General features: G+C 70.4%; 49 protein-coding genes and 2 pseudogenes (2 of these 51 cut by a window edge). 20 read left to right on the forward strand and 31 right to left on the reverse strand.

All coding sequences use genetic code 11. The features are described from left to right. From ACZ67T_RS27530 to crcB (ACZ67T_RS27545), 4 genes are all read right to left on the reverse strand, one after another. On the reverse strand, window positions 1-719 hold the 5' portion of the coding sequence (locus tag ACZ67T_RS27530) for a DUF4142 domain-containing protein (protein ID WP_469987659.1). 58 nt of this gene lie to the left of the window's left edge; the window shows 719 of its 777 coding nt (coding positions 1-719); its start codon is at window positions 717-719; the stop codon falls past the left edge of the window. A gap of 109 nt (window positions 720-828) precedes the next feature. Further along, a complete protein-coding gene (crcB, locus tag ACZ67T_RS27535; protein WP_469987660.1) occupies window positions 829-1,209 on the reverse strand; it encodes a fluoride efflux transporter CrcB in 381 nt (126 codons plus the stop codon). Beyond that, the gene (locus ACZ67T_RS27540) at window positions 1,206-1,562 is read right to left on the reverse strand and encodes a DUF190 domain-containing protein (RefSeq protein ID WP_469987661.1); all 357 of its coding nucleotides are present in this window, start codon (window positions 1,560-1,562) and stop codon (window positions 1,206-1,208) included. The genes crcB (ACZ67T_RS27535) and ACZ67T_RS27540 overlap by 4 nt, the downstream gene beginning before the upstream one ends. Next, window positions 1,559-2,044 (reverse strand): fluoride efflux transporter CrcB, encoded by a 486-nt coding sequence (gene crcB / locus ACZ67T_RS27545; RefSeq protein ID WP_469987662.1) that lies wholly within the window; start codon window positions 2,042-2,044, stop codon window positions 1,559-1,561. The genes ACZ67T_RS27540 and crcB (ACZ67T_RS27545) overlap by 4 nt, the downstream gene beginning before the upstream one ends. Before the next feature lie 170 nt (window positions 2,045-2,214). Between crcB (ACZ67T_RS27545) and ACZ67T_RS27550 the strand changes: the two genes are divergently transcribed. Further along, window positions 2,215-2,796 carry an inositol oxygenase family protein gene (locus ACZ67T_RS27550; protein WP_469987663.1) on the forward strand — a complete coding sequence of 194 codons (582 nt, stop codon included), beginning with the start codon at window positions 2,215-2,217 and terminating at the stop codon, window positions 2,794-2,796. A gap of 39 nt (window positions 2,797-2,835) precedes the next feature. Further along, a complete protein-coding gene (locus ACZ67T_RS27555) occupies window positions 2,836-3,657 on the forward strand; it encodes an SDR family oxidoreductase (RefSeq protein ID WP_469987664.1) in 822 nt (273 codons plus the stop codon). Between the two features lie 4 nt (window positions 3,658-3,661). Here the strand turns inward: ACZ67T_RS27555 and ACZ67T_RS27560 are convergent, their stop codons facing one another. From ACZ67T_RS27560 to glgA, 5 genes are all read right to left on the reverse strand, one after another. Beyond that, a complete protein-coding gene (locus ACZ67T_RS27560) occupies window positions 3,662-5,173 on the reverse strand; it encodes an SDR family NAD(P)-dependent oxidoreductase (protein WP_469987665.1) in 1,512 nt (503 codons plus the stop codon). A 218-nt stretch (window positions 5,174-5,391) separates the two neighbouring features. Beyond that, entirely contained in the window at window positions 5,392-6,798 is a 1,407-nt protein-coding gene (locus ACZ67T_RS27565) for a wax ester/triacylglycerol synthase family O-acyltransferase (protein WP_469987666.1), read from the reverse strand. A gap of 155 nt (window positions 6,799-6,953) precedes the next feature. Beyond that, window positions 6,954-9,296, reverse strand: coding sequence for a GH92 family glycosyl hydrolase (locus tag ACZ67T_RS27570; protein WP_469987667.1), 2,343 nt, complete (start codon window positions 9,294-9,296; stop codon window positions 6,954-6,956). A 151-nt stretch (window positions 9,297-9,447) separates the two neighbouring features. Continuing rightward, window positions 9,448-10,668, reverse strand: coding sequence for a glucose-1-phosphate adenylyltransferase (gene glgC / locus ACZ67T_RS27575; protein ID WP_469987668.1), 1,221 nt, complete (start codon window positions 10,666-10,668; stop codon window positions 9,448-9,450). 66 nt (window positions 10,669-10,734) lie between these two features. Then, complete coding sequence (gene glgA, locus ACZ67T_RS27580) at window positions 10,735-11,916, reverse strand: glycogen synthase (protein WP_469987669.1); 1,182 nt, start codon at window positions 11,914-11,916, stop codon at window positions 10,735-10,737. Between the two features lie 159 nt (window positions 11,917-12,075). On the opposite strand from glgA, the gene ACZ67T_RS27585 reads away from it, so the two are divergent. Next, on the forward strand, window positions 12,076-13,269 hold the full coding sequence (locus ACZ67T_RS27585; protein ID WP_469987670.1) for an RNA-guided endonuclease InsQ/TnpB family protein: 1,194 nt from the start codon (window positions 12,076-12,078) through the stop codon (window positions 13,267-13,269). A gap of 32 nt (window positions 13,270-13,301) precedes the next feature. On the opposite strand, the gene ACZ67T_RS27590 is transcribed toward ACZ67T_RS27585, so the two are convergent. Beyond that, the gene (locus tag ACZ67T_RS27590; protein ID WP_469987671.1) at window positions 13,302-14,036 is read right to left on the reverse strand and encodes a (2Fe-2S)-binding protein; all 735 of its coding nucleotides are present in this window, start codon (window positions 14,034-14,036) and stop codon (window positions 13,302-13,304) included. A gap of 221 nt (window positions 14,037-14,257) precedes the next feature. On the opposite strand from ACZ67T_RS27590, the gene ACZ67T_RS27595 reads away from it, so the two are divergent. After that, the gene (locus ACZ67T_RS27595; protein WP_469987672.1) at window positions 14,258-15,292 is read left to right on the forward strand and encodes a DMT family transporter; all 1,035 of its coding nucleotides are present in this window, start codon (window positions 14,258-14,260) and stop codon (window positions 15,290-15,292) included. Here ACZ67T_RS27595 and ACZ67T_RS27600 read toward each other — a convergent pair. Beyond that, on the reverse strand, window positions 15,282-16,502 hold the full coding sequence (locus tag ACZ67T_RS27600) for a transglycosylase family protein (protein ID WP_469987673.1): 1,221 nt from the start codon (window positions 16,500-16,502) through the stop codon (window positions 15,282-15,284). The genes ACZ67T_RS27595 and ACZ67T_RS27600 overlap by 11 nt on opposite strands. 141 nt (window positions 16,503-16,643) lie before the next feature. Next, a complete protein-coding gene (locus ACZ67T_RS27605; RefSeq protein ID WP_469987674.1) occupies window positions 16,644-17,615 on the reverse strand; it encodes an acetylxylan esterase in 972 nt (323 codons plus the stop codon). A 146-nt stretch (window positions 17,616-17,761) separates the two neighbouring features. Between ACZ67T_RS27605 and gndA the strand changes: the two genes are divergently transcribed. After that, a complete protein-coding gene (gene gndA, locus ACZ67T_RS27610; RefSeq protein WP_469987675.1) occupies window positions 17,762-19,201 on the forward strand; it encodes an NADP-dependent phosphogluconate dehydrogenase in 1,440 nt (479 codons plus the stop codon). Between the two features lie 338 nt (window positions 19,202-19,539). Here gndA and ACZ67T_RS27615 read toward each other — a convergent pair whose 3' ends face one another. The 12 genes from ACZ67T_RS27615 to ACZ67T_RS27670 all read right to left on the reverse strand — a co-directional run bounded on the left by ACZ67T_RS27615 (window position 19,540) and on the right by ACZ67T_RS27670 (window position 30,455). Beyond that, on the reverse strand, window positions 19,540-19,998 hold the full coding sequence (locus ACZ67T_RS27615) for a nitroreductase family deazaflavin-dependent oxidoreductase (protein WP_469987676.1): 459 nt from the start codon (window positions 19,996-19,998) through the stop codon (window positions 19,540-19,542). Window positions 19,999-20,046: 48 nt separating this feature from the next. Then, window positions 20,047-20,697 (reverse strand): aspartate/glutamate racemase family protein, encoded by a 651-nt coding sequence (locus tag ACZ67T_RS27620; RefSeq protein WP_469987677.1) that lies wholly within the window; start codon window positions 20,695-20,697, stop codon window positions 20,047-20,049. A 4-nt stretch (window positions 20,698-20,701) separates the two neighbouring features. Further along, complete coding sequence (locus ACZ67T_RS27625) at window positions 20,702-21,058, reverse strand: GNAT family N-acetyltransferase (protein ID WP_469987678.1); 357 nt, start codon at window positions 21,056-21,058, stop codon at window positions 20,702-20,704. A 29-nt stretch (window positions 21,059-21,087) separates the two neighbouring features. Then, the gene (gene panD / locus ACZ67T_RS27630) at window positions 21,088-21,516 is read right to left on the reverse strand and encodes an aspartate 1-decarboxylase (RefSeq protein ID WP_453466766.1); all 429 of its coding nucleotides are present in this window, start codon (window positions 21,514-21,516) and stop codon (window positions 21,088-21,090) included. 199 nt (window positions 21,517-21,715) lie between these two features. After that, window positions 21,716-22,129 (reverse strand): hypothetical protein, encoded by a 414-nt coding sequence (locus ACZ67T_RS27635; protein WP_469987679.1) that lies wholly within the window; start codon window positions 22,127-22,129, stop codon window positions 21,716-21,718. Window positions 22,130-22,175: 46 nt separating this feature from the next. Continuing rightward, window positions 22,176-22,715: a protease inhibitor I42 family protein gene (locus ACZ67T_RS27640; protein ID WP_469987680.1), complete on the reverse strand. Its 540-nt coding sequence runs from the start codon at window positions 22,713-22,715 to the stop codon at window positions 22,176-22,178. Further along, window positions 22,687-24,270, reverse strand: coding sequence for a peptidoglycan-binding protein (locus tag ACZ67T_RS27645; RefSeq protein WP_469987681.1), 1,584 nt, complete (start codon window positions 24,268-24,270; stop codon window positions 22,687-22,689). The genes ACZ67T_RS27640 and ACZ67T_RS27645 overlap by 29 nt, the downstream gene beginning before the upstream one ends. An 11-nt stretch (window positions 24,271-24,281) precedes the next feature. Then, window positions 24,282-24,656 (reverse strand): hypothetical protein, encoded by a 375-nt coding sequence (locus ACZ67T_RS27650; protein ID WP_469987682.1) that lies wholly within the window; start codon window positions 24,654-24,656, stop codon window positions 24,282-24,284. A 220-nt stretch (window positions 24,657-24,876) separates the two neighbouring features. Next, the gene (locus tag ACZ67T_RS27655) at window positions 24,877-26,100 is read right to left on the reverse strand and encodes a cytochrome P450 (protein WP_469987683.1); all 1,224 of its coding nucleotides are present in this window, start codon (window positions 26,098-26,100) and stop codon (window positions 24,877-24,879) included. A gap of 36 nt (window positions 26,101-26,136) precedes the next feature. After that, entirely contained in the window at window positions 26,137-26,502 is a 366-nt protein-coding gene (locus tag ACZ67T_RS27660) for a hypothetical protein (RefSeq protein ID WP_469987684.1), read from the reverse strand. A gap of 327 nt (window positions 26,503-26,829) precedes the next feature. Beyond that, the gene (locus ACZ67T_RS27665; RefSeq protein ID WP_469987685.1) at window positions 26,830-29,220 is read right to left on the reverse strand and encodes a SpoIIE family protein phosphatase; all 2,391 of its coding nucleotides are present in this window, start codon (window positions 29,218-29,220) and stop codon (window positions 26,830-26,832) included. Between the two features lie 269 nt (window positions 29,221-29,489). Then, the gene (locus tag ACZ67T_RS27670) at window positions 29,490-30,455 is read right to left on the reverse strand and encodes an antibiotic biosynthesis monooxygenase (RefSeq protein ID WP_469987686.1); all 966 of its coding nucleotides are present in this window, start codon (window positions 30,453-30,455) and stop codon (window positions 29,490-29,492) included. 101 nt (window positions 30,456-30,556) lie between these two features. Here ACZ67T_RS27670 and ACZ67T_RS27675 point away from each other — a divergent pair, with 101 nt between their 5' ends. Continuing rightward, a complete protein-coding gene (locus ACZ67T_RS27675; protein ID WP_469987687.1) occupies window positions 30,557-31,384 on the forward strand; it encodes an FAD binding domain-containing protein in 828 nt (275 codons plus the stop codon). Next, window positions 31,381-34,098: a molybdopterin-dependent oxidoreductase gene (locus ACZ67T_RS27680; protein ID WP_469987688.1), complete on the forward strand. Its 2,718-nt coding sequence runs from the start codon at window positions 31,381-31,383 to the stop codon at window positions 34,096-34,098. Before ACZ67T_RS27675 ends, ACZ67T_RS27680 begins: the two co-directional genes overlap by 4 nt. Window positions 34,099-34,156: 58 nt before the next feature. Here the strand turns inward: ACZ67T_RS27680 and ACZ67T_RS27685 are convergent, their stop codons facing one another. Further along, a complete protein-coding gene (locus ACZ67T_RS27685; RefSeq protein ID WP_469987856.1) occupies window positions 34,157-35,476 on the reverse strand; it encodes an MFS transporter in 1,320 nt (439 codons plus the stop codon). Window positions 35,477-35,818: 342 nt separating this feature from the next. Here ACZ67T_RS27685 and ACZ67T_RS27690 point away from each other — a divergent pair, with 342 nt between their 5' ends. Together ACZ67T_RS27690 and argG are read left to right on the forward strand one after the other, a co-directional pair. Further along, window positions 35,819-36,511 carry a dihydrofolate reductase family protein gene (locus ACZ67T_RS27690; RefSeq protein ID WP_469987689.1) on the forward strand — a complete coding sequence of 231 codons (693 nt, stop codon included), beginning with the start codon at window positions 35,819-35,821 and terminating at the stop codon, window positions 36,509-36,511. 27 nt (window positions 36,512-36,538) lie between these two features. After that, the gene (gene argG / locus ACZ67T_RS27695) at window positions 36,539-37,987 is read left to right on the forward strand and encodes an argininosuccinate synthase (protein ID WP_469987690.1); all 1,449 of its coding nucleotides are present in this window, start codon (window positions 36,539-36,541) and stop codon (window positions 37,985-37,987) included. A gap of 78 nt (window positions 37,988-38,065) precedes the next feature. Here the strand turns inward: argG and ACZ67T_RS27700 are convergent, their stop codons facing one another. Beyond that, window positions 38,066-39,949 carry an ABC transporter ATP-binding protein gene (locus tag ACZ67T_RS27700; RefSeq protein ID WP_469987691.1) on the reverse strand — a complete coding sequence of 628 codons (1,884 nt, stop codon included), beginning with the start codon at window positions 39,947-39,949 and terminating at the stop codon, window positions 38,066-38,068. A 136-nt stretch (window positions 39,950-40,085) separates the two neighbouring features. Here ACZ67T_RS27700 and ACZ67T_RS27705 point away from each other — a divergent pair, with 136 nt between their 5' ends. Next, window positions 40,086-40,850 (forward strand): crotonase/enoyl-CoA hydratase family protein, encoded by a 765-nt coding sequence (locus ACZ67T_RS27705; RefSeq protein ID WP_469987692.1) that lies wholly within the window; start codon window positions 40,086-40,088, stop codon window positions 40,848-40,850. Window positions 40,851-40,880: 30 nt separating this feature from the next. On the opposite strand, the gene ACZ67T_RS27710 is transcribed toward ACZ67T_RS27705, so the two are convergent. Together ACZ67T_RS27710 and ACZ67T_RS27715 are read right to left on the reverse strand one after the other, a co-directional pair. Then, entirely contained in the window at window positions 40,881-41,936 is a 1,056-nt protein-coding gene (locus tag ACZ67T_RS27710; RefSeq protein WP_469987693.1) for a metallophosphoesterase family protein, read from the reverse strand. A 167-nt stretch (window positions 41,937-42,103) separates the two neighbouring features. Then, complete coding sequence (locus ACZ67T_RS27715) at window positions 42,104-43,024, reverse strand: GNAT family N-acetyltransferase (protein WP_469987694.1); 921 nt, start codon at window positions 43,022-43,024, stop codon at window positions 42,104-42,106. Window positions 43,025-43,178: 154 nt separating this feature from the next. Here ACZ67T_RS27715 and ACZ67T_RS27720 point away from each other — a divergent pair, with 154 nt between their 5' ends. The 3 genes from ACZ67T_RS27720 (at window position 43,179) to ACZ67T_RS27730 (ending at window position 46,015) form a co-directional block, all read left to right on the forward strand. After that, the gene (locus tag ACZ67T_RS27720) at window positions 43,179-43,991 is read left to right on the forward strand and encodes an SAM-dependent methyltransferase (RefSeq protein WP_469987695.1); all 813 of its coding nucleotides are present in this window, start codon (window positions 43,179-43,181) and stop codon (window positions 43,989-43,991) included. A gap of 117 nt (window positions 43,992-44,108) precedes the next feature. Then, a complete protein-coding gene (locus ACZ67T_RS27725; RefSeq protein WP_469987696.1) occupies window positions 44,109-45,119 on the forward strand; it encodes an SPFH domain-containing protein in 1,011 nt (336 codons plus the stop codon). After that, the gene (locus ACZ67T_RS27730; protein WP_469987697.1) at window positions 45,116-46,015 is read left to right on the forward strand and encodes an NAD(+)/NADH kinase; all 900 of its coding nucleotides are present in this window, start codon (window positions 45,116-45,118) and stop codon (window positions 46,013-46,015) included. The genes ACZ67T_RS27725 and ACZ67T_RS27730 overlap by 4 nt, the downstream gene beginning before the upstream one ends. A gap of 17 nt (window positions 46,016-46,032) precedes the next feature. On the opposite strand, the pseudogene ACZ67T_RS27735 reads toward ACZ67T_RS27730, so the two are convergent. Continuing rightward, window positions 46,033-46,176: pseudogene (locus tag ACZ67T_RS27735) on the reverse strand (YceI family protein); the annotation flags it as partial. A gap of 331 nt (window positions 46,177-46,507) precedes the next feature. Between ACZ67T_RS27735 and ACZ67T_RS27740 the strand changes: the two are divergent. Continuing rightward, window positions 46,508-48,133, forward strand: coding sequence for a restriction endonuclease fold toxin-2 domain-containing protein (locus tag ACZ67T_RS27740; RefSeq protein WP_469987698.1), 1,626 nt, complete (start codon window positions 46,508-46,510; stop codon window positions 48,131-48,133). A 30-nt stretch (window positions 48,134-48,163) separates the two neighbouring features. Next, complete coding sequence (locus tag ACZ67T_RS27745; RefSeq protein WP_382998584.1) at window positions 48,164-48,604, forward strand: hypothetical protein; 441 nt, start codon at window positions 48,164-48,166, stop codon at window positions 48,602-48,604. A gap of 298 nt (window positions 48,605-48,902) precedes the next feature. On the opposite strand, the gene ACZ67T_RS27750 is transcribed toward ACZ67T_RS27745, so the two are convergent. Beyond that, complete coding sequence (locus ACZ67T_RS27750) at window positions 48,903-49,814, reverse strand: YceI family protein (RefSeq protein ID WP_469987699.1); 912 nt, start codon at window positions 49,812-49,814, stop codon at window positions 48,903-48,905. A 378-nt stretch (window positions 49,815-50,192) separates the two neighbouring features. Between ACZ67T_RS27750 and ACZ67T_RS27755 the strand changes: the two genes are divergently transcribed. Then, window positions 50,193-51,383: a hypothetical protein gene (locus ACZ67T_RS27755; RefSeq protein WP_469987700.1), complete on the forward strand. Its 1,191-nt coding sequence runs from the start codon at window positions 50,193-50,195 to the stop codon at window positions 51,381-51,383. Beyond that, entirely contained in the window at window positions 51,380-52,645 is a 1,266-nt protein-coding gene (locus ACZ67T_RS27760; protein ID WP_469987701.1) for a cupin domain-containing protein, read from the forward strand. The genes ACZ67T_RS27755 and ACZ67T_RS27760 overlap by 4 nt, the downstream gene beginning before the upstream one ends. A gap of 24 nt (window positions 52,646-52,669) precedes the next feature. On the opposite strand, the pseudogene ACZ67T_RS27765 reads toward ACZ67T_RS27760, so the two are convergent. Next, window positions 52,670-52,845 (reverse strand): annotated as a pseudogene (locus ACZ67T_RS27765) (NAD-dependent succinate-semialdehyde dehydrogenase); the annotation flags it as partial. 136 nt (window positions 52,846-52,981) lie between these two features. Between ACZ67T_RS27765 and ACZ67T_RS27770 the strand changes: the two are divergent. The 3 genes in view from ACZ67T_RS27770 to ACZ67T_RS27780 are tightly spaced (at most 40 nt apart) and all read left to right on the forward strand, a layout consistent with a single transcriptional unit that may run on beyond the window. Next, complete coding sequence (locus tag ACZ67T_RS27770; RefSeq protein WP_469987702.1) at window positions 52,982-54,133, forward strand: ROK family transcriptional regulator; 1,152 nt, start codon at window positions 52,982-52,984, stop codon at window positions 54,131-54,133. Window positions 54,134-54,173: 40 nt separating this feature from the next. Continuing rightward, entirely contained in the window at window positions 54,174-55,445 is a 1,272-nt protein-coding gene (locus ACZ67T_RS27775) for an ABC transporter substrate-binding protein (RefSeq protein ID WP_469987703.1), read from the forward strand. Then, window positions 55,445-56,318: the 5' portion of a carbohydrate ABC transporter permease gene (locus ACZ67T_RS27780; RefSeq protein WP_469987704.1), read on the forward strand. 95 nt of this gene lie beyond the right edge of the window; the window shows 874 of its 969 coding nt (coding positions 1-874); it begins with the start codon at window positions 55,445-55,447; the stop codon falls past the right edge of the window. The genes ACZ67T_RS27775 and ACZ67T_RS27780 overlap by 1 nt, the downstream gene beginning before the upstream one ends.

A 56,318-nucleotide genomic window follows, 5' to 3' on the forward strand; every position in this document is an offset into this window, starting at 1 on the left:
GCCGACGGCTGGGACGTCACGTACGGCGAACCGGAGGGCTCGGCCGGGGGCGGAGCGGGCGGCAGCACGCCTCCCGGGGGCGGCGGCCCGGTGGGACTGGCGGTGGCGGTGCCCGCGGCCTCGTTCGCGATGGCGTCGAAGTCGACGTCACCTGTGTTCTCCAGCATGGTGATGTGGTCGAGGACGGTCTGGTTGGCGTCGGTGGCGAGCTCGCGCACGAGGGTGTTGCGGGTGGTGTGGCGGACCTGGGCGATCAGCGCGAAGACCTTGCCGTGGGAGTCGCGCAGCAGGTTGGCGAACTTGTTCTCGTAGTCCTTGCCGCTCGCCGCGGTCAGCTCGTTGAGCCAGCCCTGCTGCTGCGGGTTGGGCTGGTTCGGCAGCTCGACGCCGAGCCGGCCCGCGACCGAGCGGACACGCTTGTCGAGGTCGGTGTGCCCGACGACGAGGTGGTCGCCCGCCATCCTGATCGCCCGCGTCGGAGCCCGCTCCATGGCCTGCTGGCCGGCCGGTATCTCCCACAGCCCGGCGAGCCGCACCTTGACCAGGAAGTCCCGGTCGGTGGCCGACAGGGGACCCCATTGGGTGGCCACGCTGCCCGCGTTCAGATTGGCCGCCCCGGTGCCCGAGCGGTCGGCGTACGACCAGATCGGAAAGGCGAGCGCGCCCAGGGTGGCGACCAGGGCGGCGAAGATGAGCGCGGTCCCGTTGATGCGTCGCAAGCAATCCTCCCGATACCGGCGTCAACTCGCCGCGGGGGCGAGCTACTTGTTGGTACGGGAGGGTACGGACGTGGCAGGCGTGGCGTTCAGGTTTTCGCGCCCCCTTTTTTCAGACCTGTCCCCAGAGGGCGTCGGCGAGCGCGGCCCCCGCGAAGGCGGCGCCGAGGCCGACGGCGACACTCGCGACCACGTTGGCCACCGCGAAGAGCCGCGCCCCGTCCTCCCCGAGCCGGAGCGTCTCGTACGAGAACGTCGAGTACGTCGTCAGAGCCCCGCACAGGCCCGTGCCGATGAGCAGCTGCACCTGCGACGAGGCGGCACCCGCGGCGACGGCACCGGTCAGCAGGCCGAGCACGAGGCTGCCGCAGGCGTTCACCGTGAACGTGCCCCACGGGAACACGCTGTCGTGGCGGGTCTGCACGGCCCGGTCGGTGAGATAGCGCAGGGGTGCGCCGACCATCGCCCCGGCGATCACGAGGAGCCAGTTCACGCCCGCGTTCCGCCGTTCTCCCGGCCCACGTACCGGATGACCTCACAGTCGTCGAGGACGACCAGGCCCTGTGACACCAGCTCGTCCAGCTCCGGCAGGAACGCCCTGACCCGTTCCTCGGTGTCGACGATCACGACGGCCACGGGCAGGTCCTCACTGAGCGAGAGCAGCCGCGAGGTGTGGATCAAGGACGACGCCCCGTAGCCCTCGATGCCGCGGAAGACGCTCGCCCCCGCGAGGCCCGCCTTGTGCGCCCGGTGCACGATCTCGCTGTACAGGGGCTTGCGGTGCCAGGTGTGGTTCTCCCCGACGAAGACCGTCAGTCGCAGGGCACGGCCGGTCAGTCGCGTCATCGCTTCCTCCACACCAGTACGCGGCGCGTCAGCGCCACCCCGAGCCCGACCGCGGCGAGCGCCGCCAGGAGCGTCACCGCGAGATACGCCAGGCCCGTACGGACCCGTCCCGCGTCCACCAGCCGCTGGATGTCCACCGCGTACGTGGAGAACGTGGTGAAGCCGCCCAGGACGCCGGTGCCGAAGAACGGCCGCACCAGGCGGTGCGCCGCCCACACATCGGTGATGATCACCATGAACACGCCGATCACGAAACAGCCGAGCGCGTTCACCCACATCGTCGTCCACGGGAAGGCGCCGGGCGAGGTGGGCCACAGGAGCGCGGCGCCGTAGCGGGCGCAGGCGCCGAGGGCGCCGCCGAGGGAGACGACCGCCACGACCGGGCCCTGCGCCCGCAGGGCCGCACGCCGCCGGATCGGCACGCGCAGGTCGAGGTCCGGATCACTGGGTTCGTCCGCCGCCGGGGACTGCCCGCCTGTCATCCGTGCCCGTCTCCTCCTCGGCCCCGTGCCGCGCCACCAGTGAAGATCACCGTCTGCGGTCAGCTTATAGCCGGTCCGGACTCGCCGTTAATGTCCCGTTGTCCCCGGCGCAAGCTGGCCATGGTGTCCTGCCGGAACACCGGCTTACGGGTCCCAGGGAGGAGTCACCCATGACACAGGTCGAGCTGCGCAGCGTCGACGAGCTGATGGATCTTCTGCACGCCTGCCGCGGAGCGTGGGACACCCCCGACCGCAGCGGCGACCCCGTCGATCTGCACGACCACGCGCTGCAGACCGCCGCGCTGCTGCGCCGCGGCCACCCCAGCGACAAGGAGCTCCAGCTCGCGGGGCTCGTCCACGACATAGGCCACCTGCTGCGCCCGGGCGACGACGCGGGCCACGCGGACACGGCGGCGGCCGCCGTGCGGGGGCTGCTCGGGGAGCGGGTCGCCCGTCTTGTGCAGCTGCATGTCCCGGCCAAGCGCTACCTGGCGACATCGGATCCGGCGCGCGGCCTTTCGCCGCAGAGCGCGCTGACGCTGGAGACGCAGGGCGGGCCGATGACGCCCGAGGAGGCCGCGGCGTTCGCCCATGACCCGCTGGCCGACGACGCGGTGACGCTGCGTCAGGCGGACGACGCGGGCAAGGTCGTGGGCCTCGACGCGGGGGTCATGGAGGACTGGCGGCCCGTGGTGGAGCTGGTCGCGCAGGGGTTCCACTCCACCAACTTCACACCATCCCTACGTGGTTGACGTGTCGGACTGACGCCCCGTCATGAGACCGTACGCCCCATGACTTCGGAGCTCTCGCTGGAAGGCAGGGTGGCCGTCGTGACAGGGGGGTCACGGGGCATCGGCCGGGCCGTCGCCGTGGCGCTCGCGGCGGCCGGGGCGCGGGTGTGTGTGACGGCGCGCGATCCTGACGGGGTGCGTGAGACGGTCGCCGCGCTGACGAAGAGCGGCGCCGAGGCCATGGGACTGGCGGGGTCCGTCGCCGACCCCGCGCATCTGTGGGAGCTGACGGAGCGGGCCCTCGACGCGTTCGGCCGGCTCGACATCCTGGTGAACAACGCCGCGACCAATGAACCGTACGGACCGCTGATGGATGCGGATCCGGAGGTCTGGCGCGAGGCGTTCACCGTCAACGTGGAAGCGCCGCTGCGGCTGGTGCAGTGCGCCTGGCGGGCCTGGATGTCGGAGCACGGCGGGGCCGTGGTGAACATCTGCACCGAGGGCGCCGGACACGTCGGCCCGCGCGTCGGCGCCTACGGGACGAGCAAGGCGGCGCTGCTGCACCTGACGCAGCAACTCGCGGGCGAACTGGCTCCGTCGGTGCGGGTCAACTCCGTCTCGCCCGGGCTCGTGCGCACGGAGATGGCGCGCTTCGTGTGGGAGCACGCCGAGCAGTCCGTGTCGGCGGGGCTGCCGCTGGGCCGGATCGGGGAGCCGCAGGACGTGGCCCGGGCGGTGCGCTGGCTGGTGTCGGACGAGGCGGCCTGGGTGACGGGCGCCGACCTCCTGGTGGACGGCGGAACCCGGGTCCGGGCCGCGTCTCCGGACCTGACCGACTCCGTCCACCAGCAGCTCCGTCACCGGCTGCCGGGCACGCCCTAGGGCATTACCACTTGCCGGGCGCGTAGTCCTTCATGAAGACGCCGTACAGGTCCTCGCCGGCCTCGCCCCGGACGACCGGGTCGTAGACGCGGGCCGCGCCGTCGATCAGGTCGAGGGGGGCGTGGAAGCCCTCGTCGGCGAGGCGCAGCTTGTCGTAGTGCGGGCGCTCGTCGGTGATCCAGCCCGTGTCGACCGAGGTCATGAGGATGCCGTCGGTCTGGAACATCTCCTGGGCGCTGGTCCGCGTCACCATGTTCATGGCGGCCTTCGCGGCGTTCGTGTTCGGGTGCCCCGCGCCCTTGTAGCCGCGGCCGAAGACGCCCTCCATCGCCGAGACGTTCACGACGTACGCGCGTCCGCTGGACGCCTTCTTCGCGGCGTCGGCCATCGCCGGGCGCAGCGCGCTGATCAGGATGAACGGCGCCGTGTAGTTGCAGAGCTGGGTCTCGAGGAGCTCCACCGGGGAGATCTGCTCGATCGTCTGCACCCACGTGTTGCTGTCGACGACGTCGGGGACGAGGCCGCCCGCGTCGATGGCGCTGCCGTCGCGGTGCCGGGCGACGCTGGCGTTGCCGGCGACCAGGGCGAGATCGGCGACCTTCTGGGCGTCGAGGCCGGAGATACCGACGGGCAGCGCGGTCAGGCCGTCGACCGCGCCGGAGTTGAACGCGCCGATGACGTGGTGGGCGGGGAGCTCACCGGCCGGCAGCGGGGCGCTCTCGCCCTCGACGAGGGCGGCGTACGCGGAGGGCAGCCGGCGTACGGTCTGCGTCGCGTTGTTGATGAGGATGTCCAGCGGACCCTGCTCGCCGATCTGCTCGGCGAGCGCCACGGCCTGGGCCGGGTCCCGCAGGTCGATGCCGACGACCTCCAGACGGTCCATCCAGTCCGCCGAGTCGTCCATCGCCTTGAAGCGGCGGATGGCGTCCTTGGGGAAGCGCGTGGTGATCGTCGTGTGCGCGCCGTCACGCAGCAGGCGCAGCGCGATGTACATACCGATCTTGGCGCGGCCGCCGGTGAGCAGGGCGCGCTTGCCGGAGAGGTCGGCGCGGATGTCGCGCTTGGCGCGGTTCACGGCGGCGCACTCGGGACAGAGCTGGTGGTAGAAGTAGTCGACTTCCACGTACCGGGCCTTGCAGGTGTAGCAGGAGCGGGGACGCTGGAGTATCCCCGCGAGCTTGCCCTCCTCGACCTGCGAGGACGGCAGAAGGCCCTCGGTCTCGTCGTCGATGCGCTCGGCGGAGCCGGTCGCGGTCGCCTCGGTGACGGCCTTGTCGTGGGCGGTCTTCGCGGCGCGGCGCTCCTGGCGGCGGCGCTGCTTCACGGTCCGGTAGATGCCGGCCGTGGCGCGCCTGACCTGGATCGCGTCGGGGTGGTCCACGTCCAGCTCGTCGAGTTCGTCGAGCACGCTCAGGCAGACGGCCAGCCGCTCGGGGTCGATCCCGGGGCCGAACGACTCCTGCGGCACCACCATGGCGTCGGTGGCGCCCGTCGGGCTGTCCTCTGTCATCGTCATCGCCGCTGCGTTCCTCGCGTCACTCGGACCGCGGCGTGCTGTGAGTGACCGCGGATACTCCCAAAAGGCGGAACCTTACAACCTGCTGTCGACATTCCGCCAAGTGGGCAGTTTATCCCGCTCCCGGGCCTTCCCGGGAACGCCGGTCCTTGACCTTGGTCCGGTACGGCCGTAGGGCGCGGCCCGCCCCCTCCCCCGTCAGGACGGACCGCCCCCCGTCAGACCGTCCCGCGCACCGTCTCGCACACGCGCACCAGCGCCGCCAGTTCCTCGCGGATACCGGCCGCTAGTACGTCCAGGTCGGGGACCGCGGCCGCGTCGGCGACCAGGCCGTAGTGGACACGCCCCCGGTACGTGGACACCGCGACCGCGAGGGACTGCCCCCGGGCCAGTGGCGCGAGGGGGTAGACCTCGGTGAGCGGGCAGCCGCCGAGCCGCAGTCCGAGGCTCGGCAGCGGCACGCTCGTGACGAGGATGTCGAACAGGAGCCGGGCCGCCTGGGCGACGACGGGCCCGCCGATCACGTGACCGAGCGGCGGCACATGGTCGGCGAGCAGGGCCACGGCGCCGGCGCCGCGCTGCGGGCCCGCGTCCTTGTTGTGGTCCATGGCCGTACGGACCGCGCGCAGCCGGGCGAGCGGGTTCCGCTCGTCGACCGGCAGCTTCACGAGGTAACCGGAGAGCCGGTTGCCCTGGGGGTGCGCCGTGCGGGGACGGCGCCGCGAGACGGGGATCAGGGCCCGCGGGCGTACCCCTTCGCTGCCGTTGCCGCGCTCGTCGAGCCAGCGGCGCAGGGCCCCGGCGACGACGGCGATGAGGACGTCGTTGACGGTGCCGCCGACCGTCTTGCGGACCCGGTGCACATCGTCGAGTTCGAGGACGACGCCCTCGGTGCTGCGGGTGCCCGTGGCGTTCGAGGAGAAGGCGGGCGAGGTGTGCACGTCCCAGGTGGCGCGGACGACGGAGGTGCCGATGTCGAGCGCCGTGACGGCGCTGGAGGCGCCCTCCCGCAGGAGGCCGGGCAGCTTGCGCGGGTCGAGGTCGCCGAGCCGCAGGTCGCGCATGCCGGGGAACGGCAGCCGGAACCCGCGGGGCGCCGCGACGGCGGGCGCGGTCCGCGAGGCGGGCAGGTCCATCGGGTCCATCACCCCGGCCGCGAGCGTCAGCGCCCGCAGCCCGTCGGCCAGCGCGTGGTGGAACTTGAACAGGACGGCGAACGAGGTGCCGTCCGCGCCCGGCAGGACATGCGCCTCCCATGGGGGCCTCGCCCGGTCGAGCGGCCGCTCCATCAGGGCGCCGGCCGCAGCGTGGAAGTCCGCGGTGGGCTCGCCGAGCCGTACGTGGTCGAGCGGGTCGAAGTCGGATACGGGCACGCGTGCCGCGCCGCCGACGGGGATCCGTACTCCCTGGATGCGCATGCGCAGGCCGGGGACCGCGGGGGCGCGGGCGGCGAGCAGTTCCATCGCGTGCTGGACGTCGCCAGGCGCGTCCGCGGCGAACACCCCCAACGCGCCCAGGTGCATCGGGTGTTCGGCGGACTCGATGTTCCAGAAGGCCAGGTCGAGTGGCGCGAGGAGGTCCGGGCTCGGCGCGGGCCGAGAGTACTGGGACTGCTGAGAGTTCACTGAGGCCGCTCCCGTCGACGTCGGGGGAAAGCAGTCAACCGCTCTCCAGTGATTACGGTCAAGTACGATCAAGCTACGCACAGTAAACAACAGATTAAGACCCGCCCCTTCGAGGAAGGGGCGGGTCTCGTGGTGCTGGTGGGGCGTGTGGGCCGTTACTTCAGCGCCGGCGGCGCCGCGTCGGCGGAGGTGCCCCAGGTGGAGGGCTTGTCACCGACCGTGAAGGACAGCTCCCGCAGCCCTCGGATGTCGTCCGTCGTCAGATACGTCTTCCCCAAAGCGGTCCCGTCGGTCTGCGCCGACTGGATGTATCGCGCCGAGTCCGAGGTCCCCGGAGCCTTCACCGTGAGGCGGCCCTTCGGGTAGTAGCGGCGGTCGAGGGTCAGGTCCACCCGCTCGAAGACCGGGGTCGACAGGCCCCAGGTGTCCGTGCCCGGCTGGACCGGGAAGACACCGATCGACGACAGGACGTTCCAGGCGGACATCGTCCCGAGGTCGTCATTTCCGGTCATGCCGGTCGGGGTGTCCGTGAAGAGCGTGAGCGCCGCGTGCACGACGTCGGTCGTCTTCCAGGGCTGACCGGTCGAGAGGTACGTGTAGGGAGCGATCAGGTCGGGCTCGTTCTGCGGGTTGTACTTGTCCGCGTTGTAGTAGGCGTACGGACCGTTCACCCACACCTCGCGGGCGGTCTTCGCGGGGTCCTGCACCAGCTTGTCGTACGCGAAGAACGAGTCGAGGCGGTCGTTGGCCGGCTTGGTGCCGCCGATCAGGCCGACCATCCCCGGCAGGTCCTGCGGGACGAGCCACTGGTACTGCCAGGACGTGCCCTCGTGGAAGCCCTCGCTCTGGGCGGGGTCGGCCGGGCCGGTGAAGGCGCCCGCCGCGTCCCGCGCCCGGAAGAAGCCGGTCGAACTGTCGAAGATCTTCCGGTAGTTCTGCGCCCGCTGCGTGTACCGCGCCGCGTCGTCCTTGTGGCCCAGGTCCTTCGCCATCTGCCCGAGCATCGCGTCGGACAGCGCGTACTCCAGGGTGGCGGAGGCGCCGTGGTCGTAGTCGGAGTCGCCCGGCTTCACATGCGCGCGGTCCTTGATGTACGGCGCGAAACCGTCCGCGATGTACTCCTTGTTGGCCTCACGGCCCACCGGCGCGGAGTCGGCGGGCGGGACCCCGTCGGCGTTCTTCTTCAGCGCGCGGTACGCCTGCTCCTCGTAGCCCTTGAGCAGACCCTGCTGGTACGCGTTGGTGAGGAACGGGGTGACCGGGTCGCCGGTCATGATGTTCGTCTCGACCGTGCCGTAGCCCCACTTGGGCAGCCAGCCGCTCTCCTCGTCGATCTTGATGACGGAGATCGCCATGTCGCGGGACTCGCGCGGCGCGAGCAGCGACAGGAGCTGTGCCTGCGTGCGGTAGGTGTCCCAGAGGGACCAGTTCTGGTAGTACGTGTAGCCCTTGGCGCGGTGGATCTTCTGGTCCCAGCCGGTGTAGCGGCCGTCGACGTCGCTTCCGATGTTCGGCGCGAGGAACGAGCGGTACAGGGACGAGTAGAAGGTGCGGCGGAGCGTGTCGCTGCCGCCCTGCGCCTTGACGTCGTCGAGCCGGTCCTCCCACGCGGCCTGCGCCGCGTGCTCGACACTGTCGTAGGAACGGCCGCCCTCGGAGCGGAGGTTGAGCGCCGCGCCCTTCGCGTCGACGTACGAGATCGCCGTGGTCGCCTCGACGCTGCGGTCCTTGGAGGTGTCGAAGCGCACGAACGCGCCGCTGCGCTCACCGCCGGCCGTCGACTCCTTCGAGCCCTCGGTGACCGCGTCGCCCTTCCATGTGCCCGACGTGGTGAACGGCCGGTCGAAGCGGGTGATCGTGTACACCGTGTACGGCTTCGTGTCCTGGCAGAAGCCACTGCCGGTGATGGCCGTGCGGACGGTGCGGTTGTCGAGGATCTCGACCTTGGTGTTCAGGGTCTTGTGCAGCGACTGGCCGGCGTTGATGAGGACGTTGGCCTTGTCGGTGGCGGGGAACGTGTACCGCTGCACGCCCGTCCGCTTCGTCGCGGTCAGCTCGGCCTCGATGCCCGTCTTCAGGCCGACCTTGTACGAGCCGGGGCTCGCCTTCTCGTCGTCGTGGCTGAACTCCGCCGCGTACTTGGCGTAGTCCGTCGACGTGATGTCGCCGGTCGTGGGCAGCACGGGCAGATCGCCGCCGAGGCCGCAGCCGACGCCGGACAGATGCACGGTGGAGAACCCGCGGATGTGGTTCTCGGAGTAGTCGTAACCCGTGTTGTGCCCCGTGTCGGGCGAGAACTGCACCATGCCGAAGGGCACGGCGGCGCCCGGGTAGGTGTTTCCCTCGTTCTCGGTGCCGATGAACGGGTTGACCAGATCGGTGAGCCGGCCCTCGTCGGACACGGCCGCCTGGGCCGACGGCACGGCGAGCGCACCACCCAGGAGCGCGGCCGCCGCCACCGCCGTCCCCGCTCCGCGCAGCCGTTGGGTCCATCTCATGGCGAGACCGCCTCCTCGAGTACTAGACAACGTTGTCAAAACGCAGCGGTCATTCTTCTGGCGCGTGCGTGTACCCGTCAAGAGACTCGACGGCGGGAGCCTGCGAACGAGACACGGAACAGGGCACCCGCCGACGAGGGGTTAGAAACGGTCAGACCACGACCTTTCGGCCCTTCCCCAGGGCGATCACCCCGCCCTTCGACACCGTGTACAGCTCGGCGTCCCGCTCCGGGTTGACGCCGATGGTGGCCCCCGGCGGCACGTCCACGTTCTTGTCGAGCACGGCTCCGCGCACCACGGCACCCCTGCCGATCCGTACGTTGTCGTGCAGGACCGAACCCTGGACGACGGCGCCCTCCTCGACCGTGACACCCGGGGACAGGACGGAGCGGGTGACCTGGCCGCGGATGACGCAGCCCGGGCTGACGATCGACTGGCCCGCGATGCCGCCCGCGCAGAACTTGGCGGGCGGCAGCTGCCCGGGGTGCGTGTAGATGGGCCAGCGCCGGTTGTCGAGGTTGAAGGCGGGCTTGTCCGAGAGCAGGTCGAGGTGGGCCTCGTAGTACGCGTCGAGGGTGCCGACGTCACGCCAGTAGCCGTGCTCGTGGGGCGTCTCGCCGGGGACGTGGTTGCCGTCGAAGTCGTAGAGCTGGGCGACACCGCGTTCGGTGAGCATCGGCAGGATCGAACCACCCATGTCATGCACCGAGTCGGGCGTCTCGGAGTCCTGCTGCAACGCGTCGATGAGGGTCTTCGTGGTGAAGACGTAGTTGCCCATGGAGGCGAACACCTGGTGCGGGGAGCCGGGGATGCCGGGAGGGTCGGCCGGCTTCTCCAGGAAGCGGTCCACGCGCGTGCCGTCACCGGCCGGCGTGATGATCCCGAACGCCGAGGCGTCCGCGCGGGGTACGCGGATACCCGCGACCGTGACGCCCGCGCCGCTGTCGATGTGCTGCTGGAGCATCTGGCGCGGGTCCATGCGGTAGACGTGGTCGGCGCCGAACACCGCTATGTAGTCGGGCTGTTCGTCGTGGACCAGGTTCAGGGACTGGAGAATGGCGTCCGCGCTGCCGAGGTACCAGCGCGGGCCGAGGCGCTGCTGGGCCGGGACGGGCGTGACGTAGTTGCCGAGCAGGCTCGACATGCGCCAGGTCGTCGTGACGTGCCGGTCGAGCGAGTGCGACTTGTACTGGGTCAGGACGCAGATGCGCAGGATGTCGGCGTTGACGAGGTTGGACAGGACGAAGTCGACGAGGCGGTACGTACCGCCGAAGGTGACCGCCGGTTTCGCCCGGTCGGCGGTGAGTGGCAGCAGGCGCTTGCCCTCCCCGCCCGCCAGTACGATCCCGAGCACCGAAGGTCCACCGCGCATCCCAGCCCCCAGCTTCACCTTGAGGATCCCTATCGCTTCGAGGAACTGCTCCGTCTTGCCCGCCTGTTACGCCTTCCTGACCGGCTGCGTCGTGTTGAGGATCTCGTCGTACACGTCGGCCGTGCGCCGGGCCACGGTGTCCCAGCCGAACTCGCGCTCTACGCGCTCCCGCCCGGCGGCGCCCATGCGTGCCGCCTCACCGGGGTCACCCACCAGCCGGTTCAGGGCCTGCGCGAGCCCGCTCTCGAACGCCTGCGGGTCACGCTCCTCGTAGGGCACGAGGAGGCCGGTCGTCCCGTCGGCGACGACCTCCGGGATGCCGCCGACGGCTGAGGCCACGACGGCGGTGCCGCACGCCATCGCCTCCAGGTTCACGATGCCGAGGGGTTCGTACACCGACGGACAGACGAACGCCCGGGCGTGGGTGAGGAGTTGGACCACATCTGCACGGGGCAGCATCTGCGGGATCCATTGGACGCCGTCCCGCAGCGCACGCAACTCGTCCACGAGGGTGCGGAATTCACGCCCGACGGCCGGAGTGTCGGGCGCTCCCGCGCACAGGATCAGCTGCGCCGACGGGTCCAGTTCCTTCGCCGCCCGCAGGAGATGAGGCACACCCTTCTGCCGTGTGATGCGTCCGACGAAGACGACGTACGGGCGCTCCAGGTCGATACCGATGCGGGCGAGGACGTCCGTGGCGGGGTCGGGGCGGTAGAGGGAGGAGTCGATGCCGTTGTGGACGACGCGGACCTTCGCCGGGTCGATCGCCGGATAGCAGGCCAGGATGTCGTCGCGCATGGCTCCCGAAACGGCGATGACCGCGTCGGCCGCCTCGACGGCGGTGCGCTCGGCCCAGCCCGACAGGGCGTATCCGCCGCCGAGTTGCTCGGCCTTCCAGGGGCGCAGGGGTTCGAGCGAGTGCGCGGTCACGATGTGCGGGATGCCGTGGAGCAACTTGCCTATGTGACCCGCCAGATTGGCGTACCAGGTGTGGGAGTGGACGAGTTCGCGGCCTTCGAGCGCGGCCGCGATGGACAGGTCCACGGAGAAGGTGCGCAGTGCGTCGTTCGCCCCGTCGAGCGCCTGCCACGCGCGGTGGCGCCGCAGCCCCTCGGCACCGCCCTCGCCCCACGTGTGGACGTCGAGGTCGACGAGGGGGCGTAACTCCCTTGCGAGGAACTCGACATGGACGCCCGCGCCGCCATAGACGTCCGGCGGGTACTCCCGGGTCAGTAGCCCCACTCTCATCGGATACCTCCGTGGATACTCTGCCCTTCAGGACGGACGAGGAATCGGATTTCTGCGGGGCAAGCAACGGCCAACGGGGTGGGCTTCGCCGCAAAGGTGGACCGCAGTGCTTTGACCCGCGGGTTTGAACCTCACGTGCGGCGACGCTAGTTTGCGAGTGTGACCACGAGCCATGTGAAGCGGGCGTTCAAGTACCGCTTCTATCCGACGGATGCGCAGGCAGCGGAGCTGTCGCGCACGTTCGGATGTGTGCGCAAGGTCTACAACATGGCGCTGGCCGCCCGGACCGAAGCGTGGGCGCGGCAGGAGCGGATCAACTACAACCAGACTTCCGCGATGCTGACGGCGTGGAAGAAAACCGAGGAACTGGCGTATCTGAACGAGGTGTCGTCGGTCCCGCTCCAGCAGGCCCTGCGGCACCTGCAAGGAGCGTTCACGCACTTCTTCGGCAAGCGGGCCAAATATCCGCGCTTCAAGAGCCGGAAGAAGTCGCGGAAGGCCGCCGAGTACACCACCTCGGCGTTCCGTTTCCGGGACGGTGAGTTGAGACTCGCGAAGATGAGCGAATCCCTGCGCATCGTGTGGTCGAGACCGCTGCCGGAGGGCATGAGCCCTTCCACGGTGACGGTGTCGCAGGACGCGGCGGGACGCTGGTTCGTCTCCCTGCTGTGTGACGACCCCGGCATCAAGCACCTGCCCACCACTGATGCCGCGGTCGGCATCGATGCCGGTCTCGACCACCTCCTGACCCTCTCGACGGGCGAGAAGATCGCCAACCCGAGGCACGAGCGCCGCGACCGGGTCGCCCTAGCGAAGGCTCAGCGCAGGCTGGCGAAGAAGGCCAAAGGCTCGGCGAACCGGGCCAAAGCCCGGCGCAAAGTCGGCAAGGTTCATGCCCGGATCGCGGACCGCCGCCGCGATGCCCTGCACAAGATCACCACTCGTCTCGTGCGCGAAAACCAAACGCTCGTGATCGAGGACCTGACCGTGCGTAACATGGTCAAGAACCCGAAACTGGCCCGCGCCATCAGCGATGCCGCGTGGTCTCGGTTCCGGAGCATGCTGGAGTACAAAGCCGCCTGGTACGGGCGTGAGGTCATCGCCGTCGACCGGTGGTTCCCCTCCTCGAAACTGTGCTCCTCCTGCGGCATCTTGGCTGACAAGATGCCGCTCAGCGTCCGCACGTGGACGTGTGAGTGCGGCACGACCCATGACCGGGACGTGAACGCGGCGAAGAACCTTCTGGCCGCCGGGCGGGCGGTTGCAGCCTGCGGAGCTGGTGTAAGACCTCAACGGAGTTCTCCGGGCGGGCAGTCGGCGATGAAACAGGAAACCTCACGGCGCGAGCCGTAAGAACCCCTCCCTTCAGGGGGGAAGCGTCAAGGTCACTCAGAAGCGGCCGGTGGGGAAGAGTGCTGCGGCGGCCGCTCGAAGCAGCAGTCCCCGCAGAGACCGCCGCCGGGGGCACGGTAGATGAGGCAGCAGCTCGTGCGGCGGAAAGCGGTGCCGCTACGGGTGCCGGTCGCGGCGAGGCGGGGGTCCGCGAAGAGTTCCGTGGTCAGGAGGCGGGCGCGGGCGGCGACGTCGGGGCGCCCGGCGCGGCGAGCCCAGTGGCTGATCTCGCGGGCGGCGCCGGCGAGCGCGGACCCGGCGTTGCCGCGCAGCAGCGGGGCCGAGACGCGGTAGCGGGCGCGCAGGGCGGCCGACAGCGGTTCCAGGTGGCGGTCCAGCACGAGCTGCGCGAGGTGCGCGCTGTCGGCGGGGAGCTGCCCCGTACCGGCGAGGGACAGGTCGTCGGGCGCACTGGCGTCGGGGTTCCAGTGCAGCAGCGCGGGGTCGAGGTCCGGGACGCGCCCGAAGAGGGCCGCGCTGCCGAGCGCCACCGACCACAGGCGCGCGGCGAGGCCGAGTTGGGCGACGGACACGGCGACGCGTGGTTCGGGCACGGAGAGTGCCCGCGCGACCTTCTCGACGCGGTGCGCGAGGGGGTCGCGGACCGGTGCGCCGTTCTGATAGACGCACCCCAGCGTCGGTAGATCACTCTCCGCCTCCTTCGTGTCGCACAGAGCGAAGAATCCGCCGAGGGAACCGAGTTCGCGCAGGTCGATGTGGGCTGTCACGGCCTCAGTACAGCAAGTAGGGGTCCGCAGGTCACGGGTGGGGTGCACCCCGTGTCCCCCATCGGGTGGAGGCCCCGGGGCGGGTCGTACTCCATCGGCAGTAGGACCCAATGCGTGCTCAGGTACGACGACGTGAGCGCCGGAAAGAGAGATCGTAGAGGTATGGAAACCGACCGTTCGCCGCACCGCGGGATGCGCCGCCGCACAGTGAGGAGCGGCCGATGAGTGCACTCACGCTGGCTGTGCTGCTCTCCCTCGTCTCCGCGGTGGCGTACGCGGGCGGCGCGATCCTCCAGGAACGTGTCGCGGTGTCCACGCCCGAGCACGCCTACGCGCCGCTGCGCCGCCCTGTGTGGTGGTGCGCGGTCGTGCTCAACGGTCTGGGAGCGCTCCTTCACGTGGCGGCCCTGGCGTACGGGCCGCTCAGCCTCGTACAGCCCCTCGGCGCGCTGACGATCGTGTTCGCGCTGCCGATGGCGGCGCTCTTCGTGCACCGCAAGGCCGGGGCCACCGCCTGGCGTGGCGCGATCATGGCCGCGGTGGGTCTCGCCGGTCTGCTCTCCCTCACGGGGTCGGCGTCCGAGCAGTCCCTCGAAGGCACGGAGCGGCTGATGGTCGCCCTCGTGACGGCCGGCACGGTCCTCGCCCTGATGACTCTCGCGCACGCGGCGCACCGCCACCCCGTGGTGCGCAGCGTCCTGCTCGCGGGCGCGGCGGGTGTCGCGTTCGGCATCGCGTCCGTCTTCACGAAATCCGTGGCGGTGGAGTGGACGGAGGACGGGGCGTTCGCCCAGTTCTCGAGCTTCCTGGTGATAGCGGCGCTCGCCACGTCCGGCATGCTCCTGTCCCAGGCGTCGTACCGCGGCGCGGGCCTCGCGGCTCCGCTCGCCACGGTGACCGTCGTGAACCCGGTGGTCGCGGCGGCGGTCGGTCTCACGCTCTTCGGCGAAACGTTCCGATACGGCACGACAGGCACCGCCCTCGCCCTCGCGTGCGGTGTCGTCGCCGCGGGCGGCCTGATCCTGCTGACGACGGAGCGGATCAGCGGGGCGCGCAGGGCCGACCCGGAGTCGGTCGTCGCGGCGATGCCCGCCCAGGCCACGACCGAGACACCGCGCGCGATCACCGACGGCGAGCCGCTGGTGCGGCGCGTCGAGGCGCCCGCGCGCGATGCCGACGCGCAGGGCCGCACCATCGGCGAGGGCCGCCGCTACGACGAGTGGTACTGCCCCCGCGACGAGCGCATCAAATCCTGACGCCGTGCGCCCGCAGATACGCCAGCGGGTCGACGTCCGAACCGAAGCCGGGCCCCGTCCGCACCTCGAAGTGCAGATGCGGGCCCGTGCTGTTGCCCGTGGAACCCGAGCGCGCGATGCGCTGACCGGCCATGACCCGCTGTCCCGCCTTCACGCTGAGCGCCGAGAGATGGCCGTACTGGCTGTACTTTCCGTCGGCGTGCCGGATCACGACCTCGTACCCGTACGAGCCGCCCCAGCCCGCGGAGACGACCTGGCCGGAGGCGATGGCCTTGACGGTCGTACCGGTGGACACGGCGAAGTCGACGCCCGTGTGGTAGCCCTTCGACCAGGAGGAACCGGCCGCGTGGTACGGGGTGCCGAGGCTCGCGGTGACGGGGGCGGTGACGTCGTGCGACGGGGCGGGCTTCTCGGTCCGGGGCCGGGTGGCGGTGGCCGTGCCGGTCTTCTTCGCGGGGGCGGTGTCCCGTTTCTGGTCGCTCTTCCTGTCGGTCTTCTCGTCCTTCTCGGTGGGCCTTTCGGCGTGCCGTTCGCGCTTCTGCGGGGCGGCCGGGTCGCGCGGCTTCGCCGACGGGTGCAGGACGAGGCGCTGGCCCGGCAGGATGAGGTCGGGGTCCGAGCCGATGGTGCGGCGGTTGCTCTCGTACAACTTCCGCCATCCGCCCGGCACTTCGCGGGCGTCGGCGATGCCGGAGAGAGTGTCGCCGCCGACCACCGTGTACATGTGGGCCGTGCCCGCCGTCGACTGGGGCGTGACCTCGGGCTTGACGTCCTTCACCGTCCGCCGGGGCTTCTGCCGGACGGTTTCGGTGTGCGGTCCCACGGTGTCGCCGCCTCGGGTGAGGCCCGCGCGGGCCGAGCAGACCGGCCAGGCGCCGGGCCCCTGCCCGTCGAGGACCTTCTCGGCGACGGCAATTTGCTGGCCCCGGGTGGCGCGGTCGGCACGCGCGGCGTAGGCGGTGCCGCCGTAGGCCTCCCAGGTGGACTGCGTGAACTGGAGCCCGCCGAAGTAGCCGTTGCCGGAGTTGATGCTCCAGTTGCCGCTCGACTCGCAGGCCGCGACCTTGTTCCAGGTGTCCGCGTCGGCCGCGTGCGCCACGCCCGCGCCGATGAGAGGGATCGCCATACCCGCGCTGCCCGCGGTGACGGTGAGCGACGCCCGGTTGATCCGGTTCGGCTGATACCGGCGATGCCGACCGCGTACGGCCATGGAAGCCCCCTCAGACACACGTCAGAAGCGGCAAGTTAGCCGCTCCGACACACTCGTGACAAGACCCGCACAGAGGTGACACGAGGAGTCAAGAGGGGCCAAGGGTGGCCAAGGGGGCTTTCTCCAGGCGCAGTTAGCGCATCAGTCGCGCAACCGCGCGGGCAGCCAGTCGAGTTGGGCGGCCTGATGGAAGGGACCGCCGCCCTCGTGGTCGTTGAAGGTGTACACCTTGATCGCCTTGTCCTGCCCGGCATAGGAGTTGAACGCCGCGAAGACCGTGGAGGGCGGGCAGGTCTGGTCCTCCAGCGCCACCGAGAACAGGGCCGGCGCGGTGCCGCGCGCCGCGAAGTGCACGCCGTCGAAGTACGACAGCGTGCGGAAGACCTGCTCGTCGGCGCCGATGTGCGCCTTCAGATACAGGGCGATCTCGCGGTACGGATGGCGTTCGGTGAGGGTGGCCGCGCGGGGGAACTGGCACAGGAACGGCACGTCGGGCGCGATGGCGACGAGGTCGGGCACGAGGCCGCCGACCGCGATCGTGATGCCGCCGCCCTGGCTGCCTCCGAGCGCGGCGACGCGCGACGCGTCGACGAGGGGGTGCGAACGTGCCGCCTCGACCGCGCGGACGGCGTCGGTGAAGACGCGCCGGTAGAAGTACTCGTGCGGGTCCTCGATGCCGCGCGTCATGAAGCCGGTGTGCGAGGGTCCGCTGCCGACCGGGTCGGGGGTGTCGCCCACCCTGCCGCCGGAGCCCTGGCCTCGCGTGTCCATGACGAAGTGCGCGAAGCCGGCAGCGGCCCACATCAGGTTCGTGTGGGGCAGGCCGCGCCCGCCTCCGTAGCCGATGTACTCGACGACGGCGGGCAGCGGCCCGGTCGTCCCCGCCGGCAGGACGAGCCAGCCCTTGACCGGATGCCCGCCGAACCCGGCGTACGTAACATCGAATACGTCGACCGCGGACAGCGGCACGTCGACCGGGACGAAGCGTGCGTCGAGGTCGTGCTCGCGCGCCTCGGCCAGGGTCTTCTCCCAGAACGCGTCGAAGTCCTCGGGCTGCGTCAACGTCGGCCGGTAGGACCGCAGTTCATCGAGCGGCAGGTCGAAATGAGGCACGGGCAGCTCCTTCTCCGTACAGATATCCGTAAAGACTTGCGCGGCGAGTCCTGAGGGCTCAACCAGGGCGTCGCAGCGTCACGGTACGCCTCACCGCGCTACAAATGAACAAGAACGATCACCTCCCTACTTCAGGAGCGACAGGCATGAGCAAGTCAGCCCAGATCGGTGTCACGGGGCTCGCTGTCATGGGGCGCAATCTCGCGCGGAACTTCGCCAGGAACGGCTACACGGTCGCCCTGCACAACCGCACCGCTTCCCGCACGCACGACCTCGTGGCGGAGTTCGGCGGCGAGGGCGAGTTCGTCCCCACCGAGACCGCGGAGGAGTTCGTGGCGGCGCTGGAACGGCCGCGCCGCCTGGTGATCATGGTCAAGGCCGGTGACCCGACGGACGCGGTGATCCAGGAGTTCGCGCCTCTCATGGAGCCCGGCGACATGATCGTCGACGGCGGCAACGCGCACTTCGCGGACACCCGGCGCCGCGAGCGCGAACTGCGCGAGCGCGGCATCCACTTCGTCGGCACGGGCGTCTCCGGCGGCGAGGAGGGCGCCCTGAACGGGCCGAGCATCATGCCGGGCGGCAGCCAGGAGTCGTACGCGGCGCTCGGCCCGATGCTGGAGAAGATCTCCGCGAAGGCCAAGGACGGCTCCCCGTGCGTGACGCACGTCGGCCCGGACGGCGCCGGCCACTTCGTGAAGATGGTCCACAACGGCATCGAGTACGCCGACATGCAGCTCATCGGCGAGGCCTACCAGCTCCTGCGCGACGTGGCGGGCTACTCCCCCGCGCAGATCGCCGACATCTTCCGCAAGTGGAACACCGGCCGGCTCGACTCGTATCTGATCGAGATCACGGCCGAGGTCCTGTCGCACGTGGACGCGGCGACGGGCAAGCCCTTCGTGGACGTCGTCGTCGACGAGGCGGAACAGAAGGGTACGGGGCGCTGGACCGTGCAGATCGCGCTCGACCTGGGCGTCCCGGTGTCGGGCATCGCCGAGGCCGTCTTCGCGCGCTCACTGTCCGGCCACGCGGACCTGCGCGCGGCCTCGAAGGACCTGGCGGGCCCGACGCCGACCACGCTGAGCGAGCCGGAGGCCGCGGCGTTCGCCGACCGGGTCGAGCAGGCCCTGTACGCGTCGAAGATCGTGTCGTACACGCAGGGCTTCCACGAGATCACGGCAGGCAGCGAGGCGTACGACTGGGACATCGACCTGGGCGCCGTCGCCTCGATCTGGCGCGGCGGCTGCATCATCCGGGCCGCGTTCCTCGACCGGATCACCGCCGCGTACGACGCCCGTCCCGACCTGCCGAGTCTCCTCTCGGACAAGACGTTCGCGCAGGAGATCGGCGCGGCGCAGGACGACTGGCGTGCCGTCCTGGTCGCCGCGACGGTCGAGGGCGTCCCGGCGCCCGGCTTCGCGGCCGCGCTCGCGTACTACGACGCGCTGCGCGCCGACCGCCTCCCGGCCGCGCTCACGCAGGGCCAGCGGGACTTCTTCGGCGCCCACACGTACCGCCGCACAGACCGCGAGGGCGCGTTCCACACACTGTGGGGCGGCGACCGGTCCGAGGTGCCGGCGTAGGGCCTTGCCGCTAGATGGGTGAAGGCTCCGGCTCGGGCGGCGCCGGGTCCGGGTCGGGGTTCGGCGGGCCCGGGGACGGCGGCGGAGGCGGGGGCTGCGGCGTGGGGCCCGGGCGGGGCGGCGGAGGCGCCGGGATCGGGGAGGGGAACGGCCCCGGATCGGGAACGTCGGGCCCCGGTGTCGGTGGGGTGACGGGGTCGGGGATGGGATGCGTCATCGATTCCTCCAGGTGGGGTCGGAGGCCGCCCGCGCTCCGGCGGGGCGCGGGCCGGTCCCCGCCACTGTCTCCCGGCACGCGTGCCCACGCCCGCCGGGTCCACACACCGCCCCGCCGACGCTCAGCCCTTGATACGGGTGAGGCGTACGACGGGAATGTCCCGCTCGGTCTTCTTCTGGTAGTCCGCGTACGGGGCGAAGATCTCCACGAGATGGGGCCACACCCTGGCCTTTTCCTCCCGGGAGAGGGTCTCGGCGCGGGCGGCGAACCGCTCGGTCTCGACGCGCAGCCGCACGTCCGGGTTGGCCTCCAGGTTCAGGTACCACTCGGGGTGCTGGTCGGCGCCGCCCTTCGAGGCGACGATCAGGTAGTCGTCGCCGTCGCGGTCGTAGATCAGGACCGTGCGGCGCCACTTGCCGGACTGACGCCCCTGGTAGTCGAGCAGCAGACAGGGAGCGCTCATCGGGCCGGGGATGGTGGTGCCCTCGGTGCCGCCGGACTCCTCGTAGAGGCGGGCCTGCTCGGCGACCCAGCCCGTGGGGCTGATCACGACGTCGGTGCCGGTCTCGTCCTGGGCCATCTGACTCTCCTCGTTCAGCTCAAGCCGGTCGCATGCGGTTCAACGCGTTCAACTCGGCTCAGCGTAGGCCGTGTTGCCCGCCGCCGCGCGCAGGCCGGGGCGTGGGCTGGAGAGGACGGGGACCGTCGTGGTGGTCCGGTCGGCCGCGGGCGCCATGGAGGCCTGGGCGAGCACGACGACGTCGACATCGGTGAGGGCGTCGACTGCGGCGGCCACGAGGTCCCGGTACCCGTCCCGGTCGCCTGCCTCGAACCGCTCCCAGGCCCCTGCCACCAGCACCGTGCGTACGTCGACGGGGCGGCCGGCGCGGGCGGCCTCCTCCTCGACGAGGGCGACGGTCGGGCCGAGGGTGCTCTCCAGGGCGGCGACCACGGCGACGGCCCGCCCGGCGTCGACCGCGGCGGCGGCCATCGGCCGGTCCACGCGCAGGACGGGGACGCCGACGGCGGCGGACTGGGCCTCGGCGACGCCGCCGATGGTCGAGCAGGTGCAGAGCACTGCGCTCGCCCCCTCGGCCACGGCGGTTTCGAGCAGCGCGCGCACGTCGTCCGCGACGGCGTCGGGCCCGGCGGCCCTGGCCCGTTCGAGCAGGCTCTCGTCCACGAGGTGACGCAGGACGAGACCGGGGTGGTCGGTGTCGCGCAGGGCGTCGAAGACGGGGACGTGGACCGGGGAGGTGTGCAGGAGTGCGAGGTTCACAGGGTCACCACTTGGACGGGTCGTCGGCGAGGGCGCGCTGTGCGGCGTCCATCAGCTCGGGCGAGGCGACGGGGGCCTCTCCGGGGTGGCGCGCGGCCCACTCCACGACGAACGGGCACAGGGGCGCCACGGCGATGCCCTCGCGGGCGGCGATGGCGTACAGCTCGCGGGCCAGCGATCCCGCGATGCCCCGGCCTTCGTGCTCGTGCTCCACGACGGTGTGCACGGGCACGAGGGCCCTCTCGGGTGCGTCGAGGACGAAGTACTCGATGTACCCGAAGACAGCGCCTTGGGGTTCTCCCGCCGCGCCGGCCACGAGGAGGCCCTTGTCCCGTTCGTCGCGGATCTCGATGTCGCTCATGGGCTCTCCTCGCGTCTGCGGCCGGCCTGTCAGCCGGCGGTGGCTGCCACCGCCTGGGGGCTGCGCTCCGTGTCCCCGCCGGGAACCGGCTCGGACGGGTCGGCGCCCAGGGCCACGATCCGGTTCTCCCGGTCCACGTGCACGACCTGGGGCCGCAGCGCACGCGCCTCGGCGTCGTCGACCTGAGCGTAACTGATGATGATCACGAGGTCCCCGGGATGCACGAGGTGGGCCGCGGCCCCGTTGATCCCGATGACACCGCTCCCCCGCTCACCCTCGATGACGTACGTCTCCAGGCGGGCGCCGTTGTCGATGTCGACGATGTGCACGAGCTCGCCGGGCAGCAGGTCGGCGGCGTCGAGGAGATCACGGTCGATGGTGACGGACCCGACGTAGTGCAGGTCGGCCTGGGTGACGGTGGCGCGGTGGATCTTGGACTTGAACATGGTGCGCAGCATTCAGCACTCCCGAAATTCGCTCCCTGCCCGCTTTTTGCAGGTCAAGGGCCTGCTGCACTCTACACCGGCGCGCGTCGGGCCCGAAGGGACTTGTCCCGCGCCGGGTTTGGGGCCAGGACGGGTCTTCTCTGTCCAACTCGCAGCAGGCAGTCGCCCGATGTCCCCTCACCCGCCGCCGTACTCGGACCCGCTGCTCAGATCACGTGCTGCGGCCGCGCGCCCGGGTCAGCTGCTTCAGTTCGATGATGGTCGCGACGGCGCGCAGCCAATCGGCCGCGGTGTCGTCGGCGGCGATCCCGCCCACGAGTTCGGTGCCGGCCCGCAGCCACTCCTGTACGAGGACGGCCGCCTCCCGGCGGGGCAGGGGCTCGGGCAGCTCCGCGGCGCGGGCGAGTCCGCCGGCGCGCACGGTGTCGGCGAGGAAGGCGACCGAGCGCGGCTCGGTGCCGAGGCGGTCGAGGACGACTGCCGCGGCCGCGGCGCCGTCGCCGAACAGGGCGGTGCGCCGGGCGCCGGGGGCGGCGGTGAGGCCGTGACGCAGCAGGACGGTGATGTCGAGCCGGGCCAGCTCGTCGTCCGTGCGGTCCGGCGGGTGCTGGGCGTCGTCGTTCATGGCGGGACCTCGGGTGTCTCGTCTCATCTGACTGGTCCGCTGCGGCTCAGTCGACGGTGACGGTGTAGGTGATGCGCTCGGGGGCCTGGGAGGGGGTGGCCGCCCCCGTGGTCGGGGTGGCGGAGGGTCCGGTGGTCTCGGGGGGCCGGGTGGAGGTGTTGCCCTGGCAGGTGGTGAAGGTGCAGTGCAGCAGCGTGAAGCGGGTGGTCCCCTTGCCCTTGGCCTCGAAGGTGAAGGTGAGCCGGCCGCCGGCACCGGCCGCCGACTTGTCGCCGGAGTCCGACGCGTAGTCCTGACCGCGGCTGACCAGCACCGAGCTGTCGGGCTCGGGGTCGACCAGGTACCAGTACTCGCGGGTGGAGGCGTTCTGGCCGACCGTGAGCGTGAAGCGCTCGCCCGGCTCGGCAGTGATGCTGGTGTCCTTCACCGGGCGGCTCGTAGTGCCGGAGGGGCGGCCCGCGGTGCTCGTGGAGCCGCCGGCCGGTTCGTCGGTGCCCGAGCCGCAGCCCGTGGCGAGAGCGAGGAGCGCGGCCGCCGCGACGGCGGCACCACCCCTGCTACCGCGGAAGATAGACGCTGTACGCATTGGGGAGATCACTGTTGGAAGCCTTGCCCATGTGGCCGTTGATGAAGTCGTCCTCGCTGACCCAAGTGGTCGTGCCCCAGGGGTTGTACACCTGAAGCATGTCACCCTCCTGGGCGATGATGGTCATGGCGTGGGCGCCGTCCTTGCCCGAGACGTCGACCGGCACCGGCCGCCCCTGCGCCACCGACTTCTCGACGTCGGTGAGGACCGCCCTGCGGTCGTCGGTGCTGTTCAGGTCCTGGCGCTGGTAGTCACTGCCGGTGGCACTGCCGACGGCGGTGTCGTTGATCCGTTCCTGCCCCTCGGGCCCCATGCCGCCCCAGTTCTCGCCGCCGTCGCCTTCGGTGTGCAGCCGGTGCTGTTCGGCCACCAGGCGCTGCTTGAAGGCTTCGGGGTCGTCCTGCTGTCCGTCGGGGCCGCCGGTGAGGTCGAGCGCGTACAGGGGGTCGACCATGGCGCGGGACGTGACGGTGGACGAGGCCACGCAGGTGCCCTCGGAGCCGTCGCCGCCTTGGATCCACTGCTGGCCGTCGAAGGAGACGGCATCCTTGTTGTTGTTCCCGCCGTCCGACGCCAGACCCTCGTCGTCCATGCTGTCCGCGGCGGTGACCACCGGAGTGAGGTGCCGTCGCATCCAGTCGGGGTCCTTGCCGTGGATCTTGTCCTGGAACGTACCGATCTCGGCGACGCTGTGGCCTGCGGCCAGCGCCTTCATCAGGTAGGCCCGTTCCTGCGGCGTCTGCGACTTCGCCAGCATCCGCTCCATGGCCGTCTCGTCATCGAGGTTCAGCTGGTCCATCCGCGTCGACGCGCGTGCCAGGTCGTTGGCGGAGAGGATCTCGTTCAGCTCGGTGTCGGCGCCCGCGACGCCCGTGTCGGCGAGCATCAGCTTGTCGACGGCGGTGAGTTCGCTGGTCTCCATCTTCCCGGCCCGCGCCTCGGCGGCCCACTTGTTCAGGTCCCGGGCCGCGACGCGGGTGGCCTCCTGCGCGTCGGAGACGGCGGCGTGCATCAGGTCGACCGCGTAGGAGCCGAAGTGGGCGGCGTTCTTGCGGTCCCACTCCTCCTCGTCGTTCTCGTGCAGGTCGTCGAAGAAACCGTCCTTGCCGCCGAGCGTCTTCTTCTGCTCCAGCAGCTGACCGCGGCCCTGCTCGTCCTTGCGCTGCGCGGCGCCGATCGCGTCGGCCAGCGTCAGCAGCACCGTCGCGCACCCCTGGAACGCCTCGCTCATCTGGGTCGCGGACCTTCCGGCGGCGTTCACCACGTCGGAGGCGAGGACGCTCGTGTCGCCGACCCACACTTCCGGAAGACCCTTGCGGCCCACCCGGTCGACCTGATCGAAGACGCTGCCCACCTGGTCGAGCTGGCCGCGGTAAAGACCTGCCAGGCTCTCCAGCACGCCCTGGTCGCCGCCCGGTTCGGGCACCGAGAGGGCGTCGTCGAGCAGGTCGAGCAGCTCGTTCTTGCTTCCGGCACCGAGCATCTTCTTGGACAGCCCGGCGAGCCACGCGAGGCGGAAGGAAGGGGAGTTGAGGGGAGAGGAGAAGAAAGACACCGGCCCGTTCCTCAGTAGCCCGACAGGGCCGAGGTGCGCCCGCCCTGGGTCGCTGTGCCGGTGAGGCTGCTCGCGCCGCCGACGGGGACGCTGTCCGCGCGCGTCTTCACCAGGCCGTCGGTGCCGTGGTAGGTCTTCTTGGCCAACTGCACCTTGTCACCGAGCTCGTGCAACGCCGACGCCAGTGTCTTGGCCTCCGCCTCCCACGCCTTGACGAACGCGTTCAGCGCCGACGCGGCGTCATCGCCGCCGACATCGCCGTACGAGTAACTCGTGCGGGACTTGACGGCCGAGCTGACGCCGTCCATGTCCGTGCCGGCGTCGTCGAGTTGCTGGGCCTGGCCGGTCATACCCGCCTTGACCTGGTAGCCGTCCGACCCCACCACGCCTCCCCCATATGCGTTCGATTCGTGACCGCGGGCAGGCTAACACGCACTGTAAATACGAAGGATGCCGCAACGTCCGCCAGACACATCTCCTCCACATCGCGCGCCCACGGCACGCCCGGCGCTCGTTCCGGCCCGGGAGATCGGTTGCAACTCCCCGTAGCGCGTGGCGCGTATGAGGGAGACTGCGCGGCTCGACGACGAAACCGAAGCGCCGGCGTCAGGTGGTGAGGCCGTCGATCGCCACGGGAAGGTGGCGGGGGCCGCGCAGGACGGGGTTGACGCGGTAGGGCGGCGGGTCCGCCAGTAGCCGTGGGTTTCTGATCCGGCGGAAGAGCTCCGGCAGGGCGAGCTGTGCCTCCATCCGGGCCAGCGGGGCGCCGAAGCAGTAGTGGATGCCGGTGTAGAACCCGAGGTGCTCGTTGTCCTTGCGGTCGGGATCGAACCGGTCGGGGTCCTCGAAGCGCTTCGGGTCGCGGTTGGCCGCCGCCAGCATCAGCCGGACCGGCGAGCCCTTGGGGATGGTGGTGCCGGCGATGTCGATGTCGGCCAGGGCGGTGGTGAACGGTATGAACTGGACCGGCGGCTCGTACCGCAGCACCTCCTCGATGAGCGGAACCACCAAGTCTGGTTCCGTCCGGAACCGTTCGAGGATGTCGGGGTGGCGCAGCAGTGTGAGCGTCGCGTTGCTGATCAGGTTGACGGTTGTCTCATGGCCTGCGATCAGGAGCAGTATCGAGGTGGCCACCAGCTCCTTGGTCGACATGCTGCCGTCGGGGCCCGTCTCTTGGGCGAGGGGGCCGAGGATCCCGCTGCCCGGGTTGTCGCGCTTGGTCTCGATCAGGTCGGCCAGGTAGGCACCCAGTTCGCCGCGTGCCTTGTGTGCCTTTTCCAGGCCGCTTTCCCCGGCGCTGGGATCGAGCCCGGACGCCACGGTGTCGGCCCAGCCGTGGAAGCGTGCTTCGTCCTCGCGCGGCACGCCCAGAACCTTGCAGATGGCCGTGACGGGAAGGGGGTAGGCGAAGTCGTCGACGACGTCGATCTCGTCCTTGCCTTCGAGCCCGTCGACCAGACCGGTGACGATCCCGGCCAGCTCTCCACGCAGGTCGTGGAGGAATCTGGGGCTGTGCGGGGGTCCGAACGGCCGCATCGCCGCATTGCGCAGCCGGTCGTGTCCGGGCGGGTCCTGCAGCAGGAAGCTGGGCGGCAGGTCGGGGTCCTCCCCGATCATGTCGGGGCCGCCGGCGCCGGGAGTGCGGTTGCGCGAGTCGTTGCTCAGCCGCGGGTCGTTGGCCAGGCTCCGCACCTCGTAATAGGTGCTGACCACGTACGATCCGTCGTCCTGGCGGGTGACCGGCGACTCGCGCAGGGCGGCGTACAGGGGGTACGGATCGGCGCGATTCGCATAGTCGGTGATCTGCGCGAGCATGGTGCCCAGAGTCATGGTGTCTCCTGAGGGGCCGACGGTCGGGGGCGAGGGTCAGGCGCGCGCCGCGGCGAACGGGACACGCTGCTCGATCGGTGGGTGGCCGATCAAGGTGACGGTCGGCCCGTGGGTGGGCAGATGGGGGTCCGGGAACGCCGGATCGACGGGTTCGACGGGTTGCAGAGCGTCGGCGCGGCCGTCCACCAGGAGGTGGCCCGGCGGGAACGACGCTCCGGTCTCGATTCGGTGGAACCCCAGCCACTCTCCCGCGTCGGAAGAAGCCGCCGCGACGGTCCGGCCGCGATACCCGTGCACCGCGACGAGCCGCTCCTCGGCGGGTGCCCCCTGGGCTACGACCGGCTGGTCGCCCAGCGTGAGGTCGGAGCCCTGACACCGGTTGAGGTCGACGACGAGCCGCATCTGGAACCCCGCTCCTTGCCCGGGTTGCGACGACCGCCGGCCCCGCAGCCCGTGTGGGTTCGGTTCACTCGCATGGCTGGTATGCCACCACTCCAGGATCGGCTCGGCGGGAGGGCCTCGCAACGCGAGAGCCGTGCGGTGGCGGCCCTGCGGCCGTCCGTGCCGACCCGGGTGCGAAGAGGGCAACGGCGGCGGCGTCGGACGTAGTCCTTGCGCTGCACGACGCCCACGGCCGGGGCGCCCGGCGGGACGGCCGGGCTCGCCGAACAGGCGTTGGGCCTGCGCCACGCAGGGGACTGCGGACTCTGGCGGGGCCAGGGATCGAAGTCACGCCTCCAGAAGCAGGTCCAGTGGTACTTCCTGCCCCAGCCCGATCTCGGACCAGATCGTCTTGCCCTGGCGGTCGTAGCGCGTGCCCCACATGGTGGTCAGCTGCGCCACCAGGAAGAGGCCCCGCCCTCCTTCGTCCTCGTCGCCTGCGTGACGGAGATGCGGAGAGGTGTTGCCCGCGTCCGAAACCTCGCATATCAAGGTGCGGTCGACGTCGCGAAGCAGGCGCAGAGAGACAGGGGGGCGGCCGTATCGGATGGCGTTGGTGACGAGTTCACTCACGACCAGTTCCGAGACGAACGCCGCCTCGTCCAGCCCCCAGTCCTCCAGTTTCTCCCGGACGTGTGCACGGACGCCGGCCACCTCGGCCGGGTCGGAGGCGACCTGCCAGGAGGCCACGCTGTCCTTGGGGAAGGCGTGGACGCGCACGAGCAGCAGCGCGGCATCGTCGTCGGCGGATCCGTGGGCACACCGGGAGACGACCTCGTCGCACGCTTTCTGCAGGGACCCGGCCGAGGCGTCCAGGGCGCCGCACAGGTCCTTCACTCCCTCGTCCACGTCCCGGCCGCGCGCCTTGACGATTCCGTCAGTGAACAGGGCGAGCACGGCCCCCTCGGCGAAATCGAATTCCACGCTCTCGAAGGGCAGTCCACCGATCCCCAGCGGTGGGCCTGTGGGCAGGTCGAGCGGTTCAGCGTGCCGGGTGCCTGTCCCACGGCCGGTGGCGACCGGCGGGAGGTGGCCCGCGCTGGCCATGGCGCACGTGCGGGAGGTCGGGTCGTACACGGCGTACAGACAGGTCGCCCCGAGCGCCCGGTCCGTCCCCTGTTCGCCCGGCGTCCGGTGTATTCCGACGCGTGCATGACCCACCAAGTCGTCGAGCCGGGTCAGGAGTTCGTCCGGCGGCAGGTCCAGGGCGGCGAGTGCCCTCACGCTCGTGCGCAGCCGTCCCATGGTGGCCGCGGCGTCCACTCCGTGTCCCACCACGTCACCGACCACCAGGCCGACGCGGGCGCCCGCCAGCGGAATCACGTCGTACCAGTCGCCCCCGACCCCGAGGGGGCCGGTGGTGGGGATGTAGCGGTGCGCGAGCTCGATGCCGCTCGGTTGCGGCAGTTCTCGCGGGAGGAGGTCGCGCTGCAATTTCAGCGCCGTGGTGTGCTCGCGGACGTAGCGGCGAGCGTTGTCCACGCACACCGCGGTGCGCGATGCCAGCTCTTCGGCGAGGGCGCGGTCCTCCTCGGCGAACGGTGCACGGGGCGGCTGCCGCAGGAGGGTGACCGTGCCGAGCGTGCTGCCTGCGAGGAGCAGGGGCACGGCCAGCAGGCGTTCGTGCGCGGTCGTCGGCCCACTGCCGATGACACCCAGCAGGGCATCACTTTGCGCAACGGACGGGGCGCTCCTGGTCCTCTTTGCCATGAGCCGTAGCCCTGTCGGTGAGCCGGAGTCCGCGGGCGGGGCTTCTTCTCCGGCCAGGACCGAGTCCGCGACCTCGATCCGTACGGAGTCGGCGAGATCCGGGACCACGAGCCCCGCGAGTTCCTCCGCCGTTTTCCCGACGTCGAGCGTGGTGCCGATCCCGCTGGCTCGGCTGAGCAGCGCCAGGCGAGTCTGTGCCTCGTAGCGATCGGTGACATCGACGGACGCCTCGCAGACGCCCAGGGGGTGGCCCGCGTCGTCCTGCAGGCGGAAGTACGAGCACGAGTAGACCCGGTGGTACGCGCAGGCGGCGGGGGTGGGCCCGCGCCAGTGGACGTCGAGCACGGCTTCGCCGGTGCGCAGCACTTCCTCGAGCACCTCCTCCGTCTCGTGGTAGCGAGGAGGGGACAGGATGCTGCCGTGCGGATAGAGCAGACTGTTGGCTCGGCCCTCCCATTCACCGGCGCGCCAGCCCATGACCTGCTGCACGACGTCGTTGGCCCAGTTGAGGTGGGCGTCAGGGCCGTAGACGCTGAGCCCCACGGGTGCCTGTGTGAAGAGCCCGGACAGCATCGACTGGTCGGTCACCCACTCCTGATAGCGGTCGCTTGCCGCCGCCATCAGGACCCAGGCGGGCCTCCCCCGGTCCTGCTCGACCGGAAAGATGCGCAGGACCGTCTCCACCAGCGCCCCGTCCGGGCGTCGAACGGTACGTCTCTCGGTCCGGGCGTCCTCGGGTGCCTCCGCTGCCCCGAAGCCCTGAAGCGTGTCACCCCGGGTGCCGACACCCGGCAACACCTCGCTCGCCGGGCGGCCGAGCACCTCTCGGGTGTCGGCCCCGTAGAGATTGCGGGCTCCAGGACTCCAGCCGGTCACTCTCCCCTGCGCATCCAGCACGATCATCGCTGCTGTGGTCGTGTCGAAAGGGTTCTCGTGACCGGTCTCGCATGATGCGTGCATCGTGGCCATGCGACCTGCCCAGTACTGGAATGTCTGGATTCAAGGCTACGCCTCGGGCCCCGTGGCACGTCTTGGCCCCGGGTCACGGCCACGGCGACCGCAGGACGTCGGGCCTCGCTTTGCCGGCCGGGGGAATCGGCGTCTTCTGACGACGCAGACCCAGAAGTGGATCACCGCCCGGAACATCTTCGGCAAGGAGATCACCGGATGGGCGTGGCAGCGCCGGGTCAGCGTGGCAGGCCGCACCCCGGCCCTGTCCGCGGGAAGGGACGCGGGCGTCAGCCCGTCGTCAGGGCGAAGACGAGAATGGTCAGGGCCCAGCACAAAGCCACGAGTGCGGCGCCCGCCACGTCGACGCGTACGGTGCGGGTCCGGCCGGGCCGGAGCCAGAAGGCCAGGGCGCGGTTCACGAGGGGCATGAGCAGCCAGGTCAGAATGCTGACGCTCAGTATGTTGCTGAAGAACAGGCCGAGGTATCCGGGGACGCCCAGGACGTCGAATTCATGACCCACGGTCAGATTCAGGACCATGACGGTGGGATAGAGCGCCAGCACGACGGTCATGGCCTGTTTCCAGTTGGGTGGGACCTCCTCGCCCTCGTCCGGGCCGAACCGGAACCAGCCGCCGAACGCCGTCCCCACCTTGCGCACGTCGTAGGACACGAAGTAGTTGCGCCCTTCCTCCAGGAGCTGCTCCCTGCGGCTGGAGTCCAGCCAGGCGTCCAGGTGTTCCCGGGTGTCGTACCGGAAAACGACCACCCAATGGTCCTGGATTCCCTCGACGGGCCGGAAGAATTCGGTCCCCATGAAGCCCGGGTATTTCTCCTGCTCCTTCAGGACCTTTTCCTGCCAGTGCTCGAATTCCTCTTCCCTGCCCGGCCGTACGTCGTGCGAGATGACGGCCGTGACCCCCTCCACCCGGTCGGGCTCCTCGACGTGGCCGCCCGCGAGGACTTCCTGGGTCGGGGTGCCATCCAGCAGGGCGCTGCCTTCCGCGAGCAACTCCCGGCGGGCGGTCGAGTCCAGCCATGCGGTGAGCTGGTCCGTACCGGAGAAGCGGAACAGGACGACCCATTCGTGATCCTCGCCGGATCCGGGTGGATAGGTTTCCGTTCCCTCGAATCCGTCGAATTCCCGGACAACCCTATTCACCTTCTCCTGCCAGCGGTCGTACTCCTCGTCGAGACCGTCCCTCACCTTCTGGGTGGTCACGACGGTCGCACTGCCGCTTGCACGGATACCCATACGGCGTAGTCTAGTTCACAGGGATTTTCGACGACACCTGAATTCTCACGATGCTCGGGGGATGTCCGTCGCACGATCACCGCGCGAGAGGTCAGTCTCCTATGGACCTCAACACCATCACGGAAGTCGTCCGGCGCCCGCTCGACCGGCCCGGCGTGGACTGGCGCGAAGGCGATGCGTGGCTTGCCGGTGGTACGTGGCTGTTCTCCGTGGAGCAGCCGAGCCTGCGCCGACTGGTCGACCTGACGGCGCTCCGCTGGGATCCCCTCGTCCCGAGTCACGCGGGACTCGAGATCGGCGCCACGTGCACCATTCGCGATCTCCATTCCTTTGACTTTCCGGACGAATGGATTGCGGGCGCTCTTTTCGCAAAAAGCTGCGAAGCCTTTCTCTCCTCGTTCAAGGTATGGAATTCTGCGACCGTCGGCGGAAATATCTGTCTGTCCCTGCCTGCCGGACCCATGATCACGCTGACGGTCGCGCTGGAGGGACGGTACGAACTGTGGGCTCCCGACGGGTCCACACGCACCGTCGATGCCCTGGACTTCGTGACCGGCGACCATCAGAACGTTCTCGCCCCCGGGGAAATCCTGCGGCGCATCGACATTCCGACCCAGGCCCTGAGAAAACGCGCCGCGCACCGCCGCTTCACGCTGACCCGCCTCGGCCGCTCGACGGTCTTCCTCGTCGGTACGCAAACACCGGGCACGAGCGACCTGTTGCTCACCGTCACCGCCGGCACGACACGGCCGGTGCGCCTGGCTTTCGACGCCGTGCCCGATGCCTCGACCCTGCGGCGGAGCATCGACGCCCTCCCCGCCGGCCTCTGGTTCGCGGATGCCAATGGGACCCCGGATCACCGCCGCCATCTGACGAAGCACTTCGCCGAAGAGATCCGTCGTGAACTGTCGGCCGGAGGCCTGCCATGACGTACGTCGTGAACGGCAGGACTTTCGACGAGGAGCCGGGCCCCGGCCAGTGCCTGCGGACCTTCCTGCGGTCGCTCGGGCACTTCGGCGTCAAAAAGGGCTGCGACGCGGGCGATTGCGGCGCGTGCACGGTGTGGCTGGACGGCAATCCGGTGCACAGCTGCATCACCCCCGCATTCCGCGCACAGTGCCGTGAGGTGACCACCATCGAGGGGATTGGAGAGCCAGGTCGACTGCATCCCGTGCAGCGGCAGTTCCGTGACGCACCGGGGTTCCAGTGCGGTTTCTGCACCGCGGGGATGATCATGACCTCGGCGACCCTCACCGAGGACCAGAAGGCGGACCTGCCCCGCGCGCTGAAGGGCAACCTCTGCCGCTGCACCGGCTACCGGGCCATCGAGGACGCCGTGAAGGGCGTCGTCGGCGTCGAGACCGCCGCGCCCGGAAAGGCCGTCGGGACGAGCGTCGCCGCCCCTGCGGGCAACGACGTGGTGACCGGGCGCGCCGAGTTCACGATGGACACCGATATCGAAGGGCTGCTGCACCTCAAAGTGCTGCACTCGCCGCACGCGCACGCACGGATCGTGTCGATCGACAAGACCGCCGCCCTGGCGGTGCCGGGCGTGCACCGCGTCTACACCTGGGAGGACGTGCCGCGCCGGCGGTTCTCCACGGCGATCCACACCGACCACCTCGTCGATCCGGACGACACGTACATCCTCGACGACACGGTCCGCTTCGTGGGCCAGCGCGTCGCCGCGGTCGTGGCCGACACGGTCGGCGCGGCGGAGGAGGGCTGCCGAAGGATCGAGGTGGAGTACGAGGAGCTCCCGGCGGTGTTCGACCCCGAGGCCGCCATGGCCGACGGAGCTCCCCAACTGCACAGTACGGACGACCCGTTCGTCCGCGATTCCGCCCACAACATCCTGCTGGAGATGCATGCGCACATCGGCGATGTCGACGCGGGGTTCGCCGAGGCCGACGTGATCCACGAAGGGACGTACTCGTCACCCCGCGTGCAGCATGCCCATCTCGAAACGCACGGCTCCATCGCCTGGGTGGAGAACGGCCGGTTGACCGTGCGTACCAGTTCACAGTCGCCGTCGATCGCGAAGGTCAAGCTCGCGCATCTCTTCGCGCTGCGCCCGGACGAGGTCCGCGTGTTCTGCAAGCGGGTCGGCGGCGGCTTCGGCGGCAAGCAGGAAGTGATCTCGGAGGATCTGGCGGCGCTCGCCGCCCTGGACACCGGCCGTCCCGTCTGCTTCGAGTACACCCGCGAGGAGGAGTTCACGACGGCTTCGCCCAGGCACCCGATGAAGCTGACGGTCAGGCTCGGCGCGAAGGCGGACGGCACGCTCACGGCGTTCCAGGTCCGCAATGTGTCGAACACGGGCGCGTACGGAAACCACGGCGGCGAGACCCTGTACGCGGGCGGCGCCGCCGTCATGATCTACCGCTGCCCCAACAAGAAGTACGACGCGTTCTCCGTCTACACCAACACCGTGCCGAGCGGGGCGCTGCGCGGCTACGGGATGACGCAGCCGGCGTTCGCCGTGGAGTCGGCGATGGACGAACTGGCCCGCTCCCTGCACCTCGACCCGCTCGAACTGCGACGCCGCAACATCGTGCGGCCGGGCGATCCGCTCATCGCCCTGCACGACGGCCCCGACGACGTGATGTTCAACGAGGACGGGCTCGGCAAGTGCATCGATCTCGTGGAACACGCCATGGCCCGCGCCGTCAACGAGCCGCCGCCCGGCTCCGGTTGGCTCATGGGGTCCGGGGTCGCGAGTTCCCTGCACGAGACCGCGCCCCCGACCGAGCACCTCTCCGAGGCCTGGGTCACGCTCGGCGACGACCTCGTGTACGAACTGGCCGTCGGCACGGTCGAGTTCGGCGAGGGCACGTCGACCGCGCACGTCCAGATCGCGGCCAACCAACTGGGGACGACGCCTTCGCGCATCCGCCTCGTGCAGTCGGACACTGACCGCACGGGATTCGACACCGGCGCCTTCGCGAGCGCCGGACTCTTCGTGGCGGGCAACGCCGTCCTCCGCGCGGCCAACGCCGTACGCGACCGCATCCTCGAATTCGCGGCCGCGCACACGGGGGTCCACGTGGTCATGTGCTCGTTGGGCGACGGGGAGGTCGTCTGCGGGGACCAGCACGTGGCGCTGGGCGAACTCGTCGCGCTGGCCCGCGCGCGCGGAATCCGGTTCACCGCCGCACGCAAGGCGTACGGATCGCCCCGAAGCGTCGTGTCCAACACGCAGGGATTCAAGATCGCGGTGCACCAGGTGACGGGCGAGATCCGCATCCTCTACAGCGTTCAGGCCACCGACGCGGCCGTCGTCATCAACCCGGCGCAGGTCCGGGGTCAGGTGGAGGGCGGGGTGGCCCAGGGCATCGGCTTCGCGCTCACCGAGAACTACCAGGTCGATGCGGGCGGAGCCATGGCCAACCCGAACCTCCGCAACTACCGGATCCCCACCTACGCCGACGTCCCGCGCACGGAACTGCTCCTGGTGAAGTCGGCGGATTCCTTCGGGCCCATGGGGTCGAAGGGGATGGCGGAATGCTGCATCAACCCGGTGGCCCCCGCACTGGCGAACGCCCTCCACGACGCCACCGGCGTCCGCTACCGCGCACTGCCCCTGACGCCGGAGCGCATCTACAGCCGGCTCATGGAGAACCGGTCGATACGGACGGCCTGAGCCCGCCCTCATCCAGGAACCGGGTCAGCACCCCGCCCATGGAAACCCGGCAGCAGCTTCAGTCCACAAGAAGTCGGCGGGCTGGAAGCGTCCGTCCCAGGCGCGCCAGCGGGGACAGCGCCATCAGCAACGGGGACAGCAGCATCCCCGCCGCCGTCACCGCGAGGCCGAGGCGTAGCCCCCACACGTCCGCGAGGAAACCGCCGAGCAGGGAGCCGAGCGGGGTCAGGCCCATGCCGACGAACGTGATGGTCGCCGCCGCCCGGCCCTGCATGCCGTCCGGGGTCAGGGCCTGCCGGACGCCCATCACCGTGACGTTCACCAGCTGGCCGAAGGTCCCGAACACGAGGCTGACCGCGACGAGGACGAGAACCGTTCCCGCACGGGAGCCGTGCAGCGCGGGCACGACCAGGAACGCGCCGTCGCCGAGGGCCGCCGCGGCCACGAGCACGACGCCGTGCCCGAACCGGCCCGGCAGACGGGCTGCCAGCAGCGAGCCGAGGAGCGCGCCCGGCCCCGTGGCCGCGAGCGCCAGACCGACCTCCGTGCCGGACAGGTGCAGTTCCCGTGGCAGGAAGAGCAGATAGACGGTCATCGTCGCCGCCAGCGAGAACTGGAAGGCGGCCGAGGCGAGGCACACGGCCCGCAGTGAGGTGTCCGTGACGACGAAGCGGAGGCCCTCGCCGATCCGCCGCCAGACCCGCGGGAGGCGTTGGGAGGACGGTCGCGTGGGCTCCTGGAGAGGCTGCGAGAGGTCCCGCGTGACCTCCGGATGACGCTGTGAGCGCTCTTGCGTGGGCTCCGGGATCGACTCGCCGCGGCGGATCCGTCGGATCGACAGGAACGACAGCGCGAAGAAGAGAGCGCCGGATGCGGCAGCGATCGATGCCGACAGGAGTGAGATCAGCGCCCCTCCGAGTGCGGGGCCGGCGATCTGGGCGGCGGAGCGGCTGCCCTCCAGGGCGCTGTTGCCCCGCACGAGCTGATCGCGTTCTACGAGCCGTACGAGAGACGCCTGGTAGGCCACGTCGAAGAACACGGAGAGTGCCCCGACGGCGAAGGCGGTCACGAGCAGCGCGGGCAGGCCGAGAGCGCCGAAGAGCCCTGCCGCGGCGGCGGCGCCCAGAGCCAGGGCCCGGCCCATGTCGGCCAGGACCATCACCGTGCGGGTCCGCCACCGGTCCACCCACGCGCCGGCCAGGAGCGAGAGCAGCAGGATCGGCGCCTGCCCCACCGCGCGCAGGACGCCGAGCTCACCGGCGCCGGCGTCGAGCGTCAGGACGGCGCAGAGCGGCAGAACCACCAGAGTTGTGTGTTCGCCGAGTTGGGAGACCGTCTGGCCCACCCAGAGTCGGCGGAAGTCGCGGTCCCGCCACAGGCTTGGGGAAGCAGATCGGCCGGAGGCGGATCCGGCGGAGGAAGCAGATCCCGCGGAGAAACGGGAGAAATCAGAGGAACCAGAGGACGCAGACGAACCAGAGGATGCGGAGGGCACAGGGATCCCTTGCAGTGCAGACGACGAGGCCCGCCACCGGGCGCGCAGTGGGCGCACCGACGGTTCGGGCAGGAGAGAGCTCGCTGTGCCACACGACAGGGGCAGCACGCGATGACGGGCCGATCACGGCCTACGGCGTCACAGCGTGCGCGTACGACCGGGCATCTCTCACTCCTCCTGGGTTGCTCGCCGCCCCGACACTAGCCCGTACCTAAGGAGAGCGACATGGGAAAAATCGTGATCAGCGAGAACGTCTCGCTCGACGGGGTCGTCCAGGACCCGACCGGCGAGGAGGGCTTCAGGCGCGGGGGCTGGTTCGACCGGATGGCGGACAAGGACCGGATCGAGTGGACCAAGGTCGAGTTCGACGAGGCGCTGGGCACGCAGGCGCTGCTGCTCGGGCGGCGGACCTACGAGTGGTTCGCGGCCCGGTGGCCATCGCGGAGCGGCGCGTGGGCGGAGCGGCTCAACGCCCTGCCCAAGTACGTGGTGTCCTCGACCCTCGTCGACCCCGAGTGGAACAATTCGACAGTCCTCGACGGCGAGGTGGTCGCCGCGGTCTCGAAGCTGAAGCAGGAGCTGGACGGGGACATCGTCGTCTATGCCCGCCGCCGGCTCGTGCGCACCCTGCTCGACCACGGTCTGGCCGACGAGCTGCGGCTGATCGTCCACCCGGTCGTGCTGGGGGCGGGCGAGCGCCTCTTCGGCGAGACGGGCACCGAGCTGTCGCTGAGCCTCCTCGACACCCGTACCGTCGGCGACGGCCTCGCGGCGCTCACGTACGGGATCGTCCGGGACGCCCGGGGACACGCGGCCCGAACCGGGGTCGCCCGCGGTGCGCCGCGCCGCCTCCGCGGTCACGATGAAAGAGGCGTCACAGAAGACGGCGTCACAAAGGGAGACTCCCCCTTTGCATAATCATTCTTTGGGATGCATACTCTTCCTATGTCTAAGGTTCTCACCTCCCTTCCCGCCGGCGAGCGCGTCGGCATCGCCTTCTCGGGCGGCCTCGACACCTCCGTCGCGGTCGCGTGGATGCGCGACAAGGGTGCCGTCCCGTGCACCTACACCGCCGACATCGGCCAGTACGACGAGCCCGACATCGCGTCGGTGCCCGGCCGTGCCAAGACCTACGGTGCCGAGATCGCGCGCCTGGTCGACTGCCGTGCGGCACTGGTGGAGGAGGGCCTGGCCGCGCTCGCGTGCGGCGCGTTCCACATCCGCTCGGGCGGCCGCGCCTACTTCAACACGACGCCGCTGGGCCGCGCCGTCACCGGCACCCTGCTGGTACGGGCGATGCTCGAGGACAACGTCCAGATCTGGGGCGACGGCTCGACGTTCAAGGGCAACGACATCGAGCGGTTCTACCGTTACGGCCTGCTGGCCAACCCCCACCTGCGCATCTACAAGCCGTGGCTCGACGCCGACTTCGTGACGGAGCTGGGCGGCCGCAAGGAGATGTCGGAGTGGCTGGTCTCCCACGACCTGCCGTACCGCGACAGCACCGAGAAGGCGTACTCGACCGACGCCAACATCTGGGGCGCCACCCACGAGGCGAAGACGCTGGAGCACCTCGACACCGGTGTGGAGACCGTTCAGCCGATCATGGGCGTGCGGTTCTGGGACCCGTCGGTGGAGATCGCCGCCGAGGACGTGACGATCGGCTTCGAGCAGGGCCGCCCGGTGACGATCAACGGCAAGGCGTTCGCCTCCGCCGTCGACCTGGTCATGGAGGCGAACGCGATCGGCGGCCGCCACGGCATGGGCATGTCCGACCAGATCGAGAACCGGATCATCGAGGCGAAGAGCCGCGGCATCTACGAGGCCCCGGGCATGGCGCTGCTGCACGCCGCGTACGAGCGTCTCGTGAACGCGATCCACAACGAGGACACCCTCGCCCAGTACCACAACGAGGGTCGGCGCCTCGGGCGGCTCATGTACGAGGGCCGCTGGCTGGACCCGCAGGCCCTGATGGTCCGCGAGTCGCTCCAGCGCTGGGTCGGCTCGGCCGTCACCGGCGAGGTGACGCTGCGGCTGCGCCGCGGTGAGGACTACTCGATCCTCAACACCACCGGCCCGGCGTTCAGCTACCACCCGGACAAGCTGTCGATGGAGCGGACCGAGGACTCGGCGTTCGGCCCGGTGGACCGGATCGGCCAGCTCACCATGCGCAACCTCGACATCGCCGACTCGCGCGCCCGCCTCGAGCAGTACGCGGGCCTCGGCATCGTCGGCACGACGCACCCCGAGCTGATCGGCGCCGCGCAGGCGGCGGCGACCGGCCTGATCGGCGCGATGCCGGAGGGCGGCGCCGAGGTCATCGCCTCCCGTGGCGAGGTCACCGAGGACGACGAGCTCCTGGACCGCGCCGCGATGGAGTCCGGCACCGACTAGCACCGACGGGCAGGGCACAAGCGAGGAGGAGGGGTGGCCGCTGCGGCCACCCCTCCTCCTCGCTCTCTTTCCAGGCCTCTACGCGGCTTCCACCACGTCCGCCGGGTTCGCGAACTGTGTGCGATACAGCTCCGCGTACCGGCCCTCCTCCGCGAGGAGCGACTCATGGGTGCCGCGCTCCACGATGTGGCCGCCCTCGACCACCAGGATCTGGTCGGCGGACCTGATCGTGGACAGACGGTGGGCGATCACGACGGCGGTACGGCCTTCGAGCGCCTCGGCGAGGGCTTCCTGCACGGCCGCCTCGGACGTGTTGTCCAGGTGGGCGGTCGCCTCGTCGAGGATGACGACGCGCTGCCGGGCGAGGAGGAGGCGGGCGATCGTCATCCGCTGGCGCTCGCCGCCGGAGAGCCGGTAGCCGCGCTCGCCGACGACGGTGTCGAGGCCGTCGGGCAGGGAGTGGACCAGGTCCTCCAGGCGCGAGCGGCGCAGCACGTCCCACAGGTCGTCCTCGCTCGCTCCGGGCCTGGCCAGGAGGAGGTTGGCGCGGACGGTGTCGTGGAAGAGGTGGCCGTCCTGGGTGACCATGCCGAGGGTCTCGCGCAGGGATACGGCGGTCAGGTCGCGGACGTCGACCCCGCCGATGCGTACGGCGCCCTCGTCGGTGTCGTAGAGGCGGGGCATGAGCTGGGCGACGGTCGACTTGCCGGCGCCGGAGGTGCCGACGAGGGCGACGGTCTGGCCGGGCTCGGCGCGGAACGAGATGCCGTGCAGGACCTCGGCGCCCCCGCGGGTGTCGAGCGAGGCGACCTCTTCGAGGGAGGCGAGGGAGACCTTGTCGGCGGACGGATAGCCGAAGCGGACGTCCTCGAACTCCACGGCGACCGGCCCCTCGGGCACCTCCCGGGCGTCCGGCTTCTCGTCGATCAGCGGCTTGAGGTCGAGCACCTCGAAGACGCGCTCGAAGCTGACGAGCGCGCTCATGACCTCGACGCGGGCCCCGGCCAGGGAGGTCAGCGGCGCGTAGAGGCGGGTGAGGAGCAGGGCGAGGGAGACGACGGCGCCCGCGTCGAGGGTGCCCTCGATGGCGAAGTAGCCGCCCAGGCCGTAGACGAGCGCGAGAGCGAGAGCCGAGACGAGAGTGAGCGCGGTGATGAACGCGGACTGCGCCATGGCCGTACGGACGCCGATGTCCCGTACGCGGCTTGCGCGGGCGGCGAACTCGGCGGACTCGTCGCCGGGCCGGCCGAACAGCTTGATCAGCGTGGCGCCGGGCGCCGAGAACCGCTCGGTCATCCGGGTCCCCATCGCCGCGTTGTGTGCGGCCGCCTCGCGCTGGAGCCGGGCCATCCGCGTACCCATGCGCCGCGCGGGCACCACGAACACCGGCAGGAGGACCAGCGCGAGGAGCGTGATCTGCCAGGACAGTGTGAGCATGACGGCGAGGGTGAGGAGCAGGGTCACGACGTTGCCGACCACGCCGGAGAGCGTGTTGCTGAACGCTCTCTGCGCGCCGATCACATCGTTGTTGAGGCGGCTGACGAGGGCGCCGGTGCGCGTCCGGGTGAAGAAGGCGACGGGCATGCGCTGCACATGGTCGAAGACGGCCGTGCGCAGGTCGAGGATCAGGCCCTCGCCGAGGTTGGCCGAGAGCCATCGGGAGACGAGGCCGAGACCCGCCTCCGCGAGCGCGATCACGGCGATGAGGAGAGCGAGGCGGATGACGGTGCCCTCGTCCTCGCCGGCGACGATGGTGTTGACGACGTGCCCGGCGAGGACCGGGGTCGCCACGGCGGTCAGCGCGGTGACCACGCTCAGGACGACGAACTGCGCGATCCGGCGCCGGTGCGGACGCGCGAAGGCGCCGATGCGGCGCAGGGTGGCGGGGGCGAAGGGTCGGGTGTCCTGCTGGGCGTTCATGACGCTGTGCAGCTGCGTCCACGCCGTGGTCTCCATGCTCATGGAGTAGACGGTAAGACCTCAAGCAAGCTTGAGGTCAACGGGATACCCCAATTCGGGGTGGACGGCCCCTGGGAGGGGCGCGGCCGGCGTGCCACGCTGAACATCAACTCAGCGACGATCACTCAGGAGGGTTCGGATGCCGGTCCGCGTCGAGCGCCGAGGGCATGTCACCACGGTCGTACTGTCCCGCCCCGAGGCCCGCAACGCGGTCGACGGGCCCACGGCCGCCGAACTGGCCGCCGCCTTCAAGGAGTTCGACGCCGACGCGTCCGCCCGCGTCGCGGTGCTCTGGGGCGAGGGCGGCACGTTCTGCGCGGGCGCCGACCTCAAGGCCATCGGCACGGAGCGCGGCAACCGGGTCGCCGAGGAGGGCGACGGGCCGATGGGCCCGACCCGGCTGCGGCTGTCCAAGCCGGTGATCGCCGCCGTGAGCGGGCACGCGGTGGCCGGTGGCCTCGAACTGGCGCTCTGGTGCGATCTGCGGGTCGCCGAGGAGGACGCCGTCTTCGGGGTGTTCTGCCGGCGCTGGGGCGTGCCCCTCATCGACGGCGGCACGGTGCGCCTGCCCCGGCTCATCGGCGAGAGCCGCGCCATGGACCTGATCCTCACGGGCCGTCCGGTGCCCGCCCCGGAGGCGTACGGGATGGGGCTGGCCAACCGCCTCGTGCCGCCCGGCCGGGCGCGCGCCGAGGCGGAGGAACTCGCGGAACAGATCGCGGGCTTCCCCCAGGCCTGCCTGCGCGGCGACCGCGCCTCCGTGCTCGACCAGGCGGGGCAGGGCGAGGAGGCGGCCATGGCGGGTGAACTGCGGTACGGGACAGCCGTATTGGAGGAGAGCCTGAAGGGGGCCGCGCGGTTCGCGTCGGGGGCGGGGCGGCACGGGTCGTTCACCGACATGTGACCCGTCACCGCGCCCGCCCCCGGCGACGGATCAGGCGGAAGTGTGCAGCGGCACCGTCAGCTGCTTCAGCCAGGTGCCGGTGGTGAAGTCACGCGCCTTGATGACGACCGAGCGCGGGCCCACCTCGACCTGGAGGCCCTGGTTGAAGGCGCCGCCGAGCGAGACCTCGCCGCCCTTGCCGTCGTCCATCCAGCCGACCTGCACGGCGGCGGTGTTGACGACGGTGAACCCTTCGAGGTTGCCGGTGCCGGGGACGACGCGGCGCACCACCCAGTCGGACAGGTTGAGGTCCCAGTGGGTGTGCCCGGAGAACAGGAACACGTCCTTGTGGCGGCCCAGGATCGACAGGAGCCGGTCGGGCTGCAAGTAGTCGCTCATGTACAGCTTGTTGTGCGTGCCCGACACCGTGTTGGGCAGCGGGTGGTGGGTCAGGACCATGACGGGACGGCGGCGGCGCGCCCAGTGGGCGAGCCGGTCCTCCAGCCACGCGAACTGCTCGTCGCTGATCCACACCTCGTCCCACAGCTTCGCGTCGTGGTAGTGGGAGTAGCGCTCGGTGCCGAGGCTGAGGACCGGTACGCCGCCGAACGAGGTCTCCGAGTAGACCTGGCCCCGCTCCGCGAACTTGTAGAAGCTGCGGAACAGTGAGTCCTCGGTGGTGCCGTTGGGCCAGGTCGCCTGGGCGAGGGTGCTCGGGTCGCTGTACTTCGGCACATAGAACTCGTGGTTGCCGATGGCCCACGCCACGTTCTCGGGGTGCGGGTGCTTGTCCAGGGTCTGCCGGACGGCCGCGTACTCGAAGTCGTAGCCGCGCGGGGTGATGTCACCGGCTATACCGAGGCCCGCGCTGCGGGGGTTGACCGAGTGCAGGTCGTCGAGCGCCTTGCCGAAGTCCGTCAGGTCGCCCTGGATGTCGCTGATGATGTTGAACCGCACCGTTCCGCCGTCGTCGTGGCGCTGGGCCGCGGGCTCGGCGGCGGGTGCGGCGGCGGCCGCGGGAGCCGGGACCAGGGAGCCGGTCGCGGCGAGCGCGCCGCCCGCGAGCGTCGCGCGCCCCGTCGTGGCCATGAACGATCTGCGATCCATCGGTGTGTCCTCCAAAGCGACTGCCCCCGTGTACGGGTGATTGGTCGCCTTGAGCGTTACGGGTCGTGATGGCCTGACGACGTACCGGAGGTGACCGACTCCTTAAGACTGGTCTAGCCCAGTTACCTTTTCGAGATATCCCCGCGTCCGATGTGTCCTGGCGCCCTCTAACCCAGTTCGAGGGTGGTGATGCCGAAGATCCTTTCCTGGGCGAACGGCCGGACAGGACCGGTGTACATGCGGGCCGTGGCGAACCCGGGGGTCAGGCCGTACGCCTCGGCGAGTGCCACGGCGGCGGGGTTGGATTCGGGCACGTCCACGGCGACCGGGGCCCGGCCGACCGTGGCGAGCAGGGCGTCGAACAGCGCGCGGGCGTCCTGCGGGGTGTCCGCGAACAGCGGGCCGACGCGGAAGGCATCGCGGCCCGGACGGATGACGCCGTAGCCCGTGACGCGGCCGTCGACGACGCGGGCGAGGGCGCGGTGGCCGTCACCGGCGAGCCAGGCGGCGAGGAAGCGGGGGCGCTCCGCCGGGTAACAGGCGCTGTCGTACAGGGCAATGGCCTTCAGGCCGCCCGCCTCGGCGACGGGGATGACGGTGCCGGGTCCGGGGTCGCCTTCGGCCGGGTGCGGGGCCTGCGGTACACCTGCGTAACGGACGGTCGTGTGCACCAGCTCGAAGCCGGACTTGCGGTAGTTGTCCTGCTGCGCGGGGACGCCGTCGAGGCCGACCGTCCTGCTGCCCGCGTGCGCGAGGCCCGCCTTCCAGGTGGCGATGCCGTAGCCGCGGCCGCGCAGGTCGGGCCGTACGAGATAGAAGCCGAGGAAGGCGTAGTCGTCGCCGTAGTTGACCACGGAGATCGCGGAGACGGGCTCGCCGTCGACCCGGCCGATGAAGAAGCCGTCGGGGTCCTGGGCGAAGAAGCTGCGGGCGTCGGCGAGGCCCGGGTTCCAGCCTTCTTCCGCCGCCCAGCCGCTGATGACGGACCAGTCGTCGAGCGTGGCCCGGGTGATGTCGAGCCGCTCGGGCACCTCGGGGGTGCCTGCGGTCGGGTGGTTGCCGGAGGTGTGGGGGTCCGGTCGCGTCATCGTCGCCTCTCCGTTCCTGCGCGGCGCGCTCCTGGCCCGCCGCCTCGATCCGTGCCGGGCCCATCCTTCCCGATCACCTCCCTCCGTCGCGACCACTGAGGCACGATGATCGGACACCTGACCCAGCCGAGCCTCTTCACAAGGGAGTTGTCGCATGGGAGAGAGCACGCCGCCGCCCGCCGACCGGATCGACACCAGCAGGCCGCATCCCGCGCGCGTCTACGACTGGTTCCTGGGCGGCAAGGACAACTACCCGGTCGACGAGGAGCTCGGCCGGCAGATCGTGGCCCTCGAACCGCAGGCCAAGTACGCGGCCCAGCACAACCGTTGGTTCATGCAGCGCGCCACGCGGCATCTCGCCGGGGCGGCCGGGGCGCGCCAGTTCCTGGACATCGGCAGCGGCATTCCCACCGAGCCCAACCTCCACCGCATCGCCCAGGGCGTCGCGCCCGACGCCCGTGTCGTGTACGTGGACAACGACCCGATCGTGCTCGCCCATGCGGGGGCGCTCCTGCGCGGTACTCCGCAGGGCAGCACCGAGTACCTCTCGGCGGACGTGCGGGAGCCGGAGAAGATTCTTGAACTCGCCGCGAGCACACTGGAGTTCGACCGCCCGGTGACGCTGTCGCTCATCGCGCTGCTCCATTTCGTCCCGGACTCGGACGGCGCCCACGACCTCGTGCGCACCCTGGTGGGCGCGCTGCCGTCGGGAAGCCATCTGGTCCTGTCGCAGCTCGCCGGCGACTTCGATCCGGAGCGGACGCGCGAGGCCGTGGCGATGTACGCGGCGGGCGGGGTGACGCTCGTGCCGCGCTCGCGTGAGGAGATGAGCCGCTTCTTCGACGGGCTCGACCTGCTGGAACCCGGGATCGTGTGGCTGCCGGACTGGCATGCGGACCTCGGCGTGGACGAGATCAGGGACGGTTCTCCGGTGCCGCTGTACGCGGGGGTGGCGCGCAAGCCGTAACCCTCGGCCGGACCCCGAGAACCCTCGGATTCACCCCCGCATCTTTATGGTCACCTTGACTATATTCAAGGCACGCCATATCGTCGCCATGACGAAAACGACCAGGGGGTTCCTGTCATGGCCGACATCAAGCGCCGTTTCGGACTGCACCACTTGCGCTCCGCGCCCACCGCGCACATCCGTCACCACAAGCGCGGCGCGCTCGCCCACGACGGCACGGGCCTGAGCTTCTGGTTCCGGGCGCTGAGTGCGGCGCTGTCCGAAGTGCCCGTGGACGACCGGGAGTTGGCGGTCACGTTCCACGCGCGGACCGCCGACTTCCAGGACGTCGCCGTGCAGGCCTCGGTGACGTACCGGATCAGCGATCCCGCGCTCGCCGCCGCGCGGCTCGACTTCTCGCTCGACCCGGACACCGGCGCCTGGCGCGGCACGCCCCTGGAGCAGCTGTCCGCGCTGCTCACGGAGACGGCGCAGCAGCACGCGCTGGACGTCCTGGCGCGCACCCCGCTCGCCGAGGTCCTCGCCGACGGCGTGACGGCGGTGCGCGAACGGGTCGCGGCGGGTCTCGCCGCGGAGCCCCGGCTGCCCGCGACCGGCGTGGAGGTCGTCACCGTGCGCGTCGTGGCACTGCGCCCCGAGCCCGAGGTGGAGCGGGCGCTGCGGACGCCGGCCAGGGAGCGGATCCAGCAGGAGGCCGACCGGGCGACGTACGAGCGGCGCGCGGTGGCGGTCGAGCGGGAGCGCGCCATCGCCGAGAACGAGCTGGGCAGCCGCATCGAACTGGCCCGGCAGGAAGAGCAGTTGGTGGAGCAGCGGGGCACGAACGCACGGCGCGAGGCCGAGGAGAACGCGGCGGCCGACGCGGTACGCGCCGAGGCGGAGTCCTCGCGCGCGGTGCGTCTGGCGGGCGGCGAGGCGGAGGCCGCACGCGCGGTCGGTGAGGCGCGGGCACACGCGCAGGAGGCATGGCTGCGGGTCCACTCGGAGGTGGACGCCGCGACGTTGCACGCCCTTGCCGCCACACAGCTGGCGCAGAACGTGCCGCGGATCGAGAACCTGACCCTCTCCCCCGATGTGCTCACGGGCCTGCTCGCACGGCTGGGCCACGACCGGGGTGAGCGGTCGTGACGCTCGCGCCACGCGCGGTACTCGTCCACCGGACCACGGAGTACGAGGAGTTGCTGGCCCGGCACGGCACGCACGGTCAGGCCGCCTTCTTCCTCTCCTCGCGCGGGCGCTCCGTCGAGGAGGTGGCCGAGCGCCATCACCGTACGATGCGCGCGCTCGCGGAGGTCGCGGCGGCCGTGCCGCTGTCGTGGCGCAGGTCCCGTGTCGAGCGGGCGGATCTGGACCGGTTCCTCTTCGGCCCGGAGGACGTGGTGGTCGTCGTCGGGCAGGACGGTCTGGTCGCCAATGCCGCCAAGTACCTTTCGGGCCAGCCGGTCCTCGGCATCGACGCGGAACCGGGGCGCAATCCGGGGGTGCTGGTGCGCCACCGCGTGGCCGACGCGGCGAAGCTGCTTCCGGCGGCCGTCTCGGGCCGTGCCACCGTCGACGAACTCACCATGGTGGAGGCCGTCGCCGACGACACTCAGCGGCTGCTCGCGCTCAACGAGATCTGCCTCGGCCCGCCCTCGCACCAGACGGCGCGCTACCGGATCGGCCCCGACGACGACACACACGCACCCGAGGCCCAGGCCTCATCGGGTGTCCTGGTCGGCACCGGGACCGGCGCCACCGGCTGGCTGCGTTCACTGTGGCAGCAGCACGCGAGCACACTTCCACTGCCGGGCCCGGCGGAGCCCCGGCTGCTCTGGTTCGTACGGGAGGCCTGGCCCTCGCCCGCCACCGGCACGTCCCACGTGGAGGGCTCCCTCGGTCCCGGCGAGCGGCTGCGCGTCACGGTCGAGTCCGACCGCCTGGTGGCCTTCGGCGACGGCGTGGAGAGCGACGCACTCGAACTGACCTGGGGTCAGACAGTGTGCGTGGGAGGGGCGAAGGAACGGCTGCGGCTGGTGACGTGAGCCCTCCGGCGCGGTGACTACTCCGGCGTCGGTGTGTCGTGGCTGTGGTACATCGCCTGGACGTCGAGCTCCAGCTTCACCGTGGGACCGACCACCGGGATGCCCCGGGCCAGCATGCTCCGCCAGTCCAACGTGTAGTCCTCCCGGTGGAGTTCGGCCGTGGTGCTGGTCTGCAAGGAGGTGGGGGCGAGGACTATGGAATCGCCTCTGGCCTGGTCTTTTGGCTCGGATTACTTGGGGATACTTCGCCAAGGAAGACCGGGCGAGGACACAGACGCGACTGGCACGGATCTCTTCGACGGGGCAGAGGGTTCCGACAGCGGTCGTCTCCTTCTTCGCTCCTGGGTGGCGGACGGTGTTCGACAGCCCGCGCCTCCCCTGAGGCCAGAGGGTGACTCCTGCTGGCCTGATGCCGCCTGGAAACGTTGGATCTTGATGGGATAGAACGGAGTAGCGAAGATCCTGCGTTCGCAATCGGGGAGGAGATCGACCATGGGGATGCCCGCTGACTTGCAACTGATCAGCAGCGGCATGATCAAAGCCTCAATGATGATGGTCAAGCACGTGATGCCCGGACTGCGGGGTGCGACCATCGCCCTGTTCCATGAACTGGCCCGGCAGAAGGGCATGGCAGGCGATGATGATGCCGGCCACGAGTTCGCCAAGGTCTACAAGTCGGCCGCCTCTACGACGCTGGACAAGATGGGCTTCAGCACTCTGGTGATGAGCGAGACCGGCCGGGGTCTGATGCACACAGCACGGGAGTTCATGGCCAAAGAGAGCGAGATCGCCTCGAAGATTCTGGGCAAGCAGGTCGACTTGACCGACAGCATGGGCGATCCCTATGAGGACTGCGAGGAGAGTTTCCTCGGTCGGGGGCAGGAGCTGGAAGAGGTCATCGGTGAGACCTCGGCTTGGGACCAATACGCTCCGGGGGGCATGAGTGACCGGTTCCGTGGCTCCCCGGAGAAGCTTCGAGACGTGGCCGGATCGTGGCGTGCGGGCGGGAAGCTGATGCTGCGCATCCTGGAAGATGCCCAAGCTTGCGCGCACACCGCCGACAAGGCGCACTCCGGAGAGGCTGCGGACTCGTTCCGGAAATACTTTGCAGGGTTTGTCGGGTTCGCCTCACCGCCCGACAATGCGCAGCAAGATGAGGCTCTCGTCGCGAACCTTGTGGCCGCATGTCATCAGCTGGCCAAGGCATGCGACCGCTACGCGGTTCATGTCGATGACGCGAAGCTGAAGATCCAGCAGCACAAGCTGGACCTCTTCCACGTCGACGCCCCTTGGGACTCGCCGATGTTCGGGGGCAATGGCGACGACGGTGGCCTCAAAGACGCCGTCCTCAACGACCCATGGATTCATCGGCTCGGCGACGTCGCACACGCTCTGGACAGTGCGGAGAAGCGGGTGAAGCTCCCCCGCGGATCGGGCAGCCGACCCGGTCTGCCCTTCTCGCTGTTCATCCCCCTGCCCGTGCCGGCACCGGTGCCTTTGGTCCTGGCCTCCTACAACAGTGGTGCGCCGGGGATCGTTCCGGCCGTGTATCGGCCTACGGATCCGAACGTCGGCTGGGTGCCTCCGATCCCTCCGACTCCTGGCACTACCCAGCTCCTCAGCGTGGGTGAACGAAACCAGTTCACGTCATTCGTGAACGGCTTGCCGCCGCATGGTTTCGCCGGCGCTGGAACGGACCCAACGATCCCGGAGAACGCGTATCAGCTGCGGACTGCCGGCTATCCCGAACGGAAGATCTCCCTTCCGTCGGGATCGCGCAAGGGCGCTATCGCTGCCGACGGAATGCGCCCGACGGACGGCTACATGATCGACGCTAAGTACGTCAAGGACAAGGACAGTAAGAATTGCTGGCGCAAGCCAGAGACGCTGGACAACCTCGAAGACACGTACAACGCTCAGGGCAAGAAGCAGTGGAACAGGGAGAAGATCTTCAAGGAGAAGGACGACGACGAACTCGTCGACTACAGGGACGCGATGAAGGAGCACAAGCAGATTCGCGGCTTGGAGATCGTCACGAATGATCAGGACTCGGCGTCGTACTGGCAGACCCTCATGGCAGGCAACCAAGTAAAGGGAACGGCACGTTACGTTCCCTGACACGCCGCTTCAACAGGAAGATGAAAACCGGTGAACATCGACGAGTACCAGACCACCTTCCTCCTCTACGCTCCTGCCAAGAACCCACAAGGGTGGGCTCTTGACCTGGGCACGTTCAGTGAGGCCCTCAGGGAGGGATTCCCTGAGGTCGGCTATCAGACCCGGCAAAACGACGAGGGCGAGGTACGCCTTTCATTCTCGGCGGTAACCGATTCCGGCATCGAAATCACCGGCTTCGCCAAGACCGAGGCGCGCGACACGGTCTTGATCGCCGACGCTTCCGTCGATGAGGCTGCCACCTTTATCGCCTGGCTTCGCGACGCCTACGTTCCGAGCCCGGACCTCGTCCGCTTCACGACGGAAGCCGCCTTCGAACGGGGCATTGACTCCGACTGGCGAGTGCCAGCCACTGGTGACCGAGGACGGATCGCGGACGAACTCAAGCAGCACATCCATGTCGTGGAGGGCTGATCGGTCGCGGAAGCGGTTGCGCTCGAAGTGGCCGGGACACGCGGATCCGTCGATCACACTCCGGATCTACGCGCACATGATTCCCGGGCCTGACGGCCGCGGCAGGGCGGCGATGGATGCCTGGTTCGAGACCGGAACCGATTCGCAGAAGACCTCCCCAGATTCTCTCCGTGGGTGTGAATCTCCGGCTTCGATCTCGGGGCTGAGCCATCGAGAGCGCTCCCGAGTGAGGGACATGGAGCGGTGAGGGTGGCCGCATGCCGCTCCATGACTCTCGAAAGCGCCGCAGGTCTGGCGACTACTCCGGCGGCGTCGGTGTGTCGTGGCTGTGGTACATCGCCTGGACGTCGAGCTCCAGCTTCACCGTGGGACCGACCACCGCGATGCCCCGGGCCAGCATGCTTCGCCAGTCCAACGTGTAGTCCTCCCGGTGGAGTTCGGCCGTGGCGAGGGCCGCGCAGCGCAGCTCCTCCGCGTAGCCGCCGTTGACCATGCCGAGATAGCCGGTGTCCAGCTCCACGGTGCGGCTGACGCCGTGCATGGTCAGCGCGCCCTGGATCGTCCACTTGGTGCCGCCGCGGTACAGGAAGCGGTCGGACGAGAAGTGGATGTACGGGTAGCGCTCGACATCGAGGAAGTCGGCCGAACGCAGGTGGTTGTCCCGGGTCTTGTTGCCGGTCGTGATGCTCGCCGCGTCGATCCGCACCTCCACCCGCGAGTCGGCCATGTCGTTCGCGACCTGGATGCCGCCGTCGAAGCGGGTGAACCGGCCGTGGACGTGGGCCATGCCGACGTGCTTGGCGATGAACCGGATCGCGGTGTGCGGCGGGTCGAACAGCCAGGTGCCGGGCTGCGGCAGCTCCGGCGGGCGCCCCATGTGCAGCTGCACCGAGGTCAGGGGGAGCGTCTCACCGGCGACGACGTCGAGCGTCTGCTGGTGGGGCTGGAGCCCGTCGGCCGCGATCATGACGCCGTACCGGCCGGGCGGCAGCGTGAGGAAGACGAGGCCGTACGGGTCGCTGACCACCTTCGCCACGACGCGGCCGTCGCCGACCCGCGTCACGGTGACGTCCGCCCCCGACATCGGCTGCCCCATGGGGTCGGCCACCTCGCAGTGGAAGGCGCCGGCGCCTTCCGGCACGGGGTGCACCAGTCCTGCCCCGCGCGGGTCGCGTCCGGACCGGCTCCTCCTGAACAGCGCGAGGGGCATGCAGATCACCTTCCGAATCGGCCGCAGAACCTCCGCAGCGGGCTCGCACATACGATCCCATGTCTGCGATCTCCGCTGATCAAGGGCGCTAAGGGTTACCGGCGGCAACTGCGTGGTGAATACACGGGAATCCGACATACCGCCGCCGGGGCGCCTCAGATTCCACACTTCCCTCACCTTTCACCCACCCCTCGACCACGCTCCCGACTCCTCCGATGCCGGTACCTGACGGGCCAGGACAGGCCAGGACCCGCCGGGGCGCGCCAGGACAGACGAGATCGAACCACTGGGACGCAGCACCACTTCCGCGCCATATGTCTGCCGATTACGGGTCAACCGTTGACTCGCTCGATCGCGCTCTGACAGATTCTCGACGCCATGAATGCGACAGAGCCCGACCTCTCCGCCAGGTGGAAACGGTTCGCCGAAGCACACTGGGGCAGGGAGCCTGCCGCGGTTCCGTTCGCCCCGGGCCTTGGGCCGGAGCAGGTCTACGGGGCCGTCGCCGCCTCCTGTGCACCGCCCGCCGGGGACACGGCCGGCGTCCGCTTCGCCACCGCGACGCAGGGCCGGTTACGCGACGCGGGCGTGCTGCTGCCCGGCCGTGACGACCCCGACCCGGACGCGTACCGGGACCGGCTCGGCCGTCGACTCAGCGGTTCCGGATGGCTGTTGAGTGTGCGGCAGCCACTGTGGCGCGACTTCGGGCTCTGGGCACATGTACGCGAACTCGTCTCCGGGCTGTGGCGGACGGTGGGCTGGCCCACCCTGCCGGTGACGGCCGCACTCGCCCTCGGAGAGCACTGCACCGGCCCCGACGCCCCCGCCCCGCGCCCCGGCTCGTTCGCGCTCACTTGGGTACTCGCCGGCACGATGACGGTCAGACTGTGGCCCGAACACACCGGCACCGAGTATCAACTCGCCGCCGAGGCCGGCGACTTGGTGTACTGGCCCGCCGGGTGCCGTCACCTCGATCACTACCTCGACCGCTGCACCACGTTACGGATCACCGTCCCCGCGCGCCACGCCGCCGCCCTCACCCACGTCCGCGGACTCCTCGCGGACCGGATGCAGGAGGACCGCGTCTACACGGGCGTCCCCGGTGTCCTGCCGTTCCCTCCCCCGGCGGACCCCGACGGGAAGGTCGGCGCGGCGGAGCCGGTCGCCGCCGCCGCGCGGCTGTTCGCCGGACTCGCCTCCGGTGCGGGACCGGCCAGGGAGCTGCACGTGGCGTGGGCGGCCCGCAGATCGGCGGCGGGACTCGAACCGGTGCCTCCGCCACGACCGGCCGCACCCCTGGATGCCGGTCTGCGCGTACGGGCCTCGGCCGAGATCTTCCGCATACCGGACGGCCCCGGGCGCGCCGTGTGGGCCGCGAACGGGCACACCCTGGCGGTCGAGGGGGCCGGACCCGAACGCGTCAGAAACCGGCTGCGGTCCGGACGGGCCGTCGCAGTAACGGAGTTGGGCCGCGGATCGCGGATACCCGCGAAGGCACTGATCCCGCTCCTGTCCGACCTGCATCGCGTGCGCGCCATCGAACTGGTGGACGGAGACGGGGCGGCATGAGGGAGGATCCTCGCGCCGCCGGGCCCGCACGCCGCGCTGCCGAACCCACGAACCGCGCCACCGGTCCCACCTCCCCCGGGCAGCTGGAACGGCTCACCCGGCTCGACTGGCAGGTCTTCGGCGACCGGTACTGGGACCGGCAGCCCGTGCTGATCAAGTCGGTCGCCCCCGCCCCCTTCGACGACCACGAGGTGTTCGAGACCTCCGTCGCCGCGGCGCACCGCGGCGGGCCGTTCGGCGTGCCGCCCTGCGCGGGGTTCGCGGTCGGCGGCGAGCCGCAGACCGACCCCGGCGACTTCCTGCCGCAGCCGAGGGACGGCTCGTTCGCGGGCTACCACCAGCGGCTCGTCCGGCAGCTCTCCGGCGAGCCGTACTCCCTGTCCCTCCAGGCCTTTCACGCGTTCCACCATCCGCTGTGGGCGCGCGAGCGCGCCTTCTACGCCGGTCTGTGGGCGCGGGTGGGGCAGCCCGTGCCGAGCGCCTTCACGACGCTGGTCCACGGCACGTACGAACAGCCGCTCGCCGAGGCGCTTCCCGGGCAGCGCGTCGCGACGTTCCTGTACGTGCTGGGCGGGCGGCAGCGGATGCGGTTCGGTGCGGCGGACCGGGGCACGTCGTTCACCGTCGAGGCCGAACCGGGCGACCTGCTGTACTGGCCGTCGCACCTCGCCCCCGTCGCCGAACCCTATGCCGGCTGGGCGTCGACCGGCGTGCGCGTGAGCGTCGTACGGGAGGGGCGGCAGGCGGCGGCCGAGCTCTACGACCTGCTGCACGACGTGACGCCTGAGACGCTCCTCGCGCCGGACCCGGATCCCGCGGACGCCGCTCCGCCCGGCGAGGAGGGTCTGCTCGTGCCCGACGGCGAGGCCGGGGCGGAGTTGCCCGCACCCCTGGAGCGCGCGCTCGCGCACTTCCGTGCGGCGGGCGCGCGCGGGCCGCTGGCGGAGCGCGTCGCCCGGCAGTCCCTGCGGCACTGGACGGCCGGGGGTTTCCGGCCCGCGCCGCCGCCGGCGCCGCGCGGCAGGTTCGGCGACGACGACGTCGTGCGTGCCACGGAGCGCGTGCTGTGGACCGAGGCCGCCGGCCGGCGCCTGTTCTCGGCGTGCGGCCATGTGGCGGCCACGGAGCTGTCGGCCGCCGACCTGTCCGCCGTACTGCGGGTCCTCAACTCCGGACGACCGCTGCCTGTGCGTGAACTCACGCCCGCGGCACGGGGGTTGCTGGCGGATCTGACGGCGTTCCGCGCGCTGGAGCGCATCTGAGGGCCCGCCGGTCCGTCATCGCCGTCACTGACCGGGCGCCGGGCTCGCCAGGTACTTGTACTCCAGGAACTCGTCGGTGCCGACGCGGCCTCCCTCACGCCCGATGCCGGACTGCTTGACGTCGCCGAAGGTACGGCCGGGCTGAAGACGAGGCCGGTGTTGAGGCCGCCACGGGCCAACCGGGTGGCCTCACTGACTCTCGGCTCCGTCCCCCGCCTCAGGCCCGCGCACCGAATTCGCAAGACTTCTGCATAACCCGCTCAACCATCATGGTTCCCAAGGGAGTCGGGTTATGCAACAGTCCTTCGCAACCCGACATGAGGGGAGCGGATCACGATGGCTGGGGCGCGGGGGCACGACCTCGCTGCGTTGCGCGGGCTCAACACGGGTGTCGTGTTGCGGGCGCTGCGCAGGGAGAGTCCGCAGACCGTCAGCCAGCTGGCGGGTGCGACCGGACTGTCGCGGCCGACGGTCGAGGCGCTGGTCGACGAGCTCGTCTCGCAGGGCTGGATCGCCGAGACCGACGCTCCACCCGCCGGGCGCACGCCCGGACGTCCGGCCCGTCGGCTGCGCTTCCGGTCCGAGGCCGGGCACGTCGTCGGCGTCGACATCGGACTGCGCAAGATCGTGCTGGTGCTCGCCCGGCTCGACGGCGAGGTCGTCGCACGCGAACGGGACGACATCGCGGCGGAGTTGAGCGGCACGGAGCGCATCGAGCTGCTGCGCGGGCGGCTGCGTCGCTTCCTCGTCGAGCAGAATCTGCGGGCCGAGGCCGTCTGGGCCATCGGCATCGGCGTACCCGGCATGGTCGACGACACGGGCCGGATCCGGTCGGTGATCGTCCCGGAGTGGACCGACCTGGATCTCGCGCGCCGGCTCGCCGACGACTTCCCGTGCCGGATCCTCGTCGAGAACGACGTGAATCTTGCGGTGCTTGCCGAGCACTGGCAGGGCGCGGCGACGCTCGCGGACGACGTGGCCTGCGTGCTCGTCGGGCGGCGCATCTCCTGCGGCCTGATGATCAACGGCAAGCTGCACCGGGGCCGCCGCGGCGGCGCGGGCGAGCTCGGCATCCTGCCCCAACTCGGCCTGGACGCCGCGGAGAAGTGGCTGGCGTGGGACGGCGAGCGGCTCCCGGGCGAGTCCGAGACGGACGCCCTCGCGCGGGCCGTACGGGCCGGGGACGACGGGGCGCGGGCCGTACTGGACGGCTATCTCGCCGGGGTCGCCCCGGGCATCGCCGCGCTCGTCCTCGCTCTGGACCCCGAGCTCCTCGTCCTCTCCGGCGCGCTCTCCCCGGTCGGCGAGGCGCTCGGGCCCCTGCTCACGGAGCAGCTGCGGCCGTTGACGCTGCACGTGCCGCGCATCGCGGTCAGCGCGCTCGGCCGTGAGGGCGTGGCACTCGGTGCGGTCCGCCGCGCGCTGGACGCTCTCGACTCCCATCTGCCGTACGGGACAGGCCCGTTGCGCCCGTCCCCCGTTCCCTGACCCCACACACACCGTCCCCCCTCACCCTCCGGAGGCGCGCATGCGCAGGAGAACGCTTCTCGCCGGTGCGCTCGCGGCCACGCCCCTCGTGGCCGCGTGCGACAGCGGCGGCGGGGCTTCCGGTTCCACCTCGTCGGGCGGCGGAGGCCGCACCACCATCTCGTACGGCATCTGGGATCCGGCCCAGCTCGCGGGCATGCAGCAGATCGTGAAGGCGTTCGAGGCCAAGAACCCCGACGTCTCCGTGGACATCCAGGTCACGCCCTGGTCCTCGTACTGGACGACGCTCAGGACGTCGATGCGCGGCGGGACCGCGCCCGACGTGTTCTGGATGAACGCCGTGAACATCCAGCTGTACGCGGCGAACGGCGTCCTGGAGCCGCTCGGCCCGTACGCGGCCCGCGACCGCACCCCGCTCGGCCGGCACCCCGAGGCGCTCGTCGAGCTGTACGCGTACGACGGCAAGCAGTACGGGATTCCGAAGGACTTCGACACGGTCGGGCTCTGGTACAACAAGGCGCTGTTCGACAAGGCCGGTGTCGGTTACCCGGACGCCTCCTGGACCTGGGACGACCTGCGGGACGCGGCACGCGAGCTGACGAACCCGCGGACCCGTGTGTACGGGATCGCCGCCGAGATGGACCGGCAGAAGAACTTCTACCCGTCGATCTTCGGCGCGGGCGGCTACGTCCTGCGCGAGGGGCGCTCCGGCTTCGGCGACGAGCGCTCCGTCGAGGGACTGCGCCTGTGGACCGATCTCGTGGACCGGGGCTGGTCGCCGCCGCAGAGCGCGATGGCGGACGTGAAGGGCCGCAATCTGTTCCTGTCCGAGCAGGTCGCCATGAACTACGACCTGTCGGCGATGGCGTCCTTCATGCACGCCACGCCCGCGATCAAGGACCACGGCGGTGTCGCCGTGCTCCCCAAGGGCCGGGAGCGAGCCACCGTCATCCACGGTCTCGCCAATGTTGTGAGCGCCAAATCCCGTAAGAAGACGGCCGCTTGGAAGTTCGTGGACTTCCTGGCGCGGCGCGAGGCGGCCGAGATCCAGTCGAAGGGCGGCGTCACCATCTCCTCGTACGCGGGGACACAGGATGCCTGGCTCAAGTCGATGCCCGAGTTCGACCTCAAGGTCTTCATCGACATGCTCGACTACGCGGTCCCGTACCCGAGTTCCAGGAACACGGCCGTGTGGGAGGACCTCGAATATCTGCTGCTCGGCGCGCCGTTCAGCGGCAAGGGCGGCATCGAGTCGGCCGCGCGCACGCTCGGCCGGCAGATGGACCGGGCCCTCGACGAGGAGGACAAGTGATGGCCGTTTTCCCGTCGACCGCCGCCGCCGAGGCGGAGGGCCGGATCAGGAATCCGCGCACCAAGGCGGGCCGCGACGGCACCGCGCGCGGCCCCAACTCCCGTACACAGAAAGCCGCGTACGCGTTCATCGCGCCGATCGCCGTCGGATTTCTCGTCTTCTACATCTGGCCGATGATCCAGACCTTCGGCTACAGCTTCACGACCTTCGGGCCCTTCGGCGGCAACTCCTGGGTGGGCGGCGACAATTACGCCCGCGTCGTCCGCGACGTCACCGTGTGGCGTGCGCTCGGCAACACCCTTCTCTACGGGGCGATCGGACTGGTCACGCTGCCGGTCTCGATCACCGTCGCCGCCCTGCTCAACCGGCGCGGACTGCGGGGAGTCGGTGTCTACCGCGCCCTGTACTTCATCCCGTTCGTCACCCTGCCCGTGGCCATCGGCCTCGTCTGGAACTGGCTGTACAACGGCAACTTCGGCCTCCTGAACGAGATGCTGTCGTGGTTCGGCGTCTCCCGGCACTTCTGGGCCTCCGACCCGTCGTCCGCACTGTGGGCCATCGGCCTCGTCCTCGTGTGGCAGAGCGTCGGCTACTACTTGATCATCTTCATCGCGGGGATCAAGGCCATCCCGCAGGACTACTACGAGGCCGCGGAGCTGGACGGGGCGGGCCCGGTGCGCCGCTTCTTCCGGATCACGCTGCCGCTCCTGAGCCCCAGCATCTTCTTCGCAGCGGTCATCTGCGTGATCAACTCACTGCAGCTCTTCGACCTCATCTACGTGATGATGAGCCCCACGAACCCGGCCCTCGGCTCCACGCAGTCCGTGGTGAGCCTCTTCTACCAATGGGCGTTCCAGCAGAACAACCAGGGCG

Source organism: Streptomyces sp. NPDC107517 (assembly GCF_055582645.1).

Coding starts and splice junctions, on each gene's coding strand:
- ACZ67T_RS27540 (WP_469987661.1), bottom strand. CDS start 1,562: ATGACGCGACTGACCGGCCGTGCCCTGCGACTGACGGTCTTCGTCGGG.
- crcB (WP_469987662.1), bottom strand. CDS start 2,044: ATGACAGGCGGGCAGTCCCCGGCGGCGGACGAACCCAGTGATCCGGAC.
- ACZ67T_RS27550 (WP_469987663.1), top strand. CDS start 2,215: ATGACACAGGTCGAGCTGCGCAGCGTCGACGAGCTGATGGATCTTCTG.
- ACZ67T_RS27555 (WP_469987664.1), top strand. CDS start 2,836: ATGACTTCGGAGCTCTCGCTGGAAGGCAGGGTGGCCGTCGTGACAGGG.
- ACZ67T_RS27560 (WP_469987665.1), bottom strand. CDS start 5,173: ATGACGATGACAGAGGACAGCCCGACGGGCGCCACCGACGCCATGGTG.
- ACZ67T_RS27570 (WP_469987667.1), bottom strand. CDS start 9,296: ATGAGATGGACCCAACGGCTGCGCGGAGCGGGGACGGCGGTGGCGGCG.
- glgC (WP_469987668.1), bottom strand. CDS start 10,668: ATGCGCGGTGGACCTTCGGTGCTCGGGATCGTACTGGCGGGCGGGGAG.
- glgA (WP_469987669.1), bottom strand. CDS start 11,916: ATGAGAGTGGGGCTACTGACCCGGGAGTACCCGCCGGACGTCTATGGC.
- ACZ67T_RS27595 (WP_469987672.1), top strand. CDS start 14,258: ATGAGTGCACTCACGCTGGCTGTGCTGCTCTCCCTCGTCTCCGCGGTG.
- ACZ67T_RS27600 (WP_469987673.1), bottom strand. CDS start 16,502: ATGGCCGTACGCGGTCGGCATCGCCGGTATCAGCCGAACCGGATCAAC.
- gndA (WP_469987675.1), top strand. CDS start 17,762: ATGAGCAAGTCAGCCCAGATCGGTGTCACGGGGCTCGCTGTCATGGGG.
- ACZ67T_RS27615 (WP_469987676.1), bottom strand. CDS start 19,998: ATGGCCCAGGACGAGACCGGCACCGACGTCGTGATCAGCCCCACGGGC.
- ACZ67T_RS27625 (WP_469987678.1), bottom strand. CDS start 21,058: ATGAGCGACATCGAGATCCGCGACGAACGGGACAAGGGCCTCCTCGTG.
- panD (WP_453466766.1), bottom strand. CDS start 21,516: ATGCTGCGCACCATGTTCAAGTCCAAGATCCACCGCGCCACCGTCACC.
- ACZ67T_RS27635 (WP_469987679.1), bottom strand. CDS start 22,129: ATGAACGACGACGCCCAGCACCCGCCGGACCGCACGGACGACGAGCTG.
- ACZ67T_RS27640 (WP_469987680.1), bottom strand. CDS start 22,715: ATGCGTACAGCGTCTATCTTCCGCGGTAGCAGGGGTGGTGCCGCCGTC.
- ACZ67T_RS27655 (WP_469987683.1), bottom strand. CDS start 26,100: ATGACTCTGGGCACCATGCTCGCGCAGATCACCGACTATGCGAATCGC.
- ACZ67T_RS27660 (WP_469987684.1), bottom strand. CDS start 26,502: ATGCGGCTCGTCGTCGACCTCAACCGGTGTCAGGGCTCCGACCTCACG.
- ACZ67T_RS27665 (WP_469987685.1), bottom strand. CDS start 29,220: ATGGCCACGATGCACGCATCATGCGAGACCGGTCACGAGAACCCTTTC.
- ACZ67T_RS27670 (WP_469987686.1), bottom strand. CDS start 30,455: ATGGGTATCCGTGCAAGCGGCAGTGCGACCGTCGTGACCACCCAGAAG.
- ACZ67T_RS27675 (WP_469987687.1), top strand. CDS start 30,557: ATGGACCTCAACACCATCACGGAAGTCGTCCGGCGCCCGCTCGACCGG.
- ACZ67T_RS27680 (WP_469987688.1), top strand. CDS start 31,381: ATGACGTACGTCGTGAACGGCAGGACTTTCGACGAGGAGCCGGGCCCC.
- ACZ67T_RS27690 (WP_469987689.1), top strand. CDS start 35,819: ATGGGAAAAATCGTGATCAGCGAGAACGTCTCGCTCGACGGGGTCGTC.
- argG (WP_469987690.1), top strand. CDS start 36,539: ATGTCTAAGGTTCTCACCTCCCTTCCCGCCGGCGAGCGCGTCGGCATC.
- ACZ67T_RS27700 (WP_469987691.1), bottom strand. CDS start 39,949: ATGAGCATGGAGACCACGGCGTGGACGCAGCTGCACAGCGTCATGAAC.
- ACZ67T_RS27705 (WP_469987692.1), top strand. CDS start 40,086: ATGCCGGTCCGCGTCGAGCGCCGAGGGCATGTCACCACGGTCGTACTG.
- ACZ67T_RS27710 (WP_469987693.1), bottom strand. CDS start 41,936: ATGGATCGCAGATCGTTCATGGCCACGACGGGGCGCGCGACGCTCGCG.
- ACZ67T_RS27715 (WP_469987694.1), bottom strand. CDS start 43,024: ATGACGCGACCGGACCCCCACACCTCCGGCAACCACCCGACCGCAGGC.
- ACZ67T_RS27720 (WP_469987695.1), top strand. CDS start 43,179: ATGGGAGAGAGCACGCCGCCGCCCGCCGACCGGATCGACACCAGCAGG.
- ACZ67T_RS27725 (WP_469987696.1), top strand. CDS start 44,109: ATGGCCGACATCAAGCGCCGTTTCGGACTGCACCACTTGCGCTCCGCG.
- ACZ67T_RS27740 (WP_469987698.1), top strand. CDS start 46,508: ATGGGGATGCCCGCTGACTTGCAACTGATCAGCAGCGGCATGATCAAA.
- ACZ67T_RS27750 (WP_469987699.1), bottom strand. CDS start 49,814: ATGCCCCTCGCGCTGTTCAGGAGGAGCCGGTCCGGACGCGACCCGCGC.
- ACZ67T_RS27755 (WP_469987700.1), top strand. CDS start 50,193: ATGAATGCGACAGAGCCCGACCTCTCCGCCAGGTGGAAACGGTTCGCC.
- ACZ67T_RS27760 (WP_469987701.1), top strand. CDS start 51,380: ATGAGGGAGGATCCTCGCGCCGCCGGGCCCGCACGCCGCGCTGCCGAA.
- ACZ67T_RS27770 (WP_469987702.1), top strand. CDS start 52,982: ATGGCTGGGGCGCGGGGGCACGACCTCGCTGCGTTGCGCGGGCTCAAC.
- ACZ67T_RS27775 (WP_469987703.1), top strand. CDS start 54,174: ATGCGCAGGAGAACGCTTCTCGCCGGTGCGCTCGCGGCCACGCCCCTC.